The organism is Brevibacillus laterosporus LMG 15441, assembly GCF_000219535.2.
Classification (GTDB): Bacteria; Bacillota; Bacilli; order Brevibacillales; family Brevibacillaceae; genus Brevibacillus_B; species Brevibacillus_B halotolerans.
In genome coordinates this window covers 915,514-973,184 of sequence record NZ_CP007806.1, presented here as the reverse complement: position 1 = coordinate 973,184, position 57,671 = coordinate 915,514, and the positions used below count along the sequence as shown (strand labels likewise).

General features: G+C 41.6%; 20 protein-coding genes and 1 pseudogene (2 of these 21 only partly in view). 2 read left to right on the top strand and 19 right to left on the bottom strand.

Translation table 11 applies throughout. The features are described from left to right. The 8 genes from BRLA_RS04670 to treP form a co-directional block, all read right to left on the bottom strand. On the bottom strand, positions 1–4,125 hold the 5' portion of the coding sequence (locus BRLA_RS04670; RefSeq protein WP_003335201.1) for a non-ribosomal peptide synthetase. It extends 3,456 nt beyond the left edge of the window; only the first 4,125 of its 7,581 coding nucleotides appear in the window; the start codon lies at positions 4,123–4,125; its stop codon lies off the left edge, out of view. Between the two features lie 29 nt (positions 4,126–4,154). After that, a complete protein-coding gene (locus BRLA_RS04665) occupies positions 4,155–11,780 on the bottom strand; it encodes a non-ribosomal peptide synthetase (RefSeq protein WP_003335202.1) in 7,626 nt (2,541 codons plus the stop codon). Positions 11,781–11,809: 29 nt separating this feature from the next. Continuing rightward, positions 11,810–25,663, bottom strand: coding sequence for a non-ribosomal peptide synthetase (locus BRLA_RS04660; RefSeq protein ID WP_003335203.1), 13,854 nt, complete (start codon positions 25,661–25,663; stop codon positions 11,810–11,812). Positions 25,664–25,691: 28 nt separating this feature from the next. Next, positions 25,692–33,284, bottom strand: coding sequence for a non-ribosomal peptide synthetase (locus BRLA_RS04655; RefSeq protein ID WP_003335205.1), 7,593 nt, complete (start codon positions 33,282–33,284; stop codon positions 25,692–25,694). 2 nt (positions 33,285–33,286) lie between these two features. Then, positions 33,287–35,212, bottom strand: coding sequence for a non-ribosomal peptide synthetase (locus BRLA_RS04650; protein WP_003335206.1), 1,926 nt, complete (start codon positions 35,210–35,212; stop codon positions 33,287–33,289). Positions 35,213–35,898: 686 nt separating this feature from the next. Next, positions 35,899–38,097: a DNA topoisomerase III gene (locus BRLA_RS04645; protein ID WP_003335207.1), complete on the bottom strand. Its 2,199-nt coding sequence runs from the start codon at positions 38,095–38,097 to the stop codon at positions 35,899–35,901. Positions 38,098–38,272: 175 nt separating this feature from the next. Continuing rightward, entirely contained in the window at positions 38,273–39,952 is a 1,680-nt protein-coding gene (treC, locus tag BRLA_RS04640; protein WP_003335208.1) for an alpha,alpha-phosphotrehalase, read from the bottom strand. Positions 39,953–40,027: 75 nt separating this feature from the next. Continuing rightward, positions 40,028–41,470, bottom strand: a complete 1,443-nt coding sequence (gene treP, locus BRLA_RS04635; RefSeq protein WP_003335209.1) for a PTS system trehalose-specific EIIBC component — start codon at positions 41,468–41,470, stop codon at positions 40,028–40,030. 416 nt (positions 41,471–41,886) lie between these two features. On the opposite strand from treP, the pseudogene BRLA_RS04630 reads away from it, so the two are divergent. Further along, positions 41,887–42,304: pseudogene (locus tag BRLA_RS04630) on the top strand (bleomycin resistance protein). A gap of 85 nt (positions 42,305–42,389) precedes the next feature. On the opposite strand, the gene treR reads toward BRLA_RS04630, so the two are convergent. The 10 genes from treR to nrdR form a co-directional block, all read right to left on the bottom strand. Beyond that, positions 42,390–43,100, bottom strand: coding sequence for a trehalose operon repressor (gene treR, locus BRLA_RS04625; protein WP_003335211.1), 711 nt, complete (start codon positions 43,098–43,100; stop codon positions 42,390–42,392). Between the two features lie 408 nt (positions 43,101–43,508). Beyond that, on the bottom strand, positions 43,509–44,978 hold the full coding sequence (locus tag BRLA_RS04620) for a lytic polysaccharide monooxygenase (RefSeq protein WP_003335212.1): 1,470 nt from the start codon (positions 44,976–44,978) through the stop codon (positions 43,509–43,511). A gap of 357 nt (positions 44,979–45,335) precedes the next feature. Then, a complete protein-coding gene (locus tag BRLA_RS04615; protein ID WP_423752634.1) occupies positions 45,336–46,052 on the bottom strand; it encodes a lytic polysaccharide monooxygenase in 717 nt (238 codons plus the stop codon). Between the two features lie 458 nt (positions 46,053–46,510). After that, positions 46,511–48,139, bottom strand: a complete 1,629-nt coding sequence (locus tag BRLA_RS04610) for a helix-turn-helix domain-containing protein (RefSeq protein ID WP_003335215.1) — start codon at positions 48,137–48,139, stop codon at positions 46,511–46,513. A 102-nt stretch (positions 48,140–48,241) separates the two neighbouring features. Further along, complete coding sequence (locus tag BRLA_RS04605) at positions 48,242–49,261, bottom strand: ABC transporter substrate-binding protein (RefSeq protein ID WP_003335216.1); 1,020 nt, start codon at positions 49,259–49,261, stop codon at positions 48,242–48,244. Positions 49,262–49,570: 309 nt separating this feature from the next. Further along, positions 49,571–50,524 (bottom strand): L-threonine 3-dehydrogenase, encoded by a 954-nt coding sequence (locus tag BRLA_RS04600; protein ID WP_003335218.1) that lies wholly within the window; start codon positions 50,522–50,524, stop codon positions 49,571–49,573. Between the two features lie 45 nt (positions 50,525–50,569). Continuing rightward, positions 50,570–51,760 carry a glycine C-acetyltransferase gene (locus tag BRLA_RS04595; RefSeq protein ID WP_003335219.1) on the bottom strand — a complete coding sequence of 397 codons (1,191 nt, stop codon included), beginning with the start codon at positions 51,758–51,760 and terminating at the stop codon, positions 50,570–50,572. Positions 51,761–52,331: 571 nt separating this feature from the next. Next, positions 52,332–53,273, bottom strand: a complete 942-nt coding sequence (gene dnaI / locus BRLA_RS04590) for a primosomal protein DnaI (RefSeq protein ID WP_003335220.1) — start codon at positions 53,271–53,273, stop codon at positions 52,332–52,334. Next, a complete protein-coding gene (locus BRLA_RS04585) occupies positions 53,274–54,779 on the bottom strand; it encodes a DnaD domain protein (protein ID WP_003335221.1) in 1,506 nt (501 codons plus the stop codon). It lies immediately after the preceding gene. A 100-nt stretch (positions 54,780–54,879) separates the two neighbouring features. Then, on the bottom strand, positions 54,880–55,368 hold the full coding sequence (gene nrdR / locus BRLA_RS04580; protein ID WP_003335222.1) for a transcriptional regulator NrdR: 489 nt from the start codon (positions 55,366–55,368) through the stop codon (positions 54,880–54,882). A 219-nt stretch (positions 55,369–55,587) separates the two neighbouring features. Here nrdR and BRLA_RS04570 point away from each other — a divergent pair, with 219 nt between their 5' ends. Beyond that, positions 55,588–56,721 (top strand): HD-GYP domain-containing protein, encoded by a 1,134-nt coding sequence (locus BRLA_RS04570; RefSeq protein ID WP_003335223.1) that lies wholly within the window; start codon positions 55,588–55,590, stop codon positions 56,719–56,721. Positions 56,722–56,799: 78 nt separating this feature from the next. Here BRLA_RS04570 and BRLA_RS04565 read toward each other — a convergent pair whose 3' ends face one another. Then, positions 56,800–57,671, bottom strand: partial view of a YcdB/YcdC domain-containing protein gene (locus BRLA_RS04565; RefSeq protein WP_003335224.1) — the 3' end only. It continues 1,375 nt past the right edge of the window; only the last 872 of its 2,247 coding nucleotides appear in the window; its start codon lies beyond the right edge, outside the window — the gene reads right to left on this strand; the stop codon is at positions 56,800–56,802.

Here is a 57,671-nt window from a genome sequence, read left to right as displayed (position 1 = left end):
ATGTCTGCTTGTATCCCTTTGAACCTTTACTTTTTCAATTACATCTTCAAACGGATACTCCTGATGACCATAGACCTCTAGCATTTTATTTTTCACATTTGCTAAAAACTCTTCGAAGGTTTGCTCAGACTCCAACTGATTTCGGACTGCCAGCGTATTTACAAACATACCGACAGTGGACATGACATCTGGATGCGGTCGGTCCGAAACAGGCGTACCAACAATAATGTCGTGCTGATTCGTGTATTTGTGCAGAAGAACGTTATATGTCGCAAGCAGTACCATATATAGCGTTACTTCGTGATTTTTCATGAAGGCTTTTACGCTTTCATGGAGATCACCACGTAGGCTTTGGCTTACATATTCTCCTTCCAATCGGCGAATTGGGGGACGAGAATAATCAGTAGGTAGCTCCAACACCGGCAACTCTCCAGAAAATTGCTGCAACCAGAAATTTTCGCTTTCTTTCAAACGATCCTGCTGGGACAATTGCCACACAGCGTAATCTTTATAGTGTACCTTCACTTCAGGTAGCGCTTGCCCTTGATACAACTGGATAAGCTCCTGGAACAAGATCGTGGTCGAAACACCGTCTCCTACAATATGGTGTACATCCATCATAAGAATGTGCTCATCTTTATGAATCGTAAGAAGACTGGCTCGGAACAAAGGAGCTGTACTGATGTCAAACGGTTGGACAAACGAATCCTTTAATCTTGAAACATCATTGGCGCTGACGGTTTTCATGTCCATTTTCCATGAAACCTGTTCGTGAACCTTTTGAACTAGCTGCTCCTCGATCATATGAAAGGAGGTTCGTAATGATTCGTGCCGATCCATTAATGTTTGGAATACCTTCTCTAATTTCTCTGCATCTACCGAGCCCTTCATTTTATAGAAAGACGGCATATTATAGCTCGTGCCTTGAGCCTTATCTTCCAATGATTGAATGACATACATCCTTTTTTGTGCAGAAGAGACAGGGTAGTATTCTTGTTTGGCTGCGGGTTGAATTCCGACGTATTCTTCTTCATCCCGACCGTCGATAAAACGAGCCATTTCTTTTACTGTCGTATGCTTAAAAATCTCACGCAAAGGCAGATCAATCTTTAATTCCTTATAAATATTGGAAGCAAGCATCATTGCCTTGATAGAGTGACCACCTAGCTCAAAGAAGTTATCCTCTATCCCTACTCGCTCCATTCCCAGCACCTTTTGCCAAATCTGTACAAGAATCTCCTCTGTTGGGTTCGTTGGAGCTACATATTCGGTTTGCAGCTCTACTTCTTTTTCTGGTTCTGGCAAGGCTTTCTTGTCTATCTTGCCGTTTACTGTGACTGGAATCTTATCGACTTTTATAAAAAACGATGGAATCATATAGTCTGGTAACGTTTGACTTAATTCCTTACGTAAGGCTGAAACCTTTAAATCGTTGTCCGTCACCAAATATGCGCATAGGTATACCTGCTTTTGTTCTCCTGAACGAGCTAGAACCACAGCTTGCTTTACAGATGGGGCTTGGTTTAGCCGAGCTTCAATTTCTCCAAGCTCAATCCTAAATCCACGAATTTTTACTTGGCCATCCATACGGCCTAAAAATTCGATTGTTCCATCCGGCAACCATCTAGCTAAGTCTCCCGTTTTATACATTCTCCCGTTTGGTACATAAGGATCGTTCACGAACTTTTCATCTGTAAGCTCAGGTCTATGTAAATATCCACGAGCTACGCCTTCTCCACCTACGCATAATTCCCCGGGAACACCGATTGGCTGAATATGACCGTATTGATCCAAAATATACGCTCGCTTATTAACGGTTGGCGTACCAATCGAAGGCTTATCCGTCATCTCTACACAATTACCAATCGAAGCATCAACCGTTGTTTCTGTCGGACCATACGCATTTAAAAATGTGCGGTTTGCTCCCCAAATCCTTACTAAATCGGCCGGTAATTCTTCCCCGCCAGTACTGATTGTTTTGAGCTTAGGCAGTTTTGCATATGGTAATTCTTTTAGGACGCTTGGTGGAATAAACGGAATAGTCGTAATGCCAGCTTCGTCTAACCACTCCATAAAGGCGTGTCCGGATAGCAATTGCTCTTTTTTTACAAGATGCAAGGTAGCTCCCGTTAATAGGCTGTGGAAGATATCACCCACCGAAGCATCAAAGCTTAAAGAGGCAAACTGCAAAACCTGGCTTCCCTGTGCGATTCCATAGATTCCTGCTGACAAATGCAAATTATGAACAGCACGATGATCAATCATGACACCCTTAGGCTGACCAGTAGAACCGGACGTGTAGATAATATAAGCTAAGTCGCTGGATTGATTTACAATCTCTACATCTGAAGACCGCTCGTGATACACCGTATCTTCCTCAAGATACAGGACATGCCCTTGATAGATGGAAGGAATTTCGCTCTGTTTCGTGGTTAATAGCCAATTGGTTCCACTGTCTTCCAGCATATATTGGATTCGGTCGAGCGGATATTCCGGATCAATTGGTACGTATGCACCGCCTGCTTTTATAACGGCTAGCACACCAACGATCATTTCTAATGAGCGCTGCACCATAATTCCAACGAGTTCTTCTTGCTGCAAGCCCTTCATTCTTAGTGTCCAAGCTAATTGATTTACTCGCTGATTTAGCTCCTGATAGGTCAATTGTTGATCTTCAAATCGAAGTGCAATTGCTTCTGGAGTTCGTTTCACCTGGTCTTCAAACAGTTCAGGAAGCGTTTTTTCTGTTACAAAATCAACTATCTCCCCTTGGAAATCGTGCAAGATTTGATAGCGTTCCTCTTCTGTGATCATTGCTATTTCTTCCAAGCGCACATCCGGATTCTTGATTACAGCTAGAGCCAGTTGCTTCATATGCTGGAACAGTCTTTTTACATTTTCGCTTGAGTACACGTCATCGTTGAATTGGAAGGCAATATCAAGCTGATCCTCATTAGGCCGAATCATCACGTTTAGGTCATAGCTTGTTTTCTCATAGGTTTTTATACTATCCATCGTAAATTCTTCTTCCTCAAAAGAACCTTCACTTATCGGATAGTTTTCAAAAACTAAGATGTGATCTAGCAATTGACCAGAAAATCCTGCATCGGTTTGAATATCTGCTAAGGATACAAACTCATACTGTTTAGACAATAGCGTAGATTCGTGAACTCTTTTTAATAAATGGCTAAAGGTATCATTCATTTGTTTTTGAATACGAATAGGGACAGTGTTGATAAACAAGCCAACCATGTTTTCTACGCCATGGATTTCAGAGGGGCGGCCAGATACGACCGCACCAAACACAACATCATCCTTATTGTTATACTTTTGCAACAGCATGCCCCAAATTGTTTGAAAAAGCGTATTTACTGTCACTGAATAATGACGAGCAAGCTGAGTAAGTCCTTCCGTTATGTCCTTATCCAGTGTAAAGGCGCATTCCTGTACCTCGTTGTTATGACTTGTATGCTTCGTATCGAGACGAATGATACCTGTTAATTCCTCATAGCCCTCTAAGTAATTTTTCCAGTAATCCCTCGCCTTTGTTACATTCTGCTTCTCAAGCCAACGGATATACTCGCTATAGGCAGGAACGCTCTCAACGGTAATCGGTATATTTTGACGATGCTGCTGATACATTCTGAACAAATCCTGTAACACAATGCCCATGCACCAGCCGTCCATTAAAATATGATGGAAGCTCCAAATTAAATGATAGGACTTAGCACCAGCCTTCAAAATAGCAAAACGCATGAGAATGTCCTTCGAGAGTTCAAATCCCTTCTCCCGATCCTGATTTTTAAACTCTTCAACATATTCACTCACGGCTTTAGAATCTAGGTGGGAGATATCTTCAAAATGCACACTTGTTTTTCTTTCTTTTAAAACCATTTGCATGGGCTGGGTCATATTTTTATACAGAAAAACGGTTCGTAGCACATCATATTTGTTTATGAGATGCTGAAAGCTTGCTTCGAAGCTATCTACATATAGTTGTCCCTTAATCGTAAAGTGTAATTGCTCAAAATAAGCCGTGCTTTCTTCTTTTAAATGCTGAAATAACATGCCTTTTTGTAGCGGAGATAATGTATAGATGTCTTTAATATTTGCTTTACTTAACATATAAAGCCTCCTAATGACATAACCAAAGTTTATTCATCTAGTAACTCAAATACTGATTCTAAATCCTCCATCGAAAGCTCTTTGGTGGAAAAATCACTCGGGGTTAATTCTGTTTCTGTCTGCTGAACACAATGATTAATAATCTCCAACAAGTGATATTGATAACGTTGAATCAGCTTTTCCATAGTAGAATCATGATAAGCTTGGCTATCATAAGATATTTGAATGGACAACTGATTTTCCACTACAATTCCACTCACATTTATCGGGAACAAGCCTTGATTCATCTGACTAATCTGTTGACCGGAAGACAATGGGGACAATTGATACTCCTCTTCCTGTCCAGATTGATCCATTTGCCCAAGGTAATTGAAGCTAATCTCTGGATTTATCGCATGGGAGCTTAGATCCAGCTCTGTACTTCCTTGATTCGATAGGTATCTAACAACCCCATAGCCAATCCCTTTATTCGGTATTTGTCGCAGCTCTTCTTTTACTTGCTTAACCGTATTTGCAATCCCTTGCTTCTGCAAATCAAATACCACTGGATACATGGACGTAAACCAACCAACTGTACGGTTAATGTCAATGTCCACCCCAATATCCTCGCGTCCGTGGCCTTCTAGTGTAATTGCGATTGAATTGGTTTGTGCCCATTCCTGAATAGTTAGAGCTAATGCTGTCAACAAAAGATCGTTAATCTGTGTGTTGTAGGCGTTATGGGCATCCGTTAATAGTTTATTCGTTTGCTCTTTTGTCAATTGGATAGCGACCTCTTGTATATCCTTGAGTAGATACGGGGCACCTCCTTTTGAATCTCTTGGCAATGCAGGTAGCTCTTTTGCAATCATGCTTTGCCAGTATTTCAGCTCTGATTGAATTTCTTCACTAGTAGCGTACTCTAGCAGGCTCTTGGCCCATTTTTGGTAGGAGTCTGTTTTGCTCGTAAATGCAATCGGCTCTCCCTGCAAATCTTGTTGATAGCCATTCATGAAATCCTCCGTAATGATTCGCCATGAAACGGCATCGACCACTAAGTGATGAATTGCTATCAAAAGATGATCCCCCTCAGATGTCTGAAAGAGTCCCAGTTGAACCAATGGACCGTCCTGCAAGTTCATTGCGGATTGTAGACGATTAGCTGCTTGCTCGATCAGCTCTGGCACATTCGCCTGTTGTTTAAAGTCAAAAATGCTTAGCTCAAACAACTTGCCTTCCACTCCGCGATTGATCTGAATCGTTTTGCCATTTTCCTGCTGATAAGCCATTCGCAAGGCATCATGGTGTTCTGCAATTTTTTGGAACACCCTTTGTACAACGTGCTGATCCCACCCTTCCTTTCGATAAAACATCATGGACTGATTCCAATGATGTGGAATATCGAAGGATTGCTGGAAAAACCATTCCTGTATAGGGGTTAGCTCTACATTTCCTTGAACAATTCCTTGCTCAGCTTTACTGTCCTTGGTTTTGATGTATGGAATAACCTGAGCAATCGTTTGTGCCTGGAATAAATCCTTAACTTCCAATTTTAATTGCTTCGTATTTAATCTTGCTGCAATCTGAATAGCCTTGATCGAATCCCCACCCAGTTTAAAGAAGTTATCATGGATTCCCACTTGGGAAACTCCTAGCACTTCTGTCCATAGTTCCGCCAGCGTTTCTTCTAACGTGGTGGTTGGGGCAACGTAATCGATCTCTGATTGCTTGGACAAATCCGGTAGTGGGAGTGCTTTTTTATCTACTTTCCCATTCGATGTAATTGGGAACTCTGTCATTTCCGTAAAAAAGGCCGGAATCATAAAGTGAGGTAGCTTTCTGCCTAGATATTGACGAAGCTCGGCTACATCAAAAGATTTTTTCGGTACAACATAAGCACATAGATATGTCTGATTCTGATCGTCTTGTCTTGCGAGCACTACTGTCTCCTGAATTGCTTCATGCTCCAAAATAGCGGATTCGATCTCACCTAATTCAACCCGGTATCCTCTGATCTTAATTTGATCATCCAATCTACCTAGATACTCAATATTTCCATCTGGTAACCAGCGGGCAATATCTCCGGTTTTATACATGCGTTCGCCAGGGACAAACGGATTAGCTACAAAACGCTCACTCGTTAACTCTGGACGATGCAGATAGCCGCGTGCTAGGCTGTCGCCGCTAACGCATAGTTCACCTGGAATCCCTACTGGCTGTAATTGATTCTCTTTATTCAGGATAAATACCTGATTATTAGCAATTGGACGCCCTATCGGGATTTTTTTATCCTCAGGACTCACTATATAGCTGGTTGTTACAACCGTGTTCTCAGTAGGCCCATAGTTATTTACAATCTGATACTTCTTCTGCTGAACGGCTTGCTGGGCTTTATCACCGCCGATAAGCAACCAGCGTAGGGCAGTATGATCCGTATGATCTGTCAGCATAAACTGTTCAGCAAATTGCGTAGGTAAAAAGCTGATCGTAATCCCTTGATCTGTTACGTACTGATTCAGTTTTTCTACATCGTATCTTGTCTCTTGATCGATGACGTAAATCGTTGCACCAGCTATTAAGTAAGGGAAGACCTCCCATACAGATGCATCAAATCCAACCCCTGCGTATTTGGTGCTTCGATCATCCTTTGTGATGCCAAAATAGTGAACATGCCAAGCTGAAAGATTCATCAACGATCTATGCTCCACCATGACACCTTTTGGTTGCCCAGTGGACCCTGATGTATAAATGACATAGGCTAGATCGGTTACTTTGTTATTCATAGGTACGTCTTTCAGCTCTTCGGTAGACAACTTCTTGCTATCAATTTCCAAGATTTCCCCAGCAAATTGTGTCTGTACCTGTTCATGACCTCTCACTAACAGAACCTTCGATTGACTATCCTCCAAAATATAGGCAATTCGTTCCGCCGGATAAGTTGGGTCAATTGGTAGATAAGCCCCTCCTGCTTTTAGAACAGCTAGAATGCCTACAAAAAACTCGATGGAAGGCTCAATCATAACAGCCACAAGTTGCTCGTTTGTTATGCCTTTTTGTTTTAAGAGGGTAGCCAGATGGTTGGCTTTGGCGTTTAATTCTTTGTATGTTACTTGCTCTTCACCAAATACTATCGCCTTTTGATCAGGCATATTTTGCACTTGCTCCTCAAAGAGCTGATGAACTGTTTTATTTACTGGATAATCCGATTGAGTCAAATTAAATACCGATAAAATCTGATGTTTTTCATCCTCCGTCGCTACTTCTAAGTCAGCAATCAAACGTTCAGGAGCATCCCCGATCTGTTTTAGTAAATGGGTGAATCGTTTACCTAATCGCTCAATCGTTTCTGGCTTAAAGAGCGAGGTACTATACTCAATGGTGACATACAAATTTTCCGCTTCCGCCATCATCCATGTCAGGTCGAATTTTGCATTTTTCCATGTTAAATCCCGCGGCTGAAAGGAGAGATCCATGATATTGATTTCAGCCATTTCCATATTCTGCAAAGCAAACATGGTATCAAACAGTGGATGACGACTTAGATCTCTTTCTAAATCAAGCTTTTCAAGTAATTCCTCAAACGGATATTCTGCATTGTCATAGGCGTGCAATACCTGCTCCTTAACCTCGGACAGATATGTACTAAAGGTTTGAGTTGATTTTGGCTGCCCTCTGAAGGCTAACGTGTTCACGAACATACCAACAATCTTTTCTACATCCGCATGAGGTCGGCCAGCAATAGGAGAACCCACAATAACGTCCTCTTGCCCCGTATATTTTGACAATAATACTTGGTAGGCGGCCAGCAATGTCATATACAAGGTTGTACCCTGCGAGGAGGACAGTTTCTTTACTTTGTTTATGATCTCGGCATTAATTTCAAATGACCATATATCCCCTTCTGACTGCTGAATAGATGGACGAGTGTAATCGGTAGGCATTTCCAGTACAGGTAACTCTCCCGAAAATTGGTTAAGCCAATACTGCTCCTGTTCTCGTAAACGATTAACCTGGGCTTCTGCCTGCTGCCAAACAGCATAATCCTTGTATTGAATTCTAAGAGAAGGGAGCTCCTTGCCCTGATAGATTTGCATCAGGTCTTGGAATAATACATTGGTTGATACCCCATCTGAAATAATATGGTGCATATCAAGCATCAGTAGATGTCGATCAGCTTCCATTCGTACGAGTCCCGCTCTAAATAAAGAAGCGTCACTTAAATCAAACGGCTGGATAAAACCATCAATGATTTGCGGAAGGTCCTCGTCTTTTGCTTCCATGACCATTAAATCCCATTCCACGTCAGGATGGATCTTCTGCATTAATACCTCATCAACCATGTGAAAGGACGTTCTCAACGATTCATGTCTTATGACCAGTTTCTTTAATGCTTTTTGTAACCCTACTACATCGAGGGCTCCTCCTATTTCAAGCAAAAAAGGCATATTGTAGCTGGTTGTATTACTGCTACCGATTTGCTCTACTACATACATTCGGCGCTGTGCAGAAGAAACCGGATAAAATTCCTGTTTTGCCGCCGGTTCAATCGCTATATAATCCGACACTTCTGTGTTTGTAAGAAATGCGGCCAATTCTTTTACTGAAGGTCGAGCAAACACGTCCTTGAGCGGTACCTCTATATCTAATTCCTTGTGCATTCTTGAAACCAGCATCATCGCTTTTAACGAATGTCCGCCCAGCTCGAAGAAATTATCCTGCGTACCGACTTGTTCAACACTTAGGATTTCTTGAAATAATTGAACCAGCTTTTCCTCTGTTTCGGTCTCAGGAGCAATATAAGAGCTTACTTGGTGAACATCTGGCTCTGGCAATGCACGCTTGTCTGCCTTGCCATTTGAAGTGAGCGGCATTTTATCTATCTCGATAAAATAAGATGGCACCATAGAATCCGGCAATGTTTCCTTGATATGCTTGCGAAGCTCTGCGACTGACCAGGCACCATTTGTCACTAGATAGGCACATAGGAAGGAATGCCCCTGCTCATCCTGCTTCGCCAGCAAAACGGTCTCGCTAATAGCAGGATGCTCTAGTAATCTAGCTTCAATTTCACCTAATTCGATCCGATGTCCCCGAATCTTAACTTGTTCATCTATTCTACCTACGTACTCAATGCTTCCATCCGGTAACCAACGCGCTAAATCCCCTGTGCGATACATTCTCTCTCCCCGCATAAAAGGATTTTCAACGAAACGATCAGCAGTCAGCTCTGGAAGATTGAGATACCCGCGGGCAAGCCCTTCCCCGCTCACACATAGCTCGCCTAATGCACCTATCGGCTGTAGTTGATTGTCTGCTCCTAAAATAAACACCTTCGTATTGTTCAACGGGCGACCTATCGGCATAATCCCCGTCTCCTTGATCGTATGGTCCACCGTATAGGTAGTGGCAAAAACAGTAGTTTCTGTTGGTCCATACCCATTGACCAAACGTCCAGCTCCCAAATAATCCAGCGCTTTTTCTACGTGCTTGATCGAAGCCTTTTCTCCTCCAAACACCACCTTACGCATGTGTTTGAGACTAGTCACATCCAGCTCAACCAGAGTGTTAAATAGAGATGTTGTCATAAAGGACACGGTAATATGCTGGTCTTGAATGACCGATGCCAAATCAGTCGGATTCATCAGTACATGCGTTGGTACTAAAATAAGAGAAGCTCCGTTTAACAATGCGCTGTATATATCAAAGGTTGATCCATCAAACGCGTAATTGGACAACTGGAGAAGACGATCATTTGGCGTAATCTCCATGTAACCATTGTTCATGATGGTCTTGACGATATTTTGATGGGTTGTCAGATTTCCCTTTGGTTTACCTGTTGAACCTGAGGTATACATGACATAAGCAAGGTCTTGTGCTTGGTTGACCAAATCTAAATTATCTGTATTCTCATCCATCCAGCTATCTTCTGTTAACAGTAGTACCTCACCCTGATAATTAGCTGGGATCATTTCAGCTTTTTGCACCAATAGCAAATGGGTACGACTATCTGCTAGCATGTATTGAATGCGTTCACTCGGATAAGATGGGTCGATAGGCATATAAGCGCCACCAGCTTTAAAGATCGCTAGAATGGCTATGATCATCTCTAAGGAACGATCCGTAAGTAATCCTATCACCTGATCAGGTAAAACCCCTTGTTTGCGTAAACCGCGGGCCATTTGATTCGCCTTTTCGTTCAGCTCGCGGTATGTTAGTTGAGCCTCGCCAAATACGAGTGCCACTTGATCAGGGTTCTTGTCAACCTGCTCTTGAAACAGCTCATGAATCGTTTTTTCTCTTGGGTACTTTGCATCCGTACGATTAAAAATGGTTAAAAGCTTATCCTTTTCCAAATCGGATACAAACTCGGTAGCTGGGTCAAAGATATCCTGCTGCTCAATAACCAAAGAGACCAGCTTTTTCATATTCAGCTCTAAAAGATTGAGGTACTCTTTTGAATAAACACTTTCGTTATACATAAACTTAAAGATTAATTCCTTGCCAGGAATGACTAGCACGGTCAGATCATAGTGCGTCTGCTCAAACGTGTGGGCATCCTTCACGGCAAATCCGAGAACGTTTTCTTGATTAAATGTTTCTTGATCCATCGGGAAATTTTCAAACGCTAAAATATGATCAAGCAATTGATGCGTATAAGCTGCGCTCGCCTGAATATCGGCTAAAGAAAGATATCCGTATTTTTCTGCCTCCAGCGCTGTTTGCTGTACGTTTTTCAGCACTTCCCCAAACGTTTTTCCTGCTTCTTTTTTAATACGAATAGGAATGGTATTACTAAATAACCCCACCATTTGTTCAACATTTGGCACCTCGGCGGGTCGTCCGGAGACAACCACACCGTAGGCCGCGTCATTCGTGTTATTGTATTTTTGCAATAACGCTCCCCAAATTGTTTGCACAACAGTATTTAAGGTCACCTGATACTTTTGAGCCGTTTGCGTTAGTTTTTGTGTAGCTTCCTCTCCCAAGGAGAAAATGAATTCCTCTTGCTTGTAGGGATGATTGCCTGACCTTAGACGCGGGATTCCCGTAAGGTTTTCAAACCCCTGTAGATACTCCTTCCAAAATGCCAATGCTTGTTGGTCATCTTGTTTCTTTAACCAGCGTATATATTCGCTATATTGAGGGGCCACCTCTGGAAGTAAGGCCTGTCCTGACAAGCGACGTTGGTACATTTGAAATAAATCCTGAAAAACGATACCCGTACACCAGCCATCCATCAGGATATGATGATGACTCCACAGTAATTCATACCGATTGGCGGCTGTTTGAAACAATGTAAAACGTAGCAGGATATCCCGGGAAAGGTCGAAGCCTCTTTCCCGGTCCTTTTTTCTATATTCCTCAATGAATTTCCGTTGCTCTTCTTCATTGATTTGAGTAAGGTCTTCAATCTGTAAATCTATTTTTCGTTCACTAAGCACAACCTGAACAGGGTCTACTTTTTTATAGCGGAACACACTTCGGAACATGTCGTATTTTTGTACGAGTCCCTGAATACTTTCAGCCAAATAGGTTGGGTTTACAACCCCCTCCAGCAAAAGGGTAACCTGCTCGAAATAGGCATCGCTCTGTGGGTCTTTCATGGAATGAAATAGCATACCCTTTTGCAACGGAGAAAGTGAATAGATATCTTTGATCTTGTCTTTTTTTTGCACGATGTGTGGCACCACCTATCTCATTGCGATTACAGATCATCTATGTCTTCAAACAAATCATCTAATAGATCGTCAAGCTGTTCTTGGCTTAATTCCTTTTCTGTAAAATCAGTAGGTGTAAATTCTACGGTATCCTTTTCCAAGCAATGCTTACTAATTAGAAGTAAATGGTGCTTGAAGCGCTCCATCAAAATTTCAACAATCGCTCGATCAACGGCTGCAGGAGCAAATCGGCAATTTATATGCAACTGGTTATTCGAGACCGCTCCATTAAACTCCAGCAGGTGCGTGTCATAATATTGTGGGCTGATCGGCTGACCAGTAGGAATCCCAGCAGATTCACTTTCCTCCTCTTGTTGATCAAATACCCCCAGATAGTTAAAGCTGATCTCTGGGCGAAGCGAGAAGGTTATCTCCTGTTTGTTCGCATCGCTTGTCAGATGCTTGAGTATGCCGTAGCCCATGCCTTTATTAGGAACTCGGCGCAAGGTTTCTTTTACCGATTTAATGATGAGAGGCAATTCGTCATTTTCTAAATCAATCACGACTGGGAACAGGGAGGTAAACCATCCAACAGTGCGGTTGACATCTACCTCTTCACCTATTTCCTCACGACCATGACCCTCTAAGTGGATAGCCACTCGATTCTCTTTTGTCCATTCCTTACTTGCTAATCCTAATGCAGCAAGCAATAGATCATTAATCTCCGTTCGATAAGCTCGATGTACACGAGTAAGAAGATTTTGGGTTTCTTCTTCTGTTAGACTCATCGTGGCATATTCGCTGTCCTTCACATAATATCTACCGTCATTGTTTCCTTTTTTAGGAAGATGGGCGATCGATATTTCTTCCATCTGCTTCCAATATGGAATCTCATGTAAAAGAGCATGACTATTTGCATATTCATTCAAGCGCTCACTCCATGTTTTAAAGGAGGTCGTTTTTTCAGGAAGTACAATTGCTTGACCTTGAATGACTTGCTGATAAGCATTATGAAAATCCTCAAGCAATATACGCCAAGAGACGCCGTCAATCACTAGGTGATGGATCACGATCAGTAAATAATCCCCAGCCTTGGTGGTAAATAAGCCAAGTCGTACCAGAGGTCCCTTTTCTAAATCAAAGCTCGCTTGCAATTGAGTAGCGATTTGCTCAATTTTCGTTGCCTGCGTATCAGTTGGTTCTTGGGTAAAATCGAACACCTGCAATGTGAACGCCTTGTCCTCAAGTCCCCTGTTGATCTGAGTCACCTTGCCCTCGGTATGCGGATACACCATTCGCAGGGCATCGTGATGCTCCGTTATTTTTTCAAATACCTGCTCGATCGCATCTTGGTTCCAGCCATTCGAGCTGTACAGTAACGAATCCTGATTAAAATGCTGCGGCTGTTCCTGATTTTCTTCAAAGAATGCTTTTTGAATTGGCGTGAGCATAACTTCGCCTTCAACAGTTCCTTGTTCAAGTAATGCCTGACTGGTTTGCATCCATGGTGCAAGCTCTGCAATCGTTGGGTGCTTAAACAGATGGCTGATTTCCAGCTTGCGGTGGTGACGACGCAATCTTGCTGTGATTTGAATTGCCTTGATGGAGTCACCGCCCAGCTCAAAGAAGTTATCGTAAATACCGATCCGCTCGACACGTAACACCTCTTGCCAAAGCTCAACAAGGATTTTTTGGCTTTCGGTAGTAGCCTCTACGTACTCCACTCCCGTTTGTATTTGTCCATCAGGCTCTGGTAAAGCTTTTTTATTCACCTTCCCGCTTGGTGTCAAAGGAAACTCCTCAAGCTCGATAAAATAAGCAGGAATCATATAATCGGGTAGTGTTTTTCCTAGATGTTTGCGCAGTTCTGCTACCGTCCATTCATCTGCTGCTACCAGATAAGCACACAGATAAGCTTGACCTTGTTCATCTTCACGCGCCAGCACAACCGCCTCTATTACCTGCTCATGCTCAAGAAGCCGCGTCTCAATTTCACCCAATTCAATTCGGTGTCCACGAATTTTCACCTGATCATCAATACGTCCTAAAAACTCAATATTTCCATCCGGAAGCCAACGTACTAAGTCCCCCGTCTTATACATTCTTTCGCCTTGGGCAAATGGATTATCCACAAATTTCTCTCTAGTTAGTTCAGGGCGGTTCCAATATCCAGGAGCAATCCCTACTCCACCGATGCATAACTCACCCGGTACCCCAATTGGCTGAAGTTGATAATTTGGATTAATAATGTAGGCTTTTTTATTCAACACAGGCTTACCAATATGTGGCTTATCCTCTGGCGTACATAAGCCAATCGTTGCATCTACTGTTGTTTCAGTCGGACCATATGCATTTAAGAAGATTCGCTCAGTTCCCCATAGTCTGACTAAATCTACAGGTAATGCTTCCCCACCTGTACTGATATATTTCAATGCTGGTAAATCCTCATACGGCAATGCACGCAATGCAGAAGGCGAGATAAACGGAATAGAAGTTATTTCATTTACTCGTAACCATTCAACAAACTCAACGCCAGCCATGAGCAGATTGCGATCCATCAGATAGAGAGTGGCTCCATTTGTAAGGGTATGGAAAACCTCTCCTACGGAAGCGTCAAAGCTAAAGGAGGCAAACTGTAGAACGCGACTATTCGCAAAGATTCCATAGGTTTGGGCCATTAAGCATAGGTTACATACTGCTTGATGATCAATCATTACCCCTTTTGGTTGACCTGTAGAACCTGAGGTATAGATCATATACGCCAAATCTTGAGCTGTATTGACTATCCCCACATTCGTATCAGCCGCTTGGTACCACTGCATCTGCTCAATTAATATCCGATCACCTGTGAATTCTGAGGGGACCTCATGCTTTTGCTGGAACAATAATAGTGATGCATGGCTGTCTTCAAGAATATACAGCTTTCGATCTAGAGGGTAATCAGGATCAATTGGAACATAAGCTCCTCCTGCTTTGAGAATTCCCATCATTCCAATAACGGTTTCTATGGAACGATCCGCCATGATTGCAACAAATTGATTTCTCTGTATCCCTTTATCGATCAAGCAACGTGCCAATCTATTTGCACGTTCATTAAGCTCACGATACGTGATGGATTGATCCTGATAGACAACAGCTATCTGTTCTGGTGTACGCTCCACTTGTTGCTCGAATAGGCTATGAATGGTTTGGTTATCAGGATAATTGGCCCTAGTATCATTAAATTGCGTTAAAATCTGTTCAATTTCTGGCAGAGTAGCAATTTTGATTTCAGCCAAACCAATGGCTGGATGCTCAATAATTTGTTGTAAAACATAGGTGAAATGTTGAGCCATTCTGCTAATGGTTTCTTTTGTATACAGGCTTGTACTGTATTCAATAGCTACCTTGAGTGTTTCTTCCTCAAGCATTGTCCAATCCATGTCAAACTTGGCATTTTTCCATTCAAAATCAAATGGCTTGAAGGTCAAGCCTGCCAAATCAATATCAGTCATCTCCATGTTTTGCAAAGTAAACATCGTATCGAAGAGTGGATGGCGACTCATATCTCGTTGTAAATCGAGCTTCTCTACCAATTTCTCAAATGGATACTCTGCATTAGCATAAGCTTGTAAAACCTGTTCCTTAACTTGTGCCAGATAGGAAATAAACGTCTGCTCTCCTACAGGCTGTCCACGTAAAGCTAGCGTGTTGACGAACATACCGACGATGCTCTCTACATCCGCATGAGGGCGTCCGGCAATTGGTGAACCGACAATAATATCATCTTGACCGGTATACTTAGCCAGCAACACCTGATAAGCCGCCAATAAAGTCATATATAAAGTAGAACCCTGACTCACTGATAATTTTTTCAACTGGCTGAGAATGTCAGCATCAATCTCAAAGGTCCATACATCTCCTTCGAACTGCTGGACTGCAGGACGCGGGAAATCTGTCGGCATTTCCAAGACAGAAGCTTCTCCAGCAAATTGATGTAACCAATAGCTTTCCTGATCTTGTAAGCGAGTCACTTGAGCATCAGCTTGTTGCCACACAGCGTAGTCCTTGTACTGTATCGGAAGAGGAGGCAGGTCCTTTCCTTGATAGAGCTGCGTTATATCCTGGAACAATACATTGGTAGAAACTCCGTCTGAGATGATATGGTGCATATCTAGCATGAAAAGGAATCTCTCAGGGCTAATCCGCACGATGCCTGCACGGAACAATGGAGCTTGGCTGAGATCAAACGGACGTATAAATCCTGCTGTGATGCTTGCAAGGTCTCCTTCCGTTCCATCCATGATCTCTAAATCCCAGGCCACCTCTTCTTGCACCTGCTGCATCAGCTCTTCGTCAACCATATGAAAGGAGGTTCGTAGCGACTCGTGTCTTTCGACCAATTTCTCAAGTGCTAGATGAAGCTTCTCAATTTCTAAAGCTCCCTCGACTTCAAGGAAAAGCGGCATATTGTAGCTGGTTGTTTGGACATTTCCTAAATGCTGCACCACGTACATCCGTCTCTGCGCGGAGGATACCGGATAGAATTCCTGCCTTGGAGCAGGCTCAATCTCTGAGTGGCCTGATCGATCAAGAAGGTCGATCGTTGCTGCCAATTCCTTGACAGTAGGATGTGCAAATACCTCTTTCAAAGGCACCTCGATGCCCAGTTCTTTATTCATTCGTAAAACGAGCATCATCGCTTTTAGCGAATGACCACCCAGCTCAAAGAACATGTCCTGTGTACCAACTCTCTCGACACCCAAAATCTCTTGGAATAACGCTGCTACTTTTGCTTCTGTCTCCGTTTCTGGGGCCACATATACACTGGTCATTTGTCCTTCTGGCTCTGGTAAAGCGCGTTTGTTCACCTTTCCATTAGAAGTGAACGGTATCTGCTCTAGTTCAACAAAATAAGTAGGCACCATGTATTCTGGCAAAGCCTCGCTTAGATGCTTACGTAGTTCCGCAACCGTCCATACCCCATTTGCAACGATGTAAGCACATAGGTACGAATGCCCTTGCTCATCTTGCTTTGCTAGTAAAACCGCTGCGCTTATAGAAGGATGCTCCAATAATCTTGTCTCTATTTCTCCCAGCTCAATTCGGTAACCGCGTACCTTAACCTGCTCATCCATCCGTCCTAAATACTCCAAGCTTCCATCCGGCAACCAACGTGCTAAATCACCGGTACGATACATTCTATCTCCTGACACGAAAGGATTTTCCACAAAGCGCTCTGCTGTTAGCTCTGGACGATTTAAATAGCCCCGTGCAATTCCTGCTCCGCCAACGCACAATTCCCCTGGTACTCCAATCGGCTGAAGCTGATTATTCTCATTTAAGACATAGACACTCGTATTGTTTAACGGACGTCCAATCGGTACGATTCCCGTTTCCTTGATGCTAGAATCCACGGTGTATGTGGTAGCGAAAACGGTTGTTTCTGTAGGGCCGTATCCATTTACTAAACGGCCTTCTCCGAGATAATCCAGAGCCTTTTCTACATGCTTGTATGAGGCCTTTTCCCCGCCAAATACAACCTTGCGCATGGATTTCATACTAGTCACGTCAAGCTCCACTAACGTATGGAACAGGGACGTGGTCATAAACGAAACCGTAATATCCTGCTCGCGGACGATCTTCGCCAGCTCCATTGGATTTAACATGACCTCTTTTGGCACCAGTACAAGAGTGGCTCCATTTAATAGCGCGCTGTAGATATCGAAGGTAGAGCCATCAAAAGCATAGTTAGATAGCTGTAATAGACGGTCTGTTGGCGCGATCTCGATATAGCCATTGTTGATGATGGTGGTCAAAATGTTTTGGTGCGTTGTCAGGTTGCCCTTTGGTTTACCAGTAGAACCTGAGGTATACATGACATACGCCAAATCCTGTGTTTTATTGATCAGCTCCAAATTCGATGAATCTTCATGCATCCAGCACTCTTCCGCTAGGAGTAATACCTCCCCCTGATAGCTAGCAGGGATCATTTCTGTTTTTTGCACGAATAACAACTTAGTCCGGCTGTCCTCTAGCATGTGCTCAATCCGATCGATTGGATAGGAAGGATCAATTGGCATGTAAGCTCCGCCTGCTTTTAGGATGGCGAAAATCCCTATCATCATCTCAATGGAACGATCGGTGATTAATCCAACCGCTTGATCCGGCTGCACACCTTTCTTTCTGAGTACCCGAGCTAATTGATTTACTTTTGCATGGAACTCACTGTATGTGAGCTGCTTGTCTTTAAACACAAGTGCCGGCCGATCTGAAAAACGCTGTACTTGTTGTTCGAATAGATGGCAGATGGATAAATCCTGTAAATCATCAGTAGCAGTATCGTTAAATACCGTCAGTATTTGCTGTTTTTCTTCGTCTGTTGTGAGTTCTAAATCTCTGAGTAAGCAATCCGGATGCTTAGCCACTTGTTCTACTAAATAAGTGAAATGCTTTTCTAGCCTTTGAATGGTTTCATGTTTAAACAGGTTGGTACTGTACTCAACCGAAATCAATAGATTATTTTGTTCGGCTATCATCCAGGTCATATCAAATTTTGCATTTTTCCAGTTTAAATCACGCGAATGAAGCTTTAGACCAGAAATATTTATATCGGACATATCCATGTTTTGTAAGACAAACATCGTATCAAACAATGGATGACGACTCATATCTCTTTGCAAATGCAGCTTCTCTACCAACTCTTCAAATGGATAATCAGCGTTGGCATAGGCTTGTAGTACGTTTTCTTTCACTTCTGATAAGTAAGAGATGAAAGATTGCTCTTCTTTTGGTTGACCACGTAGGGCTAGTGTATTAACAAACATCCCCACAATGCTCTCTGTGTCTGCATGAGGTCTTCCTGCAATCGGAGTTCCGACAATGATGTCATCTTGACGGGTATACTTGGCTAACAGGATTTGATAAATCGCCAATAGAGTCATATACAACGTAGTGCCTTGCTTAGCTGACAATTGCTTTATGCTGTCCAATACTTTGGCATCAATTTCAAATGACCAGGAATTTCCGTCGAACTGCTGTATAGCTGGTCGTGGATAATCTGTTACCATTTCCAAAATTGGTAGGTCACCAGAGAATTGGTTTAACCAATACCTTTCCTGCTCCTGAAAACGGACAACCTGAGCCATGCCTTGTTGCCACACTGCAAAATCCTTGTATTGAATCTTGAGAGGACTCAGCTCTATCCCTTGATACAACTGCGTTATATCCTGGAACAATACATTCATCGATACCCCATCTGAGATGATATGATGCATATCCAGCATCAATAAATGTCGCTTCGGATTGATTTGAATGAGTCTCGCTCGGAATAATGGCGCCTTAGCAAGATCGAAAGGACGCATAAAGGAATCGGTCAGCTGTTGAACTTCTTCCTCTACGGCATGAATCATTTCCATCTCCCATGCGACTTCTGCATGTACCTTTTGCATCAGTTCATCTTCAACCATATGGAAGGAGGTTCGCAATGACTCATGACGCTCAATTAGTTGTTTCAAAGCTAGAGATAGCTTTTCTACCTCAAGAGCACCCTCCATTTCTAAATAGAACGGCATATTGTAGCCTGTTGTTTCTACATCCCTCATTTGTTGAACCACATACATTCGTCGCTGCGCATTAGATACTGGGTAGTATTCTTGCTCCATGGCCGGTTGGATTTCGCTGTAATCCGACTGTTCAGCCTGTCTGATATAGGCTGCTAATTCTTTAACGGTTTGTCTGGCGAATACTTCTTTTAACGGAACCTCTATTTCTAATTCCTTGTGTATTCTTGAAACCAGCATCATTGCTTTTAGGGAATGACCACCCAATTCAAAGAATGTATCCTGCGTTCCCACTCGGTCTACAGCTAAGATCTCTTGGAAAAACTGAACTAGCTTCTCCTCTGTCTCATTTACTGCCGCCACATACTCATTGGTAATCACTCGATCTGGTTCAGGCAATGCACGCTTGTCTACCTTGCCATTGGAAGTAAGAGGTAGCTTTTCAAGCTCAACGAAATAGGATGGTACCATGTACTCTGGCAGAGCCTCCAGTAGGTGTTGACGTACCTGAGCCACCCCCCATTGATCCGTGCTTACAACATAAGCGCACAGATAGGAATGACCTTGTTCATCACGTTTTGCGACAAGTACTGCTTCACTGATAGCAGGGTACTCCAGGAGACTTTTTTCAATTTCGCCCAGTTCAATTCGATGTCCGCGAATCTTCACTTGTTCATCCATTCGTCCGATGTACTCAATGTTGCCATCTGGTAAGAATCTAGCCATGTCTCCCGTCCGATACATTCTATCTCCGACAAGAAACGGGTTATCCACAAAGCGCTCTGCTGTCAGCTCTGGACGGTTTAAATATCCACGTGCAATTCCTGCTCCGCCAACGCACAATTCCCCTGGCACTCCAATCGGCTGTGGTTGATTATTCTCATTCAAAATATAGACACTCGTATTGTTTAACGGACGGCCAATCGGTACAATTCCCGTTTCCTTGATACTAGAATCCACCGTGTATGTGGTAGCAAAAACGGTTGTTTCTGTAGGGCCGTATCCATTTACTAAACGGCCTTCTCCGAGATAATCCAGAGCCTTTTCTACATGCTTGTATGAAGCCTTTTCCCCACCAAATACAACCTTGCGTATGGATTTCATACTAGTCACGTCAAGCTCCACTAGCGTATGGAACAGGGACGTGGTCATAAACGAAACCGTAATATCCTGCTCGCGGACGATCCTCGCCAGATCCATTGGATTTAGCATGATCTCTTTTGGCACCAGTACAAGAGTGGCTCCATTTAATAGCGCGCTGTAGATATCGAAGGTAGAGCCATCAAAGGCGTAGTTCGATAGCTGTAATAGACGGTCTGCTGGTACAATCTCGATAAATCCATTGTTGATGATGGTTCTCAAAATGTTTTGGTGAGTCGTCAGATTGCCCTTTGGCTTACCAGTAGACCCTGAGGTATACATGACATACGCCAAATCCTGGGCATCATTAATCAACTCTAAGTTGGACGCTTCCTCCTGCATCCAGCACTCTTCTGCTAGAAGCAATACTTTGCCCTGATACCCCTCTGGAATCATAGCAGCTTCCTGCACAATCAAAAGCTGTGCCTGACTATCCTCTAGCATGTAGGTAATCCGTTCTAATGGATAAGAAGGATCAATTGGCAAATAGGCTCCGCCAGCTTTTAAGATTGCCAAAATTCCTATCATCATTTCAATGGAACGATCAGTGATTAATCCCACCACTTGATCCGGCTGTACTCCATGCTTTCTTAATACGCGAGCAAATTGATTTGCTTTTGCATTCAACTGTCCGTAAGTAATTTCCTTATCTTTAAATAACAACGCTATCTGATCAGGGTTTTCCTCTACCTTCTGCTCAAACTGCTGGTGGATCGTTTTATCACTCGGATAATCAGCTTCTGTATTATTAAACTCCTCCAAAAGCTGGTACACTTCTTCATCCGTTGCCAATTCCATATCTGAAAGGCTCAAGTCAGGATTTTCCGCCACTTGATTTAGCAAATGGGCAAAATGCTTCGCCATCCGCTCGATTGTTTCTTTCTTAAATAAGCGGGTACTATATTCAACTGAAAAATGTAAGGATTCTTTCTCTACAGCCGCCCATGTAAGATCAAATTTTGAATGCTTCCATTCCATGTCCTTCGTTACGATTGAAAGACCTTGTATCGCAACCTCGGTAATATCCATGTTTTGCATGACAAAGATTGTGTCAAATAAAGGCTGGCGACTTAGATCGCGACTTGGATTTACCTTATCAACCAGCTCTTCAAATGGATACTCTGCATTGGATTGAGCTTGAAGAACCAGTTGTTTAATCGTAGAGAGAAACTCGCGGAATGTCTGAGTTCCCTCTGATTTGGTGCGGATAGCCAGCGTGTTAACAAACATCCCGACAATCGATTGCAAATCAGCATTTGTTCGGCCTGCTATCGGGGAACCTATCACAATATCGTTTTGCGACGAATACTTGGAAAGCAAGACATGATAAGCCGCCAGCAATATCATGTAAGCCGTACAGCCCTCTTTAACAATGAGCTGTTGTAATTCCTGCCATACTTGCTGATTTAATGCAAAGTCCAATACGTCACCATCAAACTGCTGCATCGCTGGACGTGGAAAATCAGTAGGAAGCTCTAGTACAGGCACACTCTCTGAAAATTGTTTCAGCCAGTATTCCTCTTGTTCTTGCAGACGAGCAAGCTGAGCCTCTCCTTGTTGCCAGACGGCGAAATCCTTGTATTGAATTCGCAGGGCAGGCAGCTCTCGTCCACGATATAATTGCGTAAAATCTTGAAAGAGTATGTTAGTAGATACACCATCTGAGATAATGTGATGCGTATCTAGCAGTAGCAAATGACGCTCAGAATTAACACGAATTAATCCTGCTCTAAACAATGGAGCTTGACCGAGATCAAAAGGACGAATGAAGGATTTTGTCAAAGCATAAACTTCTTCCTCGGACGCTTCCATCTCCTCCATTTCCCATGTCACATCATCATGCACCTTTTGTAGCAAGGTCTCGTCAATCATATGGAATGACGTTCTCATTGATTCATGACGCTCTATCAATTTCTTCAGAGTTTGTCTCACATTTTCCCTATCAAGAGTCCCTTCTATTTCTAGCAAAATCGGCATATTGTAGCTGGTTGTATTCGTATCTCTAATTTGCTGCACTACAAACATTCGTCTTTGGGCAAAGGAGACTGGATAATACTCTTGTTTGGCAGTTGGCTCAATCATGCTGTAGGCAGAGCGATCCATCTTATGAATATACGCCGCTAATTCTTTGATGGTAGGACGTGTAAATATCTCCTTTAACGGGACTTCAATCCCCATTTCTTTATGAATCTGTAGAACGAGCATCATTGCCTTAAGGGAGTGACCACCAAGCTCGAAAAATGTATCCTGCGTGCCAACTCGCTCAACACCCAAAATCTCTTGGAAAAATTGAACCAGCTTCTCCTCTGTTTCGTTCTCTGGAGCAACGTAAGCACTGCCCATTTTTCTGTCTGGTTCAGGCAACGCTCGCTTATCTACCTTCCCGTTTGCCGTAAGCGGTAGTTTCTCAATCTCGATAAAGTAGGAAGGCACCATGTATTCTGGCAAGGATTCCATCAAGTGTTGACGCAGCTCTGTAACAGTCCAAAATGCCTGACCTACTACATACGCACACAGGTAGGAATGACCTTGCTCATCTCGTTTTGCCAGAAGCACTGTCTCGCTGATAGCTGGGTGCTGTAAAAGAACCTTTTCGATTTCGCCCAGCTCAATCCGGTGACCACGAATCTTTACCTGTTCATCCATCCGCCCGATGTATTCGATGTTGCCGTCTGGTAAAAAGCGGGCTAAATCTCCGGTACAATACATTCGTTCACCCAAGACAAACGGATTATCCACGAAATGTTTCTTTGTCAGCTCTGGACGGTTAAGATAACCACATGCTACCCCCTCACCGCCGATGCATAGCTCACCGACTACTCCTATTGGCTGAGGCTGTCCATCTGTATTTACAATGTAGGCTTTCGTGTTATTAATCGGTCTTCCAATAGGAACAGATGCCCTCGTCAGCATGGAGTGATCTACAGAGTAATAGGTAGCATACACGGTAGTTTCCGTTGGTCCATACACATTGATAACCCGGTGCTCGCCTAAATAATCAAGGGCTTTCAGGACATGCTTAACCGAAGCAAGCTCTCCTCCGAACAACACCTTTCGTACCGATTGGAAGCATGTTATATCCAAATCCACCAGTGTATTAAACAGAGCAGTCGTCATGAAGGAAACCGTCACTTGCTCCTTCTTAATAAGACGTGCCAGCTCATTCATATTGAGTACAGCCTCTTTTGTTACTAAAAGTAATGTAGCTCCATGCAATAATGCCCCATAGATTTCAAAGGTAGAGCCGTCAAAGGCATAATTGGAGAGCTGCGACAAGCAATCTCCTGGCGTAATCTCAACATAACCGTTATGAATGACGGTCTTCATAATATTTTGATGTGTTGTCAAAATGCCCTTAGGCTCTCCTGTAGAACCAGAGGTATACATCACATATGCTAAAGCCTGTGCTTGAGTAATATGAGCCGGATTAGATGTTTCCTCATGCATCCAGCTCTCTTGGGTTAAGAACAATACCTCTCCCTGATAATCGGCTGGTATCATTTCTTGTTTTTGCACCAATAATAGCTTCGTTTGATTATCCTGTAGCATATATTGAATACGTTCAGCCGGATAAGAAGGATCAATAGGCATATAAGCTCCGCCTGCTTTAAAAATCGCCAAAATGCCTATGATCATTTCTGGGGAGCGTTCGGTGATGATGCCGATTACATCATTAGGCTGTACACCTTGCTTTCTTAACACGTATGCCAACTGATTTGCTTTCGCATTTACCTCACCGTAAGTCAGCTTCTCTTCTTTAAACACAAGTGCGATCTGATTCGGATTTTTATCTACTTGTTCTTCAAATAGCTGATGGATGGTCTTCTCTCTTGGATAATCTGCATAGGTATTGTTAAAACCATAGAGAATCTGATCTTTTTTATCTTTTGTTAAAATATCGATTTCCTTTACAGGGATGCTAGGATTAGCAGCCACTATGTCAGCCACAGTAACAAAATGATCAATTACATTTGCTATGTATTCCGATGTATAAAGCTTGGAATTATATAAAATTTTAATGGAAGATTCATCACCAATCTGCGCCTGCACACTTAGATCATAATTGGTTTGCTCGTGATGATCTGTGGCGAATGCGAGCGAGAATCCAAGCTCTTTTTTATCTGCTAGCTGATTAAAGCTGTCCATATCGATATAAAAATTTTCAAACGCAATAATATGATTGATAAAATCGCCAGCTTCTGGATGAATATCTGCCAACGCAAGATAATCATATGATTCTGAAGCCAAGGCCATTTCCTGTACTTTGGCTACTAGCGTGTCAAATCGCTCCTGTTGATCAGCTTTGATTCGCACAGGAATTGTATTGATAAATAGCCCAACCATTTTTTCAACATCAGGAATCTCTGCCGGTCTCCCCGAGACAACTGATCCAAATACTACGTCATCCGTATTATTATATTTTTGTAATAATATCCCCCAAATCGTTTGGAAGACGGTATTGACTGTAACCTGGTAGGCTTTGGCTATGGCAATCAATCGGTCGGCAGTTTCTTGATTTAATTTCACGATGCATTGTCCGTGAGTATATTCTTCGTGATTCGCCCGTACTAATTGCTGTGGAACACCTGTTACTTTGTCGTATCCCTCTAATAGCTGTTGATAAAAATCCTTTGCTTCCTGATGATCCTGTTTTTCTAGCCATTGAATATGCTTACTGTAAGGTGTCACATGCTCGTATGGAACAGGGGTATGATTCACGATTCCTTTATACATACGTAAGAAATCAGTAAGGATAATGCCAAGGCACCAACCATCCATAATGATATGGTGATTACTCATTATTAACTGATACTGCTCCTGATCAAGCTTAAATAATGACATTCGGATGAGGAGGTCCCGGGAGAGGTCAAACCCCTTCTCCCGATCCCTCATTTTAAACTGCTTAATGTAATTCACTTTTTCTTCTGGCTCCAGATGAGAAATATCTTCAAAATAAATAGTGGAGCTTCTTTCCTTTAATACCATTTGTACAGGTTCTTTTACTTTTTTGTAACGAAAAACAGTTCGTAAAATATCATGCTTTTTGATTAATTGGGTAAGGGCTTCTTCCAAATATTCAAACTCTACCTTGCCTTCCAAAGTAAAGATCAGTTGATCAAAATAGGCATGATTTTCTTTATCTTTTAAGGAATGAAATAAGATCCCTTTTTGCATAGGAGATAAGCGATACAAATTTTGCACATTACTTCTGCTAAACATATCTAAATCACTCCATATTTTTGCCTAGTTATTTGTATACCTCTTCTTCCAGGTCATCAAAAATATCATCTAGTTCTTCCATGGTGAGATCATTGATATCAAAGTCGCTTGGTGTATGCTCTACTCCTTCTTTCGTCCGGCAATGCTTGATAATCTCAAGCAAGTAGGATTTGAAGTTTTGAACAAGGGTTGCGATTGTCTCTGGATAGTACGCACGAGAGTTATAACTAAAGTGCATTTGCAGTCTGTCAGCTTCTATACTTCCATTGATATCTAGGGACAGCTCACTGGTATTTGCCGGGCTAATCAGATCACCCATTAAAGAGGAGTTCCCCTCTTCCTTATCTGTAAATTGGCCTAGGTAGTTAAAACTGATTTCTGGCTTAAGCTTGAACGTCTCTTTTGCCAAATATTTAAGAATCCCATAGCCAAACCCTTTGTTAGGTACACGACGCAACGTTTCCTTTACTTGTTTAATGGCAAACGAAATGTCTGTTTTCGTCAGATGAATAGCAACCGGATACTCTGATGTAAACCACCCAACTGTACGGGAGATATCTACGTTATCTAGAATTTCTTCACGTCCATGCCCCTCCATACTAACTAGCAACTGCTCTTTATTCGTCCATTCCTTCAAAGCTAAAGCCAGTGCCGTGAGCAGCAGATCATTTATTTCCGTCTGGTACGCCTTATGAGCCTCTGTAACTAGCTGTTGGGTTTCCTCAGTTGATAAAGACATCGATACAGTTAAAAATTCCTCATAGGTTGTCTTATTTGAGGTTACGGCTTCTATATCTTTGTGTAAGGTATAGTCCGTGATAGCTTCATCTAAATGGCGCCAATAGGAAAGCTCATGTTCTAGCTCCTTGCTTTGGGCGTACTCTTGGAGCTTTTGAGACCATGCTTGGAACGAGGTCGTTTTTAATGGCAGAGAGTCGTTTCCGTTATATAAATGATAGAAGTCTTCTAGTAGGATACGCCAAGACACCCCATCTACCACTAAGTGATGAATGGCAATTAACAAATAAGCTCCTTCATTAGCACGGAACAATCCGATCTGCACTAAAGGTCCTTCTACGATATCCATACTTGCCTGCATCCGATTCGCCGCTGCTTTCCAGTTCGACTGATCTTCTCCATCTTGTCTTGCATCAATGATTTCGAAATGATAGTTCGAGCCTTCCAATCCCCGGTTACGCTGTACAACCTCTTGCTCGTCGAGGCTATATACGATTCGCAGTGCATCATGGTGCTGGGTTAGCATCTCAAAAGCTTTGTCTACTTTCTGCTCATCCCAGCCCTCCGCATTAAAGAGGAGAACCGATTGATTGTAATGGTTGACCTGCGGGAATGATTGGGTAAAGAACCAATGCTGGATCGGTGTAAGCGGAATATTTCCTTCTACTACTCCTTGATCGATCTCCTGAACGATCTGTTGTACAAGTAGACTTAGCTCAGCAATCGTTGGGTTCTTAAACAATTCCCGCATTTTAACCTTGAGATTATGCTTATTAAGTCGAGCTGAAATTTGGATGGCTTTAATTGAATCTCCACCTAATTCAAAGAAATTGTCATGAATTCCTATATTTTCAACACCAAGCACGTCAGTCCAAATCTGAGATAAAATGGATTGGATAGGGTTAGTAGGGGCTACATAATCCTGCCCTCTCTGCATTTGCTTTTCTGGTTTTGGTAATGCTTTTTTATTAACTTTTCCATTAGGTGTTAGCGGTAGCTCGTGCAGCTCCACAAAATACGAAGGTATCATATATTCCGGTAAAGAAGCCTTCAAATACTTACGTAGGTCAGCCGCATTCCATGATCCTTCTGCAATCAAATAGCTGCATAAATATGTAGCCTCTGACTCATCAGAACGTGGAATGACAATGGCTTCTTTAATGGCTGGATGCTCTAGTAGCCTTGTTTCAATCTCTCCTAGTTCAATACGGTGTCCTCTAATTTTTACTTGATCGTCTAATCTTCCGAAGTACTCAATTGTTCCATCAGGTAGCCATCTGACTAAGTCTCCGGAGCGGTACATTCTTTCACCCGGGGCAAACGGATTGGAAACGAATTTTTCTTGGGTTAGATCAGGTCTGTTTAGATAGCCAAGTGCAACCCCTTCCCCGCCAATGCAAAGCTCGCCAGGAACACCAATCGGCTGTAATTGATTATTGCTATTTACTACATACACCTTTTTATTCGTAACGGGTCTTCCGATATGCGGTTTCCCTTCTGGTGTACATACACCGACAGTGGCATCTACAGTTGTTTCCGTCGGGCCATATGCATTTAGGAAGACACGATTTTCTCCCCACGCTTTAACAAGGTCAGCCGGCAATGTCTCCCCACCCGTACTTATATATGCGAGATCAGGTAAATCCTCATAAGGAAGCATCCGCAGAGCCGACGGTGAAATAAATGGAATCGAGCTAATCCGATTTTTCTTTAGCCATGCCACGAATTCATTACCGGATAAAAGCAAATCCTTTTCTACCAAATACAGGCATGCTCCGTTTAATAATGTATAAAAAATCTCGCCCACAGATGAATCAAAACTAAAGGATGCAAACTGTAGAATACGACTCGAAGGATAGATACCAAAGGTTTCAGCTGTAAGCTGCATATTGATCACGCATCGATGATTAATCAATACTCCTTTTGGTTTTCCGGTTGATCCAGATGTATAAATGATATAAGCCAAGTCGGATGAGTTATTCGCCTTAGGAATATTTTCTATATCCATCTCTAGCAACTCTGGAGTATCAATAGCGATGACTTTACCTTCAAAGGAAGCTGGTGCAGTTTGGTCACTTTGCTTTAAGAGAATCTTCGCTTTGCTGTCAGATAACATGTAATCGATACGGTCCTCAGGATAATCAGGATCAATAGGTAGGTAGGCTCCACCCGCCTTCAAAATACCTAGCATACTAATGATCATCTCAAACGATCGATCCACCATTAAACCGATAAAATCATTTGCGGAAATCCCATTGCCACGTAATAAATGCGCAACTTGGTTAGCACGTTGATTTAATTCCTGATAGGTCATTTGCTTGTCTTTAAAGACTAAGGCAATGCTGTGCGGGGCTTTTTCTGCCCATTCTTCAAATTGCTCCTGAATCGTTTTTTCGCTGTCAAAGGATTTATCCGATTGATTAAACTCAATCAAAATTTGTTGTTTTTCTGCCTCGGTCAGCAGTTCAATCTCAGAAATAGACAGGTCTGGCTGATCAAGGATTTGCTCCAAAATATGCTCAAAATGCTTAGCCATGCGCTCAATGGTCGCCCGATCGAACAAGCTCGTGCTATATTCAACCAAAACCTCCAATGATTCACCTTCCACCACTGTCCAATCCAAGTCAAATTTTGCCTTCCTCCAATCAAATAAGCGTGGGCAGAAACGTAAATCATCGAACTGTACAGCAGATGGTAATTTCTCTACGGAGAACATTACATCGAATAAAGGATTACGGCTTACATCGCGCTGAACTAGCGTTTTTTCAACCAGCTCCTCAAATGGATAATCTGGATTTTGATAAGCACCTAGCACTGTTTCTTTGACCTCTGAGAGATACGTTAAGAAGGAATGCTCTACTTTTGGAGCTGTTCTGATAGCCAGCGTGTTTACAAACATCCCAAATACTCTGTCTAAATCTGCGTGTGGACGTCCAGCAATCGGTGTACCTACAATGAGGTCCTCTTGACTTGTATATTTGGTCAATAGAATGCTATAGACCGTCAGCAGTACGGTGTATAACGTCGTTTTTTCCTTAATCGCTAATTTTCTCAGCTTCTCTGTTAGACCAGCAGATAACCCGTGTGTGAATAATGCTCCAGCAAACTGTTTATCAACCGGGCGCTGGTAATCCGTAGGCAATTCCAGAACAGGAATTTCCCCTTGGAATTGACCTAACCAATAATCCTCTTGCTGTTGCAAACGCTTCTGTTGTTCTTCCGAATGCTGCCAAACGGCATAATCCTTATATTGTATTTTGAGAGATGGCAGTTCCTCGCCCTGATACAGCTTGGTAAGCTCATCAAAAAATATCTGGTATGAAAATCCATCCGAAATAATATGATGCATATCTAATAACAATACATGCCGACTAGCATTGACACGAATCAGCTTAGCTCTAAAGAGAGGAGCTTGACTCAAATCAAATTTGCGGAGGAATTGGAACATTTTTTCATCAATTTCTTGCTCTGAAGCGACAACTGACTCTAGATCAATATCTAAATCCCACAATACATCTGCATGTATCTTTTGCATCAATACTTCATTGATCATGTGAAATGATGTCCGCAACGACTCGTGCCTTGCGACAAGACTCTTTACTGTTTGTTGTAGCTTTTCTACTTGAAGAGGCCCTGTGATTTCCATCATAAACGGCATGTGATAACTGCTAGTGGCTTCCCCATCCTCCCATTGCTGGGCGATATACATCCGTTTTTGGGCGGCAGTAACTGGATAGTATGGTTTCTCTTCTGCTGCTTCAATTTCAATATAGTTTGCTTCTTCTGACCCAGTCAGATAGGCAGCCAATTCCTTCACGGTCGGACGACTGAATACTTCCTTCAACGGTATCTTTATTCCAAAATCCTTATGAATTCGTGAAACCAAAAGCATTGCTTTTAAGGAATGACCGCCTAATTCATAAAAGCTATCTTGGGTACCAACACGCTCTACATCCATCACTTCCTGGAATAGCTGAACCAATTTTTCTTCCATCTCATTCTCCGGGATGGTATATGCGTGTAAAGCCTGAGATTCCGGTTCAGGCAATGCTCGCTTGTCTACCTTTCCATTTGAAGTAAGCGGTAGGCTATCCAGCTCGATAAAATAAGAAGGAACCATATATTCTGGCAAGGTTTCCATCAGATAATTCCGTAATTCCGTTACAGGGCAGAAGTTGTCTGTAACAAGATACGCACCTAAAAAAGAATGGCCATTTGCATCCTGTTTAGCCACCAGCACTGTTTCTCGAATCGAAGGATGCTCAAGCAGCTTTGCCTCAATCTCCCCTAGCTCGATACGATGTCCACGAATCTTGACTTGTTCATCAATCCGCCCCATGTATTCCATGACACCTTCAGGCAGCCAACGAACCAGGTCACCTGTACGGTACATTCTCTCACCTGGTTTAAGTGGATTATCAATAAATTTGTCTGCCGTTAAGTCGGGACGATTCAGATATCCAGGCGAAATGCATTCTCCTGCTACACATAACTCCCCTGGTACTCCAAGTGGTTGTAATTGATCATCTAATCCAAAAATATATACCGAAGTGTTGCTCAAAGGACGTCCGATCGGGACACTTCCCAGCTTTTTAATCGTGTTATCGACTGTATAGGTAGTAGCGAACACCGTTGTTTCTGTCGGACCATATCCATTTACTAGGCGCCCTTCACCCAAATAATCCAATGCTTTTTCTACATGCTTACATGAAGCCTTTTCCCCGCCAAATAAAACCTTACGTGTATGTTGGAAGCTGGTTACATCAAGATCAACCAACGTATTGAATAGAGAGGTTGTCATTAAAGCTACCGTGATATTGCTATCTTTGATGATTGCTAACAGATCGGTCGTATTCATGAGTGTTTGCTTGGGAACTAGCACGAGGGTAGCTCCGTTTAGCAAAGCACTGTATATATCAAAGGTAGAACCATCAAAAGCATAATTAGACATTTGCAATATTCGATCTGTTGAAAAAATATCAAGATAGCCATTGTTGATTATGGTAGTCATAATGTTTCGATGAGTGATCAGGATACCTTTTGGCTTTCCTGTAGTCCCAGATGTATACATGATATTGGCAACATCCTGTGGCTGATTGACTAATTCTAGGTTCTCTGTATTCTCATCTGCCCAAAGTTCCTCTGTGAGGATAAGTACTTCTCCCTGATAATTGGCTGGAATCATTTCCGTTTTTTGTACAAGTAAAAGATAGGATCGACTATCTTCGAGCATATATTGGATACGCTCCGCAGGATACGTAGGGTCAATAGGCATATAGGCTCCGCCGGCTTTTAATATCCCAAGAATGCCTATTATCATCTCTAGTGAACGCTCTGCCATTAGACCAACTACCTGAGTTGGCAGCGTATTATGCTTCTGTAAAACACGTGCCAATTGATTGGCTTTAGCGTTCAATTCCCTATAGGTAAGCTGCTTATCCTCATATTCCAGCGCTACCTGTTCTTCATTTTTGGCTACTTGCTCCTCAAACCGTTTATGCAATGTTTGCTTGTCTGGATAATCAACTGACGTTTGATTCCATTCCTCTAGCAGCAAGTGGCTTTCCTTTTCATCAAGATTGGCTTGTTTATCTATTTTTTCATCTATGTGAAGAGCAATCTTTTCTAAAATTCGTTGATAATAGTTAATTAGTTTTATCGTATCTTCTTCTGGCAGTGCAGATACAACCCGAACAAAATAGTCATCCATTGTGGTCGAAACAGAAAAGTCAAACATGGTGTTTGTTTTTTCATATCCATCTAACCAAAACTTTACTTTATGATCCTTTATCCCTTTAAATACATGGAAGTCGACAAAGTTAAAAAGACAGTCAAAAACTGGATTACGTTCGCTTCCCGTATCGCCAATTACTTCAATAATCTTAGCAAAGGAAAGTCTTCCATATGTTTTAATCTCAACAAGCTTTTGCTGTGTCTGCTCTAATAGCTCTCTGTAGCTCATATCTTTCTGTATAATGGCGCGGAATGGAACTGAGTTAAGAAAACATCCCAACACCTTTTCAGCATCTTCTATAATTGGTCGGTTGTTCTCAATCAATCCCACAGTCAGGTCTCTCTCATATGAAATCATATGCATCATAGAAAGAAAGGCTGTTAGGCATACGGTCTTTAATGGAATGTGATGAGCTTGTGCAATTTCTCTGCATTTATTTATAATGTCAGGGTCTAGCTTCTCAACAACGGTAACGTGAACACCGCCATTTTCATCCACTTTTACTGGGAGCTGTAGCCGTTTGTAATCTTTTAATTCTTCTTTCCAATATTCACGCAGCTCATTTTGCTCAGATAATAGCATCTGATCAATCACATAATCCTTATAGGTCGTGTTCAAATGCTCCAAAGTGCAAGTTTTGTGCTTTAATTTGAAATAAACATCAATTAATTCCGTAATAAAAGATGCAACACTCCATCCATCCAAAATAGCATGATGAAAGATCCAGACTAAAGCAACTTGGCTTGCATTCAGTTTAAAAACGCTCATTCTCCATAGAGGAGCAGTTGTTACATCAAAAGGGGATTGACGATCCTGTGCCAAATACTGATGGATATACTCTTTTTGTTTTTCTCCCAGATGCGTAATGTCTGTCTCATCAATTCGAACAGAAACCTCCTGGTGCACTACTTGAACTGGAGTGGAAAATTCCTCAATATGAAAGCTGGTTTTTAAGATGTCGTGCTTATCAACCATCATTCTCATCGCTTGCTCTAGTACATGAACATCAAATGAATCATCATCTACTTGATAAACAAATTGATCATGGTATACAGCTTCGTGTACATGTTTTAACGAATGGTAGACCATCCCTAGCTGTATATCGCTCATTGGAAATAGGTCTTTAGCGTTGCTTAGCTTATCCGACATGACTATTTCTCACTTCCCAAAATTTTCTCTTTTAAACGGTCCAATTCCTGAAGTTTCAACAGTTTTTGATTGCTAGACTGCTTGCCTTGTTCACCGATTTGCTGTCCCATTTCTCTAATGGTTCCATGCTTATACAAATCTCCAATTTGGAAACTAATCTGAAACTCTTTATTTATAGCATGCAATAGCTTAATCGCTTTGATGGAATCACCACCTAGAGCAAAATAATTATCGTCTATGCTGATCGGTTGCATTCCAATATTTTCTTCCCATATGTGGACTAATTGCTTTTCTGTAGGTGTTTGTGGAGCTACATAAGCTTCTGTAGGGCTTTCTTGAAGTGATGGTTCTATTTTACGAAGTGATTCTTTATCAATTTTTCCATTTGGCGTAACAGGCATTTGCGACACAAAAATGAAATGAGCCGGAATCATATAAGAGGGTAATGTTGTAGTAAGTTGATTACGAAGATCTCCTGCTGCCAAATCTTCCGTAGATGTTAAATAGGCATGTAATTGTGGTTGTGCATCTTTATCATTTGTAACTAAAACTACTGCTTCTTTAATCCCTTTTTGCTTCAATAGCTCGGCTTCTATTTCTCCGAGTTCAATGCGATAGCCTCTGATTTTTACCTGATGGTCAATCCTTCCTAAGTATTCTAGCTCTCCTTCAGGTAGCCATCTAGCTAGGTCTCCTGTGCGATACATTCTTTCTTCAGAGACAAACGGGTTATCCATAAACCGTTCTTCCGTCAATTCAGGTTTGTTTAAATAACCGCGGGCTACTCCCTTGCCGCTCACATACAGTTCACCTTTCACTCCAATTGGAGCTAGGTTTCTCTTGGAATCTAAAACATAGGTTCTAAGCGTTGGGATAGGCTTTCCGATATTGCTAACTGTGCTGTCCATATCATGTAATTGAAACTCCTTATAAGTCACATGAACAGTTGTTTCTGTAATACCGTACATATTAATCAAGGCTGTATTTGGATATTTTTGTTTCCATGCCTTCAACTGTGATGGCGTCAACGCTTCTCCACCAAAAATGATTTTACGAATCGATAGATTGCTGTCTGAGTGCTGCATCTCTTCAGACGAGAGCTGATAAAAAGCTGTAGGGGTTTGATTTAAAATCGTAACCTTTTGCTCCTGAAGTAAATCTCGGAAGGCCTGAGGATCTCTAGCTATCTCAAAAGAGACGAGAACGATTTTTCCTCCATACAGTAAAGCCCCATACATCTCCCAAACAGAGAAGTCAAAACAGAACGAATGGAAAACGGTCCAGACATCATCACTAGTAAAATCAAATAAGTTTCTGTCATTAAATAGCAAGCGAATGACATTTCGATGTTCAATCATAACCCCTTTTGGTTTACCAGTAGAACCTGATGTATAGATAATATAGGCCAAATCTTCAGGCTTATTTACATGCTCTAGATCAGATGTCTCTTCGTTTAAAAGGGAGCTATCGTGCAAGAGGATCAGCTCTGCATTACAGCCTTCCGGAACCATCTCTCTATGTTCAGCTAAGACAATTTTGGTCTGGCTATCATGGATCATATAAAGAATACGTTCTGTAGGGTATGTAGGATCAATAGGCATATAAGCAGCTCCAGCCTTTAATACGCCGAGAATGGAAATAAGCATGTCCATGTTACGATCTGCTAGAATTCCAACGATCTCATCTGGAGCAACTCCATGCTTCCGTAAGCTATGTGCTACTTGATTGGCTCGTTCATTCATTTCTTTATACGTCATACTTTGTTCATTAAAAATTACCGCAGTTTGATTCGGTCTTTCTTGGACTTGCTTTTCAAACAGCCCATGAATGGTCATCTCCTGAGGAAAATTAGCGTCCGTATCATTGAATTGATTCAATAACTTATGCTTTTCTGTTTCACCCAAAAAATTTAATGTAGATAAATCCATCAGGACCACCTCTTTGTCTTTTAAAATAAAAAAACGAAAAATTTTGAATCATATGTATCTGATCTTCCTTCTAACAGGTAACGATTTGCTCACATCATCGCTAACATTTATGCTAGTAAATATGCGACAAATAATTGCATTATAATACATAAAATTACAGGTTTATTTTTCAATACTACCAATAATGGACATTTTCTTCAATATTTTTCTATCACATTTTATTATTATGTTTTTATTATGTAAAAATAATGATTTTGTTTTCTGTTAATTAGTAACAATGTTATTTACCAATCAAATTATTGTTATTTTTTCGATTCGTTACTGTTTTTTATTAGACTAAAAAAAGAAGGCGTTATCAAATCGTAAAAATAGCCGTAAAAGCTCGTATCTATAGTCTTCTTGTATAGTGAACAGCGTTCTCGACTCTATGTTTTCCAAGATATAAAAACATTTACATTTTATGGAATATAACAATCTCATTTTTGCTTTCATTTATGGATAAAGTAAATAGATGCACTTCTTTCAAAATCTCTTAACATAAAAATAATAAATTCTGAAATTTTCTTCAGATTTTGTTAATTCCTTTTTCCATATAGAAAAGAGAAGCTAAAATAGACGCCCTTTCTCTTAGCTAATAAAGAGAGCGGGCGCCTTATTTTCGAGCCTATCTTTTCTATATAAAACGACTACTGATCTAGCTTAAAATTCTTTAATGCCTCCATCAAGGCTGGATTACCTAAGCTTTCTTGATCTCGTTGCTGATTTTTCATATACTGTGCTACATCTCGTTTCGAAACATTTGTCTGTTTCTCCTTGCTACGTCTATCGTTAAACGTCGACAGTTTTTCACGATGTCCGCATTTGCATACGAATATCTTTCCTTCTCCTTCCCCACGCATCTCCATCTTCTTTCGACATTGTGGGCATCTGGCATTTGTAACCTTGGACACGGCCTTACGGTGACCGCACTCACGATCCTGACAAACTAACATTTTTCCTTTTTTCCCATTTACCTCAAGCATCAGCTTTCCACAATCCGGGCATTTGGAGCGAGTCAGATTGTCATGACGAAATTTTTGCTCACTAAATTTGATCTGTTGAACGATTTGCTCTGCATACTTCTTCATTTCCTGTATGAAGCTGTTTTTAGCCAGGCTTCCTTTCGAGATCGCTCCAAGCTTCACTTCCCATTCAGCAGTAAGAGCCGGTGAGCGAAGTCCTTCTGGTACAAGCTCAAGTAATTGCTTTCCTTTAGAAGTAATATGAATATGCTTGCCGCGCTTTTCAATGAGGAAGCTATTAAATAATTTTTCAATAATATCGGCGCGAGTAGCAACAGTTCCTAATCCACCTGTCTCACCTAATGTTTTGGCTAGCTGCTTATCAACCTGTCCCATATAACGGACAGGATTCTCCATAGCTGAAAGGAGTGTAGCCTCCGTAAATGGCTCTGGAGGTTTTGTTTCCCCTTTTGTAAAAGAAACGGTTTGTACAGATAGTTGCTCACCTTGTACAAGCGTTGGTAAAAGCTGTTCTTTTAATCCATCTCCTTGATCCTCTTCATCAAAGTGATTATCATAAATTTCCTTCCAGCCCTGATGCGTTATCGTCTTCCCTTTTGCTAGAAATTCCTCGTTGCCAATTCGGGCACGAATACTAATTTGTTCATATTCAAAAGGCGGATATAGCACAGCCAGAAAGCGTTTAACCACCAGGTCATAAATTTTACGTTCCCTATCGCTAAGCTTATTTAACAGCACAGATTGCTCAGTTGGAATAATCGCATGGTGATCAGATACCTTGCTATTATCCACTACATGTTTACCAGCTCGAATCGGTTGCTTTAACAGCTTAGCTGCAAACGGAGTGTATGGCTTAACAGAAATCGCTCTCAATCGATCAGGTAATGTTTCGACAATATCTGATGTCAAATAGCGAGAATCTGTCCGCGGGTATGTGAGTACCTTATGTGTTTCGTATAGCCCTTGCATAATGGAGAGGGTTTCCTTTGCCGAAAAACCAAAACGCTTATTCGCATCACGTTGTAGCTCAGTTAGATCATATAAAGCTGGGGCGAAGCTTTTCTTGTCAGCCTTCTTGATGTCAATAATTTCAGCTTGCTTGTTTTTACTGCTTTCGACAATTTTCTCAGCCTTCTCCTTGGTAAACGTCTTCATATCTTTGGTTTGCTGATCCTGCCACGTAAGCTTTAATCCATTACCTGTAATCGCTTGAACACCATAATAGGGGCGAGGAACGAACCTTTGAATCTCCTCCTCACGTTTGGCAATCATTGCCACTGTAGGAGTTTGTACACGTCCGCAGGAGAGCTGGGCATTATGCTTCGTTGTAAGAGCACGAGTGGCATTGATCCCGACAAACCAGTCAGCTTCAGCGCGAGCTACAGCAGAAGCATAGAGATTCTCGTATTCCTTGCCATCTCGCAGCTTTCTGAAGCCATCACTGATTGCTTTATCAGTCACAGAGGAAATCCATAGTCGTTTAATAGGCTTTTTCACATGTGCCTTTTCTAAAATCCATCGCGCCACCAGCTCACCTTCACGACCAGCATCAGTAGCAATAATCACTTCTGAAATATCCTGACGCGCTAATAATTTTTTTACAATCTGATATTGCTTGGAGCTCTGTCTGATGACAGTTAATTGCAGGCGAGACGGCAACAGCGGTAAATCCTCCAGCTTCCAAGCTTTATATGTCTCTCCATAGGCTTCAGGATCAGCCAACGTAACCAGATGGCCAAATGCCCAGGTTACTACATATTTGTCGCCTTCAAGGTACCCATTTCCCTGTTTGGTACATTTCAAGACTCTGGCAATATCTTTACCCACTGAGGGTTTCTCTGCTAAAACAATCTTTTTACCCATGTTGTCATCCTCTCAAAACCGGATTCTATCGGTTGAACATGACGATCTTATTATGTCAACCACTCTCCTTCTTATGATACCGCTGTATGGCTATGAGTACAAATAGAAACAAAAAAACAAAATGCCAATTTCCCGATCCGAAGCTGGGAGGTGGGCATTCTGTTTTTCTAAGCTGTTATTTTATTACAATAGCAAGCGATTCATATGGACGCAATGTAAATTTGTCCAATGTTGCCGGCACATCAGGATAGTTGGTCAGAATAACCTCCATATGTGCTTTTTGAGCTATTTCCTTCGGCAGTACAAATTCTGTTGGCTCCGCGTAAAAATTATTAACTACAACTAGCGACTCAGCACCATATTGGCGTACATAGGCATAAATCTGAGGATGCTCTGGATACAGCATTGTAAAATCACCGTATGCAATAACATCATGCTTTTTGCGTAACTGGATCAATTTTTGATAGTGATACCAGATGGAATCCTGATCTTCTTGCGCTCGCTGCGCATTGATAGATGGATAATTATTAGCTACATGAATCCAAGGAGTACCTGCCGTGAATCCGCCGTTAGGAGCGTCCATCCATTGCATTGGTGTACGTGAATTATCTCTGGATTTTTGTTTGATCGCCTTCATAATCTCCTGCTCAGAGATGCCTGTCTCCTGAAGCAAATGGTAGGCATTAATCGTTTCTACATCACGGTATTCCTCAATACGAGAAAAACCAGGATCAGTCATACCAAACTCTTCCCCCTGATAAATATAGGGAGTACCTTGCATAAAATGAAGAGCCGTACCCAGCATTTTCGCAGATTCCTTATGATACTTCTGATCGTCTCCAAAGCGAGTAACTACACGCGGTTGATCGTGATTGCACCAGAACAAAGCATTCCAGCCTTCACCTGCTTGCATTCCAACCTGCCATTCATTGAGAATGCTCTTTAGTTTTCCAAAATCCAACTCACCTGCAGCCCACTTTTGTCCGCTCGGATAGTCGACCTTCAAATGATGAAAATTAAAGACCATGCTGAGCTCTTTTTCGTCTGGATTGGTATAGCGAATACAATTATCAATCGTTGTAGACGACATCTCTCCTACAGTTAAGATCTGAGGATAATGAGAAAACACCTGCTCATTCATTTCTTTTAAATATTCATGGATGCGCGGACCATCCGTATAAAAACGTCGTCCATCCTCCATTGGGCTTTGTAGCGTATCGTTTTGGAAGCTCTGATCCTTGGAAATTACATTAATAACATCTAAGCGGAAACCATCCACGCCTTTTTTCAGCCAAAAATGCATCATATCATAAATTTCGCGTCGTAACCTCGGGTTCTCCCAGTTCAAATCAGCTTGCGTCACATCGTACAAATGCAAGTAATATTGCCCGGTTTGCTCATCCCATTCCCAAGCGTTTCCACCAAATTTAGACTGCCAGTTCGTAGGTGGATTGCCATCCACACCATCTTTCCAAATGTAATAGTCGCGATACGGATTATCTTTGGAAGACCTTGCTTGTTTAAACCATTCATGCTCAATTGATGTATGGTTCACAACGATATCCATAATCAGCTTTATATTGCGCTGATGAGCCTCATGCAACAAATCCTCAAAGGACTCCATAGTTCCGTACTCCGGATTGATCGTATAGTAATCACTGATATCGTAGCCATTATCTTTTTGTGGGGACGCATAAATAGGAGTTAACCAGATTACATCCACACCTAATTTCTGTAAATAATCTAATTGGCGAGTGATTCCTGCCAAATCTCCGATACCGTTTCCTGTTGTATCAAGAAAGCTTTTCGGATAAATCTGATACACGACTGCTTTCTTCCACCATGTTTTCTGCATTGCTTACACCACCATTTTTTGTAAAGACTTAATCTAGTTGTATGTGCATGACTTACGCGTCATAAATGTTAGTTGTTATGCTACAGACTTTGTCTCTTGCCCTTCTGCCTTTTTGCTACGCATTTTGCCAAAGATAATAGTAAGGACAAAAGGTATAACTAAAGCGATTGCCATTCCGACAAAGAACGGTAACCAATTTTGTGGGAAGATGGACAAGAAGCCCGGTAAACCACCCACACCAATCGAAGCGGCTTTCACCTTATTTATTGTAATAAATATAGCACCGAGTGCAGATCCAATCATCGCGGCGATAAATGGATAACGCATCCGTAGATTTACCCCGAACATAGCTGGTTCTGTAATTCCTAAGAAAGCAGAAATCGCTGATGTAAGTGATAAGCCCTTGCCTTTTTCATCGCGAATCAAAAACATCGTAGCTAATGAAGCAGAGCCCTGAGCAATATTAGAAAGCACTAAAATCGGCCATAAGAAGGTTCCGCCTACACTTGCGATCAATTGTAAATCTACTGCTAGGAAGGTATGATGCATACCAGTTACAACCAGCAAGGCATAGAAACCACCATAAATGAAACCGCCAACCGCTGCAAAATTATCAAAAATACTTACAAAGGCATCCGTAATAACAGTTCCGACTGAGAAGGTTAATGGCCCAATCACGATAAATGATAAGAAACCTGTCACTAACAATGTTACTGGAGCTACTAATAATAGCTTGAAAGCGTCTGGTACACGCTTATTCATGAATTGTTCTATCTTCGCTAAACAAAACGCTGAAACCAGAACAGGTAACACTTGACCTTGATACCCAATTTTTTCAACACTTAAGCCAAATAAATTCCAGTATGGCACTGTACCTTTTGCAACTGCATCTCCATATCCCCAAGCATTTAATAAATCAGGGTGGATCAGCATTAGCCCAAGCACCATCCCAAGAAGCTCACTGCCGCCAAAGCGTTTAGCAGCAGACCAACCGATTAAGGCAGGCAAGAACACGAAGGACGTATTGGCAATAAGATTAATGATATCTGCTAGGTCCTTCCATTGACCATATACCTGAATAAGTGATTGGTCTGGGAAAAATATCCCTTTCCCTGTCAAAACATTATTTATCCCCATTAGCAAACCAGCGGTCACAATTGCGGGTAGAATTGGGATGAAAATATCAGCTAAGGTTTTAATTGCTCGTTGTAGCGGATTTAATTTTTTTTCCGTAGCATCCTTTAGCTCCTGCTTGGAAGCCGTTTCTAAACTAGTAAGCTCTAATAAATGAGCATAAGCCTTTTCAACAAGACCAGGACCAATTACAACCTGAAACTGTCCATTCGCTGAAAAGGAGCCTTTTACTAGATCATTATTATCTAGCTCTTCCTTCTGGACCTTCTCCTCATCCAGCAAAGCAAGGCGTAAGCGCGTTACACAATGTGAAGCGGTTACAATATTTTCTTTACCGCCTAGCGCTTCAACGATCTCCTCCACGGACTTTTTGCTAACACTCATAGATGTACCTCCCCTTGGAATCGCTTTCATCCTTATTTGTTGATCTTAGTATAACTTGTATAGACAAGTTTGTAAACACTTGTTTATACAAGTTATACTAGACAAATTATTCTAAAGTACCGAGCGGAAATGCCCATCCCTGCATTATCAAGTCAACACTACATCTAGCATGCAGACTCAAAAACACCCTGCTCCGCTTTAACCCGCTAAAAAACCAACTACCTGAATTAGGCACTAAAAATCTCATGATATCTACTGACTGATACTGCTTTGAAAGTGATACTAAAGCGTTCTCTTTTTTATTTTTAAAAAAATAGAATTAACGATGTAAATTCGCGAAATCTATAAATCTTACAATCGGGATTGTTCGAAAAGAAGCCATATGCAGCATATGAATAGGAAATTTACTCCTATGAATGAGGGAAGGCATTCCAACATTGCCTATAACAGATATGAGAAAAAGCGAGGATTTTTATCGTGATAAACTTGGTTTTACCGTCATTTATCACGAAGGAGGATTCATTATTATGAAATATCATCATGTTGAGATTCAGCTTTGGATAGCCAGTGATGAGAGCTGGCGTAATCGAAATGATCTCTCGCTGATTGTTTCGGGTGCAGAATCGTTTTTTGCAGGTACAGCCAGCTGCCGAATCAGAGTGGAAAATATTGATGAGCTTTATCAGCGTATTCAACCGCTGGATATCCTGCATTCCAATGGTTAGTTAAAAGAGCAGCTGTGGGGGTGATCGTGATTTCAGCGTACTAGACCCGGACAATAACCTCATTACGTTGTTTGAACCCTTAAACATCAATAAGCAAAGGAAGTCATAGCCTATGTTTTATATAACAGGGCTGCCCAATAGAGGCATGAATTGTTCCTACATTATCTAGCTACTGCTTCACGTAAACGATTATTTCATCGCCTACGTGCAAAATCAGTAAACACAAATCGATCTGGACGATGTCGTGACTCTGTATACTCAAATATCGTACCGTCATATAAATGCACATAGTTGCGAACGACCACAACAAATCCAAATGCTTTCATATCCAGATACTCTCGATCTTTTCCTGTTGCTTGCTCTACTTGAATTACTCTTTGCGCAAACCCAATTTTTAATTCCAAATCATTCTCTATATAATCGTAAATAGATTTTTCAGCGATTTCAGGAGTCAAGCCTGCACACTTTTCTTTGCTAAAATAGTTGATATCCAATATGACCCTTTCTCCATCCAGCTTTCTTACCCGATATAAATGATAAACGTCTATACCATTTGGAAGATGAGTTTTTTGTTCCAGTTTTTTATCAATAACCAGCTCTGTAAAAAATGGCACAGTTGTCGAAAAGACCACTCCGCTATTTTCGTTAGCTTCTTTAAAGCTAACTAATCCACCAAAGGAAAAGCTAATTGTATTTTGATCTAATACAAAGACGCCCTTCCCATGCATGCTGTTCACAAGCCCTTCTTCTGCCAGCATATCTAAAGCACGGCGAATCGTGCCCCTACTAGTCTCAAACTTTTTACAAAAATCATTTTCAGAAGGTAATTTTTCCCCTGGTGGATACACTCCTTCAATAATTCCCTGTCTAATCTCTTCATAAATAGCAAGATATCTTCTGTTCATTATCCGTTCCTCCGTGTATCAATAGCCCTATCAATGCTTTATCTGTCTATATTCTCTATACCATACTACCAGAAGTTGTTAGGGATGAAAAAGAAATGGACGTAAATGAAAAAATCGGCTACTTAAAATGATCTTTGTTTCTAAGATGATAGATATTTTTCAAGAACAGGAAAATATCTGTATTTTCTTTATAATGTACAAACCAGAAAGAAAAGGAGAGGGCTAACTATGTCGACATCTAAATTAAAAGCGGGGATTATTAGGAAAAGTGCAGATCAAGGTACCCGTGTAAGCATTCTCCCCTAGTAAGCCTTAGCTTAGTAAAATAAAAAAAGGGACCATTCAAAAATGCTACTGAATGGTCCCTTTTTCCTTTTTTCTAATCCTATCTGTTACTGCTCCGGTTACTTACTGTACAAGTGTCCATACGGATGATGTACTAGGCTCTTCACCTTTTGTCCACCATTTTGCTTGGTAGGTTTTACCCTCGTAGGATACTTTTGCTCCACCTTGGTAGGCTTTGTCGCTGTTCCATTTTTGTATAGCATCGCCTACCTGCTTCCATACATCAGTGCTGTCGGGACGGTCGCCGCGAGTCCACCATTGAGCCTCATATTCTACGCCCTCATATATCACTCGATCACCAGTATTATAAACGTTGTCTTTATTCCATGTGTCACCGGTGTTCCCAGTCTGCTCTTTTTCGGTACGCACTGTTACTTTTTGTGAGAAATCAGATTTATTCCCTGCATGGTCAACAGCTACTACCATATAAGAATAGGTTGTGTCAGCCTTCAAATCTTTGTCTGTAAAGCTTGTTTCTATAGTCGTCCCTACTTGTCGGCCATCACGATACACTTCATAGGCGTGAATCCCATGTGGAGCTGCGGAAGCTGTCCAACTCAACTCAATTGTAGATGTAGTTTTGGCTGAAGAAACTAGATTATCTGGTACAGTTGGCAATTCCACTTGTTCGTCTTCTTTACTAGTTCTAACTGTGAATGGCTTGGACATTTCAGATTTATTTCCAGCGAAATCAATGGATCGAACCGTATATGTGTAAGCCGTATCGAGCGTCAATTCCTTATCTTCAAAATATGCCTGGCTAGTCTTACCTGCTAGACTACCATTGCGATATACTTCATATTCTTTGATACCTTCAGAGGCTGTCGATGCTGACCAGCGCAATTCAATACTTGTTGTTGTCTGTCCTGGAGAGGTCAGGTTACTAGGAATTGTCGGCAATTGTACCTCTGGTTCTGTTGGGTTACCATCGTTTTTCAAATTAACGTCGATTGCTTGATAAAAAGCATTCCCTGTGTCAGCGATTTCCCACACACCAAGGATGATATGGTAGCCACTGCGGTCGGTCGGAACATTAACAACATGAGACACTGATTTAGGGGGAACCTTGCCACCATCGTTAAATGTAGCAATGAGTTCAAGATCGTTGCGCCCTAATGGCTTGTTAGGATTCCAATCTTTTTTCGTTATATAATATTTCCAGTCACCTGTAGAATGTGGAGCGGTTAAATACCACGTAAAAGTATTTTTCCCACCTTCCATATCCACCTTTTTCCATCTACTATCGGTTTGGACAAAGAGTTCCTTATATTTTCCTGCTCCTGTAATCTCCCCATCTTTAGGTCCAGATTGTGGGAAATTACCTACTCCCTCTACACTTTGCGGTTCATATTGAATTTGACCGCAACCAACGTTTTGTCCTTGCTTACAAAGTAAAGCTCTACTCGTAGGTGATTCAATGTAACCATGTGCTGACGCGCTGCCTGCAAATACCATCGTACCAGCCATAGCGGCAAGCGTTATTCCAAAAGCTATAGAGCTTTTCCCAAAAACTGTTTTCCATTGCAAAGTCATTCTGTCTACCTCCTAGTATGTGATTTTCTAGGTTATACGAAATACTTTGTAACATTTGTTATTTTATTAAAATTGGTAGCAGATTAGATAGATTCTTTACGACTGAATTATCACATTACAATAGTCATATTTTTAAATCTACTAATTTTTAAAAGTAAAAGATTTGATTATGATAAAATCCAGTAAAATGATGGAAACGGCGATTCTTTCCTGTCTTTATTTTCTATGTAACTTTTTTTAGGATGAAAGAACTAGATTTATGTTATTATTACATTATTTTTTCTGCATAGGTTTTTTGACTCAAAAAAGCCGAATAATAGGCGTTTTAGTGACACCTATTATTCGGTCTATAATGAATCAGTATAGCGCCCGTTGATCACCAGCAAACCAGTGGGCACGTGGCAGTATACTTCCCTGTTTCATTTGTTGTATCGTAGAAAAGATAGGGCTTACCTTTTTCATTTGAGGAGCTTGTGGTGCTATAGCAGTCTTGCTTACATCGATCGAGACTTGCTCAGTAGCAGCGCTTTTGACCAGATTAACGTCTATCACTTGATAAAAAGCATTCGTGGTATCCGCAATCTCCCACACAGCCAGAATAAGATGATAACCACTGTGATCAGTTGGTACATTGCAGGTATGAGTCACCGTTGTACCTGGTCTGTTTCCACCATCGTAATAGTAGCAAAACGGAACTACGTCTAAGTCGGAGCGAGCAAGTGGTTTATTGGGATTCCAGCCATTTTTCGTAATGTAATACTTCCACTCCCTTGTGCTATGCGATGCTGTCAATCTCCACTGAAACGTATTTTCCCCACTATGCATCGTTACTTTTTTCCAACGATCAGCGGTTTGTGTATACAGCTCGGGATAGCGCCCTGCCCCTGTGATTTGTCCATCCGGTGGGCCAGATTGTGGAAAGGACCCTTCTCCTTCTACACTCTGAGGCTCATACTGAATGGGACCACAATTCATGTTTTTGCCTTGTTTACACATATAAGCCCGACTTGTAGGTGATTCCACATAGCCGTGAGCTGACACACGTTCAGCAATAAACATAGCCCCTGCTATCATTACTACTAGAAGTCCAAAAGCAACACATACCTTGATTGCCATCTTGCTTATGACGCACTGTTCTGTCATTTAATGACCTCCCATGATGTGGTAAAGCGAAGTTCTGACAAGACCGCCATACTCACCTCCATTTATAACATTAGTAATATTATAAAAATGGGAGCCATTATTTAGAACTTATTAAACTGTTTTTTTACAGTTCAGATGCTTTTTTTGCTATATAGTAAACTACAATTGGCTAATTATTCTGGTAACCGGGATTTCCTGGTGTTTTCGAATCCTTCGCTTTTGAGAAAAGACAATGTGCAAGAGCTCGTCTAATAGGAAGCGACACCGGCTCTTCTGTGCTGCTTCCAACGGCTGATATTGCTCCACGATTTGCTGCATGAATAGATATTGCCTGGTACGGAAGGAATTCAGTCATCCAGCCACTTTGCGGCAGATTATCATGATTCTTACTATATCGTATATGTTCTTCCGAGCACCCTCATCACATCATCAATCTTCCTGCTATTAGCGATAACCCCATGACTCATCCATGTCATAAAATCTACCTCATACACACAGTTTTTCTGAACAGCCGGAATGGATTGCCAAATCGGATGAGATAGCTGCCTTTTTTCTGCGCCTTCACCTTCGTCATGCCATTTATCAAATGTATAGAATAGATGATCTACATCCAACTCAGAAAGGGCTTCCCATGACAAGCATCTTCGCTTAGACTCTCCTTTCACTTGGCTTACGAATGGATGTGGTTTCATCTCTAAATCTCGATATAGTACAGGCCCTGTGTAAAGATAATCCACGCTGATATAATGGGCGGATACCCGCAGGAAAGCAAAGGTTTTCCCTTTTACAGAATGTGCCAACGCTTCCTTAGCCTTTGCTACCTTATTCTCGTATTGCTTGATTAACTGCTCAGCCGTATTCGTTCGCCCTAGCATATCAGCTACTGTACGCAGGGTCGAACGCCAATCATCAACAGGGTGCGAAATGACACTTGTACGTGCAATCTGCCTGCATTGATCATAGATACCTGCTAAGCTTTGAACCCCTTCTCTCACCATAATAAAATCTGGCTTATAATAGGATAGCTGATGAATGTCCTGTGTCAGGACATCGTGCGTCGGAATATGCTGTAGCCCAAGATAATCAAGCTTTCCCCATCCCCCATGTGACCACTGTACAATCGGAGTTACCCCTAATGCCAGTAAATAATCCTCTAAAAACAAGGAGACGATGCGAAGATCACTACGCAGATTATCCCGGTATTGTCCCGGGGCTACACCAACCATTTGTTTAAACCGACGATTAAAATAAAATTCGTTGTTGAATCCAACCCGCTCTGCTATTTCATGAATTCGATCGTCTGTTTTACTGAGCAATTGTTTAGCTCTGTCTATTCGTAATGTATTTACAAAATCAAGGGGAATCTGTCCTGTCATTTCTTTGAAAATGCGCGTATATTTATAACGAGCGACGTTAGCATCAGCCGCCAATTGATCTACTGTCATTGGTTCATAGTAATGCTTCCTCACATAGTCAATAGAGCGCTCCACTGCACGGCGTATGTCCACATGACTCTGAGAAGCATTTTGTTGAAACACGAAGCGGAGCAATTCCTCAAATCGTACATGATTAGAAAACCGTTCCATATCATCGGCATCGTTGCGATGACAATATATCGCTTCTACCAAATCAAGGCATTTAGAAAAAGGAGAGCAAACTACAGCACCCAGGAAAGGAAGTGAATCATTTTTACCCTCATCTACCAGTGTCACTTTAGAAGCAGTAGGTTGAATGGACAGCTTATTGAAAGTTAACTGATACAAGCATAATGAGTCATCTACCGCTTGGATGAATAGAGATTCCCCAGGTCCAATCATAAAGCAATTCTCCCGCTCCATATGAAAGCAATCCTCTTCTATTTGGAGCCTTCCCTTTCCATCAATCACCACAATTAAGCTATAGTCGCTTGTCTCATTATCATGCTGGTGATGTCCAGCAGGGAGCGTGTTATATTGGATATCTACTAAGAGAAATACGGTGCTTGGACTACTAATCAAGCTTGCTACCTGGTTCATCATACCACTCCATTGATAATAATTCTCATTCAAAATATTATAAAACAAAAAAGAAAGTTCTTCAACATAAGCTGAAGCCCTCTCTTCTTTTAGACAGATAACCTGCTATTTCGTTTTAGCAGAAAAGATTTTCAATAAATCATCAATCTTCATCGCATTCGCTTTAATCGAGCCTGATTGCCAGTGTGTTCTTTCTAATTGATAAACATTCCCCTTCTTAACCGCAGGGAGAGCCTTCCATAATGGGTCCTCTAGTAATGCAAGTGCCTGTTTATTCTCTTGTGATGTCCATGTCCCATTAGATGGGAATATAATAATATGATCAGCATGAAACTCTGGAATTTTTTCTAGTGACATAATCTCGTGAGTTTCAATCGTTTTCACAGGCTCATACGGCTCCAGCCCTAAATCTTCATAAATCATTCTTGTATAGGAGTTTTTGAGGCCAAAAAGAGCTAATGATGGCTTTTCACCAACGTTTAAACGAATAACCGCTACGGTCTGTCTACCTATTGATGAGTTCAGTTTTTCTTTGGCATCGGCTACTTTTGTCTGGTACGCTTGCAATACACTTTCAGCCTTTTCGGGCATCCCTATTATATCTGCTACTCTTTTTAACGTTTCTACAGCATTTTTATTAATAGAATCAGGCACCCGATAAGTAGGAGCTATCTTGGAATATGCTTCATATTTCGTTGCATCTACTCCACCATCAACAATGATTAAATCAGGATTAGCTGCAAGTAATGCTTCTATGCTGCCCGTTACATCAAATGTTGGTACATTTAGGCCCAGATAATCCTGCTTACCCCATGCTGGATGATACCACTGCACGATTGGTGTAACTCCTAATGCAACTAATGGGTCTTCTAAATAAATAGCGGCTATTCGCTTCGGATGTACCGGAATCTCGACTTCCCCAAATTCATCCTTAACCACACGTGTTTGTGATTGCTTAGCGGTTTGCGTATCTTTGGCCTGATTCTCACCTTGCTGTCCATTCTCCACGCTCTTTTGAGTCTGTGTGTCTACCTGCTGCGATTGTTTTCCGCACCCAGCAACAAGGCACATCACGACAAGCAATACAGCCATCCCAGCAATCATGTTCCAACGTGACCTTAGCATAATTCTTCCCCTCTCCTACACAATTACGATTTGCCGAAAAACTTATATTTGATAACGATTATCGTTATTGCTTTTATCCAAACAAATTGTAATGGATGCCCTATGCTTTTTACAATGCACGTTCTCGACTATTTTTTATACAAACACTTGTGAATTTCCCTTATCGGTTTAACAAACGATTTTTCCCTTTTTATATAAAAACAGCAGAGGAAATTACTCCCCTGCTGTTTTTATTCACATCATTTATAGACTGTAAGCACACTACACGACTGTATAGCTGCTCTATCATGACTATTCTTTGCTTTCGCTTTAGATCCCAGCTCCCACTTGCAATTTATCCCGAAGCTTGGCAAGCATATCTGTTGTCATTTTTTCCAAGTCATATTCTGCTTGAAAACCCCACTCCGCTTTAGCGGCTGTGGCATCAATTGAGTTTGGCCAACTGTCTGCGATTCCTTGTCTGATTGGGTCTACTTGGTAGTCCATTTCAAATGTCGGAATATGCTTCTTGATTTCCCGTGCAATTTGCTCTGGCTCAAAGCTCATCGCTGTCACGTTAAAGGCGTTACGGTGTTGTAATTTAGATGCATCTGCTTCCATCAAATTGATGATAGCGTTAAGCGCATCTGGCATATACATCATATCCATATACGTACCTTTTTGGATGTATGAGGTATAACGACCATTTTTAATTGCCTCGTAATATATTTCCACTGCATAGTCGGTTGTTCCCCCACCTGGAGGCGTTACGTAGGAAATCAGCCCTGGAAAACGTACACCGCGCGTATCTACTCCAAATTTTTGATAGTAGTAATCACACAATAATTCCCCAGAAACCTTATTTACCCCATACATGGTAACAGGACGTTGAATTGTATCCTGAGGTGTATTATCTTTTGGTGTTGTTGGTCCGAATGCACCGATTGAACTTGGCGTAAAAAATTGACAATTAAGTTCTCTTGCTACTTCAAGTGCATTTACCAATCCACCCATATTTAAATTCCAAGCGAGCAATGGCTTTGCTTCCGCTGTCGCAGACAACAGAGCTGCCAAATGCATAATGGTATCCACTTTGTACTTTGTAGCAATATCGTGCATAGCCTTTGCATCTGTTACATCTAAAATCTCAAATGGTCCCTCTTGCCCCTCGCCCTGACGAATATCAGTGGCAATTATGGATTCTGTTCCGTATACACTTCGTAGCTTCGTGACCAATTCGGAGCCAATTTGTCCAAGCGCTCCTGTTACCATTATTCTTTTCATGTGGGTTGACCCCTTTCTTCCTGTTGTTCCTTTTGATCAGTAGGGTTAAATAATTCCCATTTCTTTTCCTACTTTTTTGTAGATGGCCAACGCTTGATCTAGCATCTCTTTTGTATGCGCCGCAGTTGGCATATTGCGGACACGTCCGGTTCCTTTAGCAACCGTTGGGAATACAATAGCTTTTGCATAAACGCCTTCTTCATACAATCGCTTACTAAATTCCTGTGTTTTTATTTCATCACCAATAATGCAAGGTGTGATTGGAGTTTCACTGTCTCCGATATTAAAGCCAAGCTCCTTCAAGCCCTTCTTCAGGTAATTCCCATTCTCCCAAAGGCGATCATGTAATTCGGTGCTTTCTGTCAAAATATTGATGGCTTTGGTAATAGCTCCTACATCTCCTGGTGTAAGTGCAGTAGAGAATAAGAATGGTCTGCTGCGCACTTTAAGCCAATTAATCAATTCTTGTTTACCAGCTACATAGCCACCTACTACTCCAATCGCTTTGGACAGCGTTCCGATCTGAAAGTCTACTTTGTCAGATAAGCCAAAATGCTTCACGGTCCCTGCTCCCTTACCGAGAACACCTGAGCCATGGGCATCATCTACATATGTGATTAAATCGAATTCCTCAGCAATCTCTACAATTTCTGGTAGCTTGGCAATGTCTCCGTCCATCGAGAAAACACCATCTGTAATTACCATGATTTTATTGTACAGACCGGACTCTCTCGCCTCTTTTGCTTTTTGACGAAGATCATCCATGTCAGAGTGGTTGACACGGATGATTTTAGCTTTAGATAGACGGCAGCCGTCAATAATGGATGCATGGTTTAATTCATCCGATAGAATTGCATCATTTTTATCCATCACAGCAGAAATTGCAGCCATATTACAATTAAAACCAGACTGATAAGCAATAGCTGCCTCGGTATGTTTAAATTCCGCTAGTGTTTTTTCTAATGTAATATGGATATCCAGTGTCCCGTTAATGGTACGAACGGCCCCTGCCCCAACACCATACTTTTCGATCGCTTGGTATGCTGCATCTTTCAAGCGCTGATCTGTTGCCAAACCTAGATAGTTGTTGGAAGAAAGGTTAACCAGGTTTTTGCCTTTAATGGTAATCACAGGCCCATTGGCACTCTCCAAAGGATCAATAACGTTATAAAGGCCTTTGCTTTTAAGCTCTGCTAAATTCTCTTGTAAAAACTCCTGCAATCCTCTGCTGGACATCCTTTATCCCTCCATAGGTATCTTGGTTTTTTATCTTTACATAAATGAGATACTATCATTACATTTTGGTAAGGAAGACGGAATGATTCACTCCCTCCAGAGAAAACAAAAGTCCTCTCCGTATGTACATAACAATGTTGTATCAGCCGCAAAATCATCTTCCTATTCTAGTTTTAAAAGTACCACATGTGCCTCATAATGTCCACACAACAAACACAACATTTTTCAATATCATCTGTTAATTCATAGTAATCAGTCACTTAAAACCCTTTGATAACAAGCTTTCAACTTAAAAACCTTTTATCTGAATAATCAAGCAACCATCTTACCGTGTTTTTCTAGGAAGAACATCTGTCTTTTTTTGTATATTGCCATCAAGGTTCCCTATAAGCTTTGGATGTCTTTTTCAAAAGGACACTCTCAGCAAAAACAGCAAGGCTACCGACTACGCTCCTATTTCAAAAAAACTACCTCTGATCGGCAAAAAACCCAAGTAAAGGACTCACTTGCTTGTCCAATACTTGGGTGATCGGTCAAACGAAATGCTGATATACACATACCTCTATACAGGCTATCTTTTTCGACGATTGATTCCTTCAATCACTACTTCTTCTACATAATGACGAATTCTTTCTAAAATCCGGCGTGCCTTCGTTACTTCGATACGTGAGCCATTACTCATGGCAAAATGCTCTTCCAATTCCTCAAGAGAATAGTTTGAAGCAAATAAAGTTGGCAGATGATTGTTAATTCGCTGATTTAAAATAACTCCAATCACTTCATCCCGAATCCATGGCGTGACATTCTCCGCCCCTAGATCATCTAAAATCAAAACAGGAATCTCCTTTAATAGCTCCAGTTTACCTACATAGGATTGATCGGAGAGGGATTCTTTCAATTCTCGAATGAAATCTGGAACGTAAACCATTAAGGAAGAAATGTTGTTCTCCGATAGTTCACGTGCGACAGCAGCCATCAGATAGCTCTTGCCAACCCCAAAGCCTCCGTGAACATATAGCCCTCGTGCAGCCTGCTTCTTGTTGTCTCTCATTTCTTGGCAGAAACGCATCGCCAGACGAATCGCTTCTTTATTGGAATCATCCATATCCATATGATGAAAGCTAGCTTGAAGTGTTTCTTCAGACACGTAGTAGCTTCGCATCATTTTACGAGTACGCTGTGTTTCTTCATATGATAATTGCTTATCACAGGGGCTTAGTGCGGATACAATATGCTTGTTTTGCACCTGTAGCTTATTCGTATGTCCCTTTACTAAATTAGGACATTCTGACAGTCCGGGGCAATTCTCACAATAATAGTGCTCCTTCACCGACTCATACACTGCCGAAAGGGAGCGAAACAAATCCTCCCTAGTTAATTCAGGATGCTTCTGTAGAAAGGCTTTTAGATAGAGAGACGAGCGCATCATTTTATCCAATTGTTCATCCGGACTTAAAATATGCCGTGGAGTTCGCTTAGCTAACTCCTCCATGAATTGACGCAAAGGTTCCATCTAATGTTCGCCTCCCTTCATCGGCTGTCGTAGTGATTCGTATAATTCTTTAAGCTCTGGATCATCCATAATGGTTTTTTTCACTTGCTTTACGCGTTTTTTTCGATCAGTATCAACTGCCTCTGCTTCTTCACGATCGAGCTGTCGCTGTACAGCAGCAGGCAGCTTATCCTGTAGCAATGCTCGTGAATTACTGCGCCGGCCCCTGTTAGAGGATAATCCACCTTTTTGGGAAGCTGCTAGAGATTGAGCCGTCTGATTCTCCATAGCCTGATTCTTAGCTTCTGCCCGTTCCAAAATAACCCTCACTGCTTCCTCTACGGTAGAAATGGCTTTGGCTTTCCAGCTATCTCGAATCGTTTCCACGTAAGCTTTTGGCAATTCCATTTTCGTTTCACGCATGGCATATAAGAGCAAAGCATTTACTACCTCTGACGGCATTGAATCTGTGAAAACCAAGCTCTCTGCCCGTTCTAAAAACGCACGTGAAATTCTACCTCCCACCGCTTGCTCTAAAATAATCAGCGGTGAAAGCTCTCGACAGATTCGTAGAAAAACCTCCGTTCCAGGAGCTGGTATTTTCCCAGGACCGAGATGCTCCAAATAGGCATCGGCTAAAGAACGGCGCTCACGAGTTAGCTGGTTATTTACATATCGCTCGCGTATTCGTTTACGCAATAGTTCTGTGCTAAGAGTCCCTTGAGAATCATAAAGATTCCAATCCCGCAGCTCTTGGCTTAATAAATAGCTATCCACTTGATAAAAAGCGAGCAACTGATAAAAAAACGGAATGCTTTCCTGCGTTACTACCTTAGAGGCTTGTACATGACTAGGGAGGCTAGCCCGCAAAAAGGATAAATCCAATTGTTTGTCTGGCTCCGCTTCATAATGATTAGCTAGGGAGGCTGTAGGATGTTTTTCTTGCATGTGAGCAAAAAATCGATCCGTTTCCGATCCAGGGCGAATTTCCAGCTCAGAAGCTGACAAATTATGATATACCTCATAGAAGCGCTTGGTTACATCTTCTTCATACGGATACTCCTCCGCCAGATTCCCCCATAGCTGATCAGCATAGGTACGGCGAAGCTGCTCGTATTTGACTTTGCCTACTTGATTTAACAGCATAACGGGAAGAATATCTTCCTGAAAAAATTGAGCCGGAGTTAGCGGTGGCAAGACAATATACTCATAAAAAAAGTCATGTTCGCGATTCTCACGACGACGGACCTTTAATAAATCCATCGCTTCTAAACGTTCTCTGGCTTGCAGTAAGCGATCCAACGGCAAGGATGTCATCATCATTAGACTCCGGTGCGTTCCTTCGCTTGCTGCTCCACTCTTTTCATCCACCTCGTGCATTAATAATTGATACAACGAATAGGATGACACCCCCAGCAAGGGCAAATAAAGATGGGTTATGAATCCCATCTCCATCATACTCAGCGGCCTTATGAATCTCACTAAATAGCGATCGTTGGGCGCAAGTTCGTTCCACATGACACGCATCGACCAAAATCCTTCCTTACGTTCATAGTTTCTCTATTATATCATTTCTTCTGTCATGTTACGTAGGAGAGGTTTGGAAGCTTAGAGAAAAAAATGCTTCTTATTCTGATTTATTCACTTTAGGCGGCTGATTCCGCGCTTGTTCTAAAAGCTCTTCCAATTCTCGCATAAATACATTAATATCTTTAAACTGACGATAAACTGAGGCAAACCGAACATAAGCTACCTCATCCACATGGTACAGACGCTCCATGACCATTTCCCCTACCTCTTTGCTAGGGACCTCAGCCTTCCCTTGACTACGTAGTTCTCGTTCAATTTCATTTACAATATTCTCTAATATCTCCAGTGTCACAGGACGCTTTTCGCAAGCACGAATCAACCCACGTAAAATTTTATCGCGGCTGTACTCTTCTCTTGTTCCGTCCTTTTTAATAATTAATAGTGGTGTTTCTTCCACCATTTCAAATGTAGTGAATCTTCTGCCGCAGTCCTCGCACTCTCGACGGCGTCTGATTGATTTGTTGTTATTAAATGGGCGGGAATCCAATACCCTTGTCCCATTAAATTCACAAAATGGGCAACGCATTAGCCATCATCTCCAAAATGATTACTCAGTTAGATCAACATCATTCCAAAAAAGAAAGACTTGATTTTATTCAATAAATTTGCGTGTAAATTATTGAAGTTTTTCTTTAGAGTCCCATATCCAGTAAGGTTAGTCAAGGAAAAAGCGAATATCCTATTCCCATTTGTCCATAATTTTTTTAAAATGAGATAGTATCTAACAGCAAGGGAGGGTTCTTGCATGCGCCTAGTCTCATTGCGACATGTTCAACCTGGAATGAATTTGGGAAGGACCGTTTTTACAGATGATGGGAAAGTCCTGCTTGGGGCAGGTATGGAGCTAAGTGAAAGATTGGTAAGTGGTCTACAACGCATGGGAATTGATTCCGTCTACATTGATGACCCACACACATCAGATATTGAGGTAGAGGATGTTATACGTCCAGAGACAAGGCAAGATGCTTTGGAAGTCATACATAAAACCGTGCAACAACTACGGAATACGAATAAAGTTGCTCGTAGGGTCTCTGTCAAAGACATGGGCATGCATTTCCAGCAGGTCTTTCATAAGATTTTAAATGATCTATCTGGTGCAAAGGATATCATGATTCATCTAGCTAACATCTCCTCTCACTCGGGAGCAATGTATCATCACGCCGTTAACGTCGCTGTCATGGCTACAGCCGTTGGGATGTCGCTTGGCTACAACACGACGCAATTACGTGATTTGGGAATCGGGGCACTGTTACACGACATTGGAAAAACAGCGCTACCAAAAGAATTGCTTGAAAAAACCGAGCGTTGGAACGAGGCTGAAATGGAGCAAGCCAAAGAGCATACACGCCTTGGCTTTGATATCATTCGGAAACAACACGATATTTCATTATTATCTGCTCACGTAGCTTTCCAGCATCATGAACGAATGGATGGAAGCGGTTATCCGCAACAGCTACAAGGGGACAAATTCCATGAGTATGCGCAAATCGTAGCTATTTGTGACGTGTATGATTCTCTAACTACCCCAAGACGTTGGAGAAAACGCTATATGCCACAGGATGCGCTTGAATACCTGCTTGGATCAGGCGGCTATTTGTTCCATCATCATTTAGTAGATGCCTTTCGTAAGCATATCGCCGTCTTTCCACTTGGGAGCGGAGTCGTACTCAATAATGGAGAAAGCGGCGTAGTCTGTAAGGTAGATCCAGAATGCTGTCATCGTCCAACGATACGCATTTTGCGAGACGGGCGTGGCAATGACCTGCTTACCCCGTACGAAGTTAATTTGAAATATAATTTAAAACTATTTATTACTCAATTTGAAGACGAAACATTATTTACTTTTATGGAATCTAAGCATATTGCACCGGACTTGTAATCATCTAGTTTATTTCATTTACAACCAGCAAAACTCCCTCTTACAAAATGCTGAGAGGGAGTTTTGCTTTGCCTCGATTTATTCGTGTCTGTATTGCTGATAAAATTGATAAATCAGCTCTGCCGCTTCTGCACGTGTTAGATTTTTATTTGGCTCTACCTTCGTCCCCTTCGGTGCGCTCAGATAACCTAAAGCATGCGCTAGCGTATAAGCAGGTACTTGTTCTGCTGTTACATCTGGATAAGGGGATTGAAAGATATCAGACTTGGATAGTAACGCTCCAAATTGTAATGTCTGCATAAACATTTGTATCGCTTCAGAACGTGTAATGGCACGATCAGGCTCAAAGCGGACTGTAGATGGTATGATTTTGAATTGAGAGGCCTGAGAAATGGCAGCATAATACGGATGATTTGTAGGTACATCTGAGTACGTATAAGGCTTCTCATCATTTTCATCGTCATAGGATCGATAATCGTGACTCAGCTCGTTTGATACGCTAATCATCAATCCTACAAATTGAGCCCTAGATATCTCCTTATCTGGCTCCAGCTTTCCATCCTCTAGGAAGAACAGCCCTCTATTTAGCATATTGCCTAGGGCTTCTTCACTTTTGTGTCCCTCAATATCAGTAGCGGACTCAGCATCACTAAATCCCCATCGGTCTAATAATTCACCAGTAGCCGCGTTTACAGATTTCTCATTCCCTACATAACGATAGACAAGCTGTATTGGAATCTCTTGAGAAGACTCCTTTACAGACTCATCTGCTCCTGACATATAGAAAGGGGCTTTATAATAAGTAAGCATTACTTTTTTCTCTTTTATCTCCTTTTCTATCGCTTCATTCTTTGATACCTGAATTTTTTCGAAAACATCATTACTTCGCAAAGGGGAGCCATTTTCCCTTTGATAGAGCCAAACTTCAGTGACTTCATTAGTAAATTTAT

Excerpts from the sequence above, each read along its gene's own strand:
- BRLA_RS04660 (WP_003335203.1), bottom strand. The coding sequence starts at position 25,663 with ATGTTTAGCAGAAGTAATGTGCAAAATTTGTATCGCTTATCTCCTATG.
- BRLA_RS04655 (WP_003335205.1), bottom strand. The coding sequence starts at position 33,284 with ATGTCGGATAAGCTAAGCAACGCTAAAGACCTATTTCCAATGAGCGAT.
- BRLA_RS04650 (WP_003335206.1), bottom strand. The coding sequence starts at position 35,212 with ATGGATTTATCTACATTAAATTTTTTGGGTGAAACAGAAAAGCATAAG.
- BRLA_RS04645 (WP_003335207.1), bottom strand. The coding sequence starts at position 38,097 with ATGGGTAAAAAGATTGTTTTAGCAGAGAAACCCTCAGTGGGTAAAGAT.
- treC (WP_003335208.1), bottom strand. The coding sequence starts at position 39,952 with ATGCAGAAAACATGGTGGAAGAAAGCAGTCGTGTATCAGATTTATCCG.
- treP (WP_003335209.1), bottom strand. The coding sequence starts at position 41,470 with ATGAGTGTTAGCAAAAAGTCCGTGGAGGAGATCGTTGAAGCGCTAGGC.
- treR (WP_003335211.1), bottom strand. The coding sequence starts at position 43,100 with ATGAACAGAAGATATCTTGCTATTTATGAAGAGATTAGACAGGGAATT.
- BRLA_RS04620 (WP_003335212.1), bottom strand. The coding sequence starts at position 44,978 with ATGACTTTGCAATGGAAAACAGTTTTTGGGAAAAGCTCTATAGCTTTT.
- BRLA_RS04615 (WP_423752634.1), bottom strand. The coding sequence starts at position 46,052 with ATGATAGCAGGGGCTATGTTTATTGCTGAACGTGTGTCAGCTCACGGC.
- BRLA_RS04610 (WP_003335215.1), bottom strand. The coding sequence starts at position 48,139 with ATGATGAACCAGGTAGCAAGCTTGATTAGTAGTCCAAGCACCGTATTT.
- BRLA_RS04605 (WP_003335216.1), bottom strand. The coding sequence starts at position 49,261 with ATGCTAAGGTCACGTTGGAACATGATTGCTGGGATGGCTGTATTGCTT.
- BRLA_RS04600 (WP_003335218.1), bottom strand. The coding sequence starts at position 50,524 with ATGAAAAGAATAATGGTAACAGGAGCGCTTGGACAAATTGGCTCCGAA.
- BRLA_RS04595 (WP_003335219.1), bottom strand. The coding sequence starts at position 51,760 with ATGTCCAGCAGAGGATTGCAGGAGTTTTTACAAGAGAATTTAGCAGAG.
- dnaI (WP_003335220.1), bottom strand. The coding sequence starts at position 53,273 with ATGGAACCTTTGCGTCAATTCATGGAGGAGTTAGCTAAGCGAACTCCA.
- BRLA_RS04585 (WP_003335221.1), bottom strand. The coding sequence starts at position 54,779 with ATGCGTGTCATGTGGAACGAACTTGCGCCCAACGATCGCTATTTAGTG.
- nrdR (WP_003335222.1), bottom strand. The coding sequence starts at position 55,368 with ATGCGTTGCCCATTTTGTGAATTTAATGGGACAAGGGTATTGGATTCC.
- BRLA_RS04570 (WP_003335223.1), top strand. The coding sequence starts at position 55,588 with ATGCGCCTAGTCTCATTGCGACATGTTCAACCTGGAATGAATTTGGGA.